This is a genomic window from Acidovorax sp. LjRoot74 (assembly GCF_964254355.1).
In the GTDB taxonomy this organism is placed as follows: domain Bacteria; phylum Pseudomonadota; class Gammaproteobacteria; order Burkholderiales; family Burkholderiaceae_C; genus Acidovorax.
The window spans coordinates 3733733-3787405 of sequence record NZ_CAXUTI020000001.1; the positions used below are offsets into that span (position 1 = coordinate 3733733).

56 protein-coding genes and 1 riboswitch (2 of these 57 only partly in view) are annotated in these 53673 nt (G+C 67.4%); of the genes, 17 read left to right on the forward strand and 39 right to left on the reverse strand.

Translation table 11 applies throughout. The annotated features are described in order from the left end of the window. A protein-coding gene (locus tag ACSQ3O_RS17715; RefSeq protein ID WP_436139892.1) for a helix-turn-helix transcriptional regulator crosses the window boundary here: on the forward strand, positions 1–291 show its final stretch. The gene continues 747 nt to the left of window position 1, outside the view; only the last 291 of its 1038 coding nucleotides appear in the window; its start codon lies off the left edge, out of view; the stop codon is at positions 289–291. A 55-nt stretch (positions 292–346) separates the two neighbouring features. Here the strand turns inward: ACSQ3O_RS17715 and ACSQ3O_RS17720 are convergent, their stop codons facing one another. Next, positions 347–877, reverse strand: a complete 531-nt coding sequence (locus tag ACSQ3O_RS17720; protein WP_436139893.1) for an RrF2 family transcriptional regulator — start codon at positions 875–877, stop codon at positions 347–349. A gap of 92 nt (positions 878–969) precedes the next feature. On the opposite strand from ACSQ3O_RS17720, the gene ytfE reads away from it, so the two are divergent. Beyond that, positions 970–1740, forward strand: a complete 771-nt coding sequence (gene ytfE, locus ACSQ3O_RS17725) for an iron-sulfur cluster repair protein YtfE (RefSeq protein WP_436139894.1) — start codon at positions 970–972, stop codon at positions 1738–1740. Further along, a complete protein-coding gene (locus ACSQ3O_RS17730) occupies positions 1737–2186 on the forward strand; it encodes a group III truncated hemoglobin (RefSeq protein ID WP_436139895.1) in 450 nt (149 codons plus the stop codon). Before ytfE ends, ACSQ3O_RS17730 begins: the two co-directional genes overlap by 4 nt. A gap of 37 nt (positions 2187–2223) precedes the next feature. On the opposite strand, the gene ACSQ3O_RS17735 is transcribed toward ACSQ3O_RS17730, so the two are convergent. Continuing rightward, on the reverse strand, positions 2224–2397 hold the full coding sequence (locus ACSQ3O_RS17735; RefSeq protein WP_171012331.1) for a LiaI-LiaF-like domain-containing protein: 174 nt from the start codon (positions 2395–2397) through the stop codon (positions 2224–2226). A gap of 252 nt (positions 2398–2649) precedes the next feature. On the opposite strand from ACSQ3O_RS17735, the gene ACSQ3O_RS17740 reads away from it, so the two are divergent. After that, positions 2650–2856, forward strand: a complete 207-nt coding sequence (locus tag ACSQ3O_RS17740; protein ID WP_137748464.1) for a hypothetical protein — start codon at positions 2650–2652, stop codon at positions 2854–2856. 85 nt (positions 2857–2941) lie between these two features. Here the strand turns inward: ACSQ3O_RS17740 and ACSQ3O_RS17745 are convergent, their stop codons facing one another. From ACSQ3O_RS17745 to ACSQ3O_RS17755, 3 genes are read right to left on the reverse strand one after another with little or no spacing between them, the layout of a single operon-like run. Continuing rightward, positions 2942–3169 carry a DUF3820 family protein gene (locus ACSQ3O_RS17745; protein WP_298454807.1) on the reverse strand — a complete coding sequence of 76 codons (228 nt, stop codon included), beginning with the start codon at positions 3167–3169 and terminating at the stop codon, positions 2942–2944. A 10-nt stretch (positions 3170–3179) separates the two neighbouring features. Continuing rightward, positions 3180–3542 carry a translation initiation factor Sui1 gene (locus ACSQ3O_RS17750; RefSeq protein WP_137748466.1) on the reverse strand — a complete coding sequence of 121 codons (363 nt, stop codon included), beginning with the start codon at positions 3540–3542 and terminating at the stop codon, positions 3180–3182. Beyond that, positions 3539–4000, reverse strand: a complete 462-nt coding sequence (locus ACSQ3O_RS17755) for a DUF2721 domain-containing protein (protein ID WP_137748467.1) — start codon at positions 3998–4000, stop codon at positions 3539–3541. Before ACSQ3O_RS17755 ends, ACSQ3O_RS17750 begins: the two co-directional genes overlap by 4 nt. 210 nt (positions 4001–4210) lie before the next feature. Between ACSQ3O_RS17755 and ACSQ3O_RS17760 the strand changes: the two genes are divergently transcribed. Continuing rightward, positions 4211–5497 (forward strand): DEAD/DEAH box helicase, encoded by a 1287-nt coding sequence (locus ACSQ3O_RS17760; RefSeq protein ID WP_436139896.1) that lies wholly within the window; start codon positions 4211–4213, stop codon positions 5495–5497. Positions 5498–5529: 32 nt separating this feature from the next. Here the strand turns inward: ACSQ3O_RS17760 and ACSQ3O_RS17765 are convergent, their stop codons facing one another. After that, a complete protein-coding gene (locus ACSQ3O_RS17765) occupies positions 5530–5865 on the reverse strand; it encodes a DUF6172 family protein (protein ID WP_137748469.1) in 336 nt (111 codons plus the stop codon). A 91-nt stretch (positions 5866–5956) separates the two neighbouring features. Between ACSQ3O_RS17765 and ACSQ3O_RS17770 the strand changes: the two genes are divergently transcribed. After that, positions 5957–7219 (forward strand): sensor domain-containing diguanylate cyclase, encoded by a 1263-nt coding sequence (locus ACSQ3O_RS17770; RefSeq protein ID WP_436139897.1) that lies wholly within the window; start codon positions 5957–5959, stop codon positions 7217–7219. Between the two features lie 55 nt (positions 7220–7274). On the opposite strand, the gene ACSQ3O_RS17775 is transcribed toward ACSQ3O_RS17770, so the two are convergent. Together ACSQ3O_RS17775 and ACSQ3O_RS17780 are read right to left on the reverse strand one after the other, a co-directional pair. After that, positions 7275–7478, reverse strand: a complete 204-nt coding sequence (locus ACSQ3O_RS17775; RefSeq protein WP_298454791.1) for a hypothetical protein — start codon at positions 7476–7478, stop codon at positions 7275–7277. Positions 7479–7546: 68 nt separating this feature from the next. Next, positions 7547–9202: a methyl-accepting chemotaxis protein gene (locus ACSQ3O_RS17780; protein ID WP_436139898.1), complete on the reverse strand. Its 1656-nt coding sequence runs from the start codon at positions 9200–9202 to the stop codon at positions 7547–7549. Positions 9203–9508: 306 nt separating this feature from the next. Between ACSQ3O_RS17780 and pstS the strand changes: the two genes are divergently transcribed. The 3 genes from pstS (at position 9509) to ACSQ3O_RS17795 (ending at position 12972) form a co-directional block, all read left to right on the forward strand. Next, complete coding sequence (gene pstS, locus ACSQ3O_RS17785; protein WP_436139899.1) at positions 9509–10579, forward strand: phosphate ABC transporter substrate-binding protein PstS; 1071 nt, start codon at positions 9509–9511, stop codon at positions 10577–10579. An 89-nt stretch (positions 10580–10668) separates the two neighbouring features. Further along, positions 10669–12222, forward strand: coding sequence for a CYTH and CHAD domain-containing protein (locus ACSQ3O_RS17790; protein WP_436139900.1), 1554 nt, complete (start codon positions 10669–10671; stop codon positions 12220–12222). A 72-nt stretch (positions 12223–12294) separates the two neighbouring features. Beyond that, a complete protein-coding gene (locus ACSQ3O_RS17795; RefSeq protein WP_436139901.1) occupies positions 12295–12972 on the forward strand; it encodes a 3'-5' exonuclease in 678 nt (225 codons plus the stop codon). Positions 12973–13047: 75 nt separating this feature from the next. Here the strand turns inward: ACSQ3O_RS17795 and ACSQ3O_RS17800 are convergent, their stop codons facing one another. Continuing rightward, positions 13048–15144, reverse strand: coding sequence for an FAD-dependent oxidoreductase (locus tag ACSQ3O_RS17800; RefSeq protein ID WP_436139902.1), 2097 nt, complete (start codon positions 15142–15144; stop codon positions 13048–13050). Between the two features lie 55 nt (positions 15145–15199). On the opposite strand from ACSQ3O_RS17800, the gene ACSQ3O_RS17805 reads away from it, so the two are divergent. After that, positions 15200–15832 (forward strand): TetR/AcrR family transcriptional regulator, encoded by a 633-nt coding sequence (locus ACSQ3O_RS17805; protein ID WP_436139903.1) that lies wholly within the window; start codon positions 15200–15202, stop codon positions 15830–15832. Positions 15833–15841: 9 nt separating this feature from the next. Here the strand turns inward: ACSQ3O_RS17805 and ACSQ3O_RS17810 are convergent, their stop codons facing one another. After that, positions 15842–16063, reverse strand: coding sequence for a SlyX family protein (locus tag ACSQ3O_RS17810; protein WP_063461865.1), 222 nt, complete (start codon positions 16061–16063; stop codon positions 15842–15844). Beyond that, positions 16063–17253 carry a PLP-dependent aminotransferase family protein gene (locus ACSQ3O_RS17815; RefSeq protein ID WP_436139904.1) on the reverse strand — a complete coding sequence of 397 codons (1191 nt, stop codon included), beginning with the start codon at positions 17251–17253 and terminating at the stop codon, positions 16063–16065. Before ACSQ3O_RS17815 ends, ACSQ3O_RS17810 begins: the two co-directional genes overlap by 1 nt. A gap of 127 nt (positions 17254–17380) precedes the next feature. Here ACSQ3O_RS17815 and ACSQ3O_RS17820 point away from each other — a divergent pair, with 127 nt between their 5' ends. Continuing rightward, on the forward strand, positions 17381–17860 hold the full coding sequence (locus ACSQ3O_RS17820) for an AraC family transcriptional regulator (protein ID WP_436139905.1): 480 nt from the start codon (positions 17381–17383) through the stop codon (positions 17858–17860). 51 nt (positions 17861–17911) lie between these two features. Here ACSQ3O_RS17820 and ACSQ3O_RS17825 read toward each other — a convergent pair whose 3' ends face one another. Continuing rightward, positions 17912–18889: a Bug family tripartite tricarboxylate transporter substrate binding protein gene (locus ACSQ3O_RS17825; RefSeq protein ID WP_436139906.1), complete on the reverse strand. Its 978-nt coding sequence runs from the start codon at positions 18887–18889 to the stop codon at positions 17912–17914. Positions 18890–18970: 81 nt separating this feature from the next. Continuing rightward, positions 18971–20443, reverse strand: a complete 1473-nt coding sequence (locus ACSQ3O_RS17830; protein ID WP_436139907.1) for an amidase — start codon at positions 20441–20443, stop codon at positions 18971–18973. 123 nt (positions 20444–20566) lie between these two features. On the opposite strand from ACSQ3O_RS17830, the gene ACSQ3O_RS17835 reads away from it, so the two are divergent. After that, the gene (locus ACSQ3O_RS17835) at positions 20567–21532 is read left to right on the forward strand and encodes a LysR family transcriptional regulator (RefSeq protein WP_137748482.1); all 966 of its coding nucleotides are present in this window, start codon (positions 20567–20569) and stop codon (positions 21530–21532) included. 2 nt (positions 21533–21534) lie between these two features. Then, positions 21535–22173: an endonuclease III gene (gene nth / locus ACSQ3O_RS17840; protein WP_436141143.1), complete on the forward strand. Its 639-nt coding sequence runs from the start codon at positions 21535–21537 to the stop codon at positions 22171–22173. Positions 22174–22262: 89 nt separating this feature from the next. Here the strand turns inward: nth and ACSQ3O_RS17845 are convergent, their stop codons facing one another. From ACSQ3O_RS17845 to ACSQ3O_RS17880, 8 genes are all read right to left on the reverse strand, one after another. Continuing rightward, the gene (locus ACSQ3O_RS17845; RefSeq protein WP_436139908.1) at positions 22263–22655 is read right to left on the reverse strand and encodes a type II toxin-antitoxin system death-on-curing family toxin; all 393 of its coding nucleotides are present in this window, start codon (positions 22653–22655) and stop codon (positions 22263–22265) included. Continuing rightward, entirely contained in the window at positions 22652–22876 is a 225-nt protein-coding gene (locus ACSQ3O_RS17850) for an AbrB/MazE/SpoVT family DNA-binding domain-containing protein (RefSeq protein WP_056169497.1), read from the reverse strand. The genes ACSQ3O_RS17845 and ACSQ3O_RS17850 overlap by 4 nt, the downstream gene beginning before the upstream one ends. A 53-nt stretch (positions 22877–22929) precedes the next feature. Further along, complete coding sequence (locus ACSQ3O_RS17855; protein WP_137748484.1) at positions 22930–23676, reverse strand: aspartate/glutamate racemase family protein; 747 nt, start codon at positions 23674–23676, stop codon at positions 22930–22932. A 23-nt stretch (positions 23677–23699) separates the two neighbouring features. Beyond that, positions 23700–24482 carry a GntR family transcriptional regulator gene (locus ACSQ3O_RS17860; RefSeq protein WP_137748485.1) on the reverse strand — a complete coding sequence of 261 codons (783 nt, stop codon included), beginning with the start codon at positions 24480–24482 and terminating at the stop codon, positions 23700–23702. Between the two features lie 13 nt (positions 24483–24495). Beyond that, on the reverse strand, positions 24496–25383 hold the full coding sequence (locus ACSQ3O_RS17865) for an ABC transporter permease (protein ID WP_436139909.1): 888 nt from the start codon (positions 25381–25383) through the stop codon (positions 24496–24498). A gap of 1 nt (position 25384) precedes the next feature. Then, positions 25385–26299 (reverse strand): ABC transporter permease, encoded by a 915-nt coding sequence (locus tag ACSQ3O_RS17870; protein ID WP_436139910.1) that lies wholly within the window; start codon positions 26297–26299, stop codon positions 25385–25387. Positions 26300–26476: 177 nt separating this feature from the next. After that, the gene (locus ACSQ3O_RS17875) at positions 26477–27772 is read right to left on the reverse strand and encodes an ABC transporter substrate-binding protein (RefSeq protein ID WP_007851427.1); all 1296 of its coding nucleotides are present in this window, start codon (positions 27770–27772) and stop codon (positions 26477–26479) included. Between the two features lie 92 nt (positions 27773–27864). Continuing rightward, positions 27865–28965, reverse strand: a complete 1101-nt coding sequence (locus tag ACSQ3O_RS17880) for an ABC transporter ATP-binding protein (protein ID WP_436139911.1) — start codon at positions 28963–28965, stop codon at positions 27865–27867. A gap of 248 nt (positions 28966–29213) precedes the next feature. On the opposite strand from ACSQ3O_RS17880, the gene ACSQ3O_RS17885 reads away from it, so the two are divergent. Further along, positions 29214–30356, forward strand: coding sequence for a GGDEF domain-containing protein (locus ACSQ3O_RS17885; RefSeq protein WP_436139912.1), 1143 nt, complete (start codon positions 29214–29216; stop codon positions 30354–30356). Between the two features lie 17 nt (positions 30357–30373). On the opposite strand, the gene cobT is transcribed toward ACSQ3O_RS17885, so the two are convergent. Next, positions 30374–31438, reverse strand: a complete 1065-nt coding sequence (gene cobT / locus ACSQ3O_RS17890) for a nicotinate-nucleotide--dimethylbenzimidazole phosphoribosyltransferase (RefSeq protein WP_436139913.1) — start codon at positions 31436–31438, stop codon at positions 30374–30376. Here cobT and ACSQ3O_RS17895 point away from each other — a divergent pair. Beyond that, on the forward strand, positions 31437–32225 hold the full coding sequence (locus ACSQ3O_RS17895; RefSeq protein WP_298454726.1) for a class I SAM-dependent methyltransferase: 789 nt from the start codon (positions 31437–31439) through the stop codon (positions 32223–32225). The genes cobT and ACSQ3O_RS17895 overlap by 2 nt on opposite strands. A gap of 31 nt (positions 32226–32256) precedes the next feature. On the opposite strand, the gene ACSQ3O_RS17900 is transcribed toward ACSQ3O_RS17895, so the two are convergent. The 17 genes from ACSQ3O_RS17900 to ACSQ3O_RS17980 form a co-directional block, all read right to left on the reverse strand. Continuing rightward, positions 32257–33711 carry a cobyric acid synthase gene (locus ACSQ3O_RS17900; protein ID WP_436141144.1) on the reverse strand — a complete coding sequence of 485 codons (1455 nt, stop codon included), beginning with the start codon at positions 33709–33711 and terminating at the stop codon, positions 32257–32259. A gap of 35 nt (positions 33712–33746) precedes the next feature. Then, positions 33747–34139 carry a DUF3037 domain-containing protein gene (locus ACSQ3O_RS17905; RefSeq protein ID WP_436139914.1) on the reverse strand — a complete coding sequence of 131 codons (393 nt, stop codon included), beginning with the start codon at positions 34137–34139 and terminating at the stop codon, positions 33747–33749. Further along, positions 34126–34920, reverse strand: coding sequence for a HipA family kinase (locus ACSQ3O_RS17910; RefSeq protein ID WP_436139915.1), 795 nt, complete (start codon positions 34918–34920; stop codon positions 34126–34128). Before ACSQ3O_RS17910 ends, ACSQ3O_RS17905 begins: the two co-directional genes overlap by 14 nt. Further along, complete coding sequence (locus ACSQ3O_RS17915; RefSeq protein ID WP_436139916.1) at positions 34917–36017, reverse strand: aminotransferase class I/II-fold pyridoxal phosphate-dependent enzyme; 1101 nt, start codon at positions 36015–36017, stop codon at positions 34917–34919. The genes ACSQ3O_RS17910 and ACSQ3O_RS17915 overlap by 4 nt, the downstream gene beginning before the upstream one ends. Continuing rightward, positions 36014–37018 carry an adenosylcobinamide-phosphate synthase CbiB gene (gene cbiB / locus ACSQ3O_RS17920; RefSeq protein ID WP_436139917.1) on the reverse strand — a complete coding sequence of 335 codons (1005 nt, stop codon included), beginning with the start codon at positions 37016–37018 and terminating at the stop codon, positions 36014–36016. Before cbiB ends, ACSQ3O_RS17915 begins: the two co-directional genes overlap by 4 nt. Continuing rightward, entirely contained in the window at positions 37006–38562 is a 1557-nt protein-coding gene (locus ACSQ3O_RS17925) for a PepSY domain-containing protein (RefSeq protein WP_436139918.1), read from the reverse strand. The genes cbiB and ACSQ3O_RS17925 overlap by 13 nt, the downstream gene beginning before the upstream one ends. A 31-nt stretch (positions 38563–38593) precedes the next feature. Next, on the reverse strand, positions 38594–40711 hold the full coding sequence (locus tag ACSQ3O_RS17930; RefSeq protein WP_436139919.1) for a TonB-dependent receptor: 2118 nt from the start codon (positions 40709–40711) through the stop codon (positions 38594–38596). Between the two features lie 72 nt (positions 40712–40783). After that, the gene (gene cobO / locus ACSQ3O_RS17935; protein WP_137748497.1) at positions 40784–41353 is read right to left on the reverse strand and encodes a cob(I)yrinic acid a,c-diamide adenosyltransferase; all 570 of its coding nucleotides are present in this window, start codon (positions 41351–41353) and stop codon (positions 40784–40786) included. 30 nt (positions 41354–41383) lie between these two features. Further along, positions 41384–45571 carry a cobaltochelatase subunit CobN gene (gene cobN, locus ACSQ3O_RS17940; protein ID WP_436139920.1) on the reverse strand — a complete coding sequence of 1396 codons (4188 nt, stop codon included), beginning with the start codon at positions 45569–45571 and terminating at the stop codon, positions 41384–41386. After that, on the reverse strand, positions 45568–45930 hold the full coding sequence (locus ACSQ3O_RS17945) for a DUF2149 domain-containing protein (protein ID WP_137748499.1): 363 nt from the start codon (positions 45928–45930) through the stop codon (positions 45568–45570). Before ACSQ3O_RS17945 ends, cobN begins: the two co-directional genes overlap by 4 nt. Further along, entirely contained in the window at positions 45927–46394 is a 468-nt protein-coding gene (locus ACSQ3O_RS17950; RefSeq protein ID WP_054256728.1) for a hypothetical protein, read from the reverse strand. The genes ACSQ3O_RS17945 and ACSQ3O_RS17950 overlap by 4 nt, the downstream gene beginning before the upstream one ends. Positions 46395–46435: 41 nt before the next feature. Continuing rightward, complete coding sequence (locus ACSQ3O_RS17955; protein WP_436139921.1) at positions 46436–47230, reverse strand: ABC transporter ATP-binding protein; 795 nt, start codon at positions 47228–47230, stop codon at positions 46436–46438. Next, positions 47227–48261, reverse strand: coding sequence for a FecCD family ABC transporter permease (locus tag ACSQ3O_RS17960; RefSeq protein ID WP_436139922.1), 1035 nt, complete (start codon positions 48259–48261; stop codon positions 47227–47229). The genes ACSQ3O_RS17955 and ACSQ3O_RS17960 overlap by 4 nt, the downstream gene beginning before the upstream one ends. Beyond that, on the reverse strand, positions 48258–49160 hold the full coding sequence (locus ACSQ3O_RS17965; RefSeq protein WP_436139923.1) for an ABC transporter substrate-binding protein: 903 nt from the start codon (positions 49158–49160) through the stop codon (positions 48258–48260). Before ACSQ3O_RS17965 ends, ACSQ3O_RS17960 begins: the two co-directional genes overlap by 4 nt. Next, complete coding sequence (locus ACSQ3O_RS17970) at positions 49160–49765, reverse strand: bifunctional adenosylcobinamide kinase/adenosylcobinamide-phosphate guanylyltransferase (RefSeq protein ID WP_436139924.1); 606 nt, start codon at positions 49763–49765, stop codon at positions 49160–49162. The genes ACSQ3O_RS17965 and ACSQ3O_RS17970 overlap by 1 nt, the downstream gene beginning before the upstream one ends. Continuing rightward, a complete protein-coding gene (locus tag ACSQ3O_RS17975; protein WP_436139925.1) occupies positions 49762–51144 on the reverse strand; it encodes a cobyrinate a,c-diamide synthase in 1383 nt (460 codons plus the stop codon). The genes ACSQ3O_RS17970 and ACSQ3O_RS17975 overlap by 4 nt, the downstream gene beginning before the upstream one ends. Further along, positions 51141–53024, reverse strand: a complete 1884-nt coding sequence (locus ACSQ3O_RS17980; protein WP_436139926.1) for a TonB-dependent receptor domain-containing protein — start codon at positions 53022–53024, stop codon at positions 51141–51143. The genes ACSQ3O_RS17975 and ACSQ3O_RS17980 overlap by 4 nt, the downstream gene beginning before the upstream one ends. A gap of 83 nt (positions 53025–53107) precedes the next feature. After that, positions 53108–53344: riboswitch (cobalamin riboswitch) on the reverse strand. Positions 53345–53380: 36 nt separating this feature from the next. On the opposite strand from ACSQ3O_RS17980, the gene ACSQ3O_RS17985 reads away from it, so the two are divergent. Both ACSQ3O_RS17985 and ACSQ3O_RS17990 read left to right on the forward strand, forming a co-directional pair. Then, positions 53381–53605 (forward strand): DUF904 domain-containing protein, encoded by a 225-nt coding sequence (locus tag ACSQ3O_RS17985; RefSeq protein WP_137748505.1) that lies wholly within the window; start codon positions 53381–53383, stop codon positions 53603–53605. Continuing rightward, a protein-coding gene (locus ACSQ3O_RS17990) for a cell division protein ZapA (protein ID WP_298454679.1) crosses the window boundary here: on the forward strand, positions 53602–53673 show its 5' portion. It continues 297 nt past the right edge of the window; only the first 72 of its 369 coding nucleotides appear in the window; its start codon is at positions 53602–53604; its stop codon lies off the right edge, out of view. The genes ACSQ3O_RS17985 and ACSQ3O_RS17990 overlap by 4 nt, the downstream gene beginning before the upstream one ends.

The window sequence follows — 53673 nt, forward strand, 5'->3', positions numbered from 1 at the left end:
GTGGACGCCCTGGCCCGCCACACGGGCCTGGCCCGTCGCAGCCTGCAGAGGGCGCTGACCGAGGGTGGCCTGAGCTGCCGCCACATCGTCACCGAGGCCCGCGCACGTTTGGCAGCACAGTGGCTGCTGGAGAGCCCGCACGGTCTGGCAGAAATCGGGTTTGCCTGCGGCTTTGCCGACCAGCCCCACTTCACACGCGAGTTTGCCCGCCACGTGGGCCTGACCCCGGCGCGCTACCGGCAGGCATTTGCGCGGGCTGGCACTCCCACGCCTGATTCGCCCTTCATTTGATTGCTATATATTTAATAGCTAAAAATCGATACCCCTTGCGCGGAGACGGCCTTTTTTACTCAATGTCCTGGACTTTGGAAGGCAACCCGGCCACGGGTGCGCGCCTGCGCGCGGCGCCGCCGTTCTGTGGCAACGCCACGGCGGGCAATAGGGCACGTGCAGCCGCCCCCCCCTCGGCGGCCGGTGCCATCAGATCAGCCAGCGTCACGCTGTCCAGCACCGCCAGATAGGCCTGCATGGCCTGCCACAGCACGCCCTTGAGGCGACAGTGGCTGCTCAGGCGGCACTGGTTGGTGCCGGGGTCAAAACATTCGACGAGGTTGAAGTCGGTCTCGGTGGCGCGCACCACGGCGCCGATATTGATGGCCGACGCAGGCACCATCAGCCGCATGCCGCCGCCCCGCCCGCGCGTGGTTTCCAGCAGCCCCTGGGCCGCCAGCTGCTGCACGATCTTCATCAGGTGGCTGCGCGAGATGCCGTAGCCCTCGGCCACCTCGGTGATGGTCACCGGCTGCTCGCGGCCTTCGGTGGCTGCGCAGTACATGAGCACGCGCAGGGTGTAGTCGGTCCATTGGGTCAGGCGCATGGGTTTTGCCGCAGGTCAATTTAAAGAGGTATGCAGGACGAATTTTATTGAATAAAATATTCACACTAAATGAATCTTTAAAAGGACCCGCCATGAACGCCCGTGTTGACCACCTGGATGCTGCTCCCGCCCACCCCGCCCCCCTCAGCGCCGACCAGCAGATCGGCCAGATCGCGGTGCAACTGCCCGGCGCCACCGCGGTGTTCCGGCGCCTGAAGCTCGACTTTTGCTGCGGTGGCCAGGTGAGCCTGGCCAAGGCGGCGGCCGACAAGGGGCTGGATGCCAACGCCGTGCTGGCCGAGCTGGCCGCCCTGCAGCGCAGCGACGCCGTGCCCGCAGCCGCATCGCCCAGCGCGCTCATCGACCACATCCTGGCGCGCTACCACGAGGTGCACCGCCAGCAGTTGCCCGAGCTGATCCGCATGGCCCGCCGCGTCGAAGCCGTGCACCGCGACAACCCCCATGTGCCCGCCGGGCTGGCCGACCACCTCGAAACCATGCACGAGGAACTGCTCTCGCACATGCTCAAGGAAGAGCAGGTGCTGTTCCCCATGCTCAAGAGCGGCGGCAACCCGTTTGTGGGCCAGCCCATCGGCATGATGCGCGCCGAACACGTGGACCATGGCGAGGCGCTGGACAAGCTCAACGCCCTGACGAACGACGCCACGCCGCCCCAAGGCGCCTGCAACACCTGGCGCGCGCTGTACGCAGGCATTGCCCAGCTGGGCGACGACCTCATCAACCACATCCACCTGGAGAACAACGTGCTGTTCCCCGCGTTCGAGGCCAGCGCAGCCCCATCGTCGCAGGGTTGCGGCCCATCAGGCTGCGCCTGCAGCGGCGGGGGCACACTGCAGGCATGACCCTGCAAACGCCTTTGTCCGACAGCCCCGGGGACCACGCGCCACCCAGCGTGGAAAGCATCACGCGGCTGGTGCATGGTTTTTACGGCGATGTGCGACAGGACCCGCTGCTGGGGCCCGTGTTTGAGAAGACCCTGCACGGCCAATGGGACGCCCACCTGCAGCGGCTGGTGGACTTCTGGAGCACGGTGGCCCTGGGCACGCGCAGCTTCAAGGGCGATGTGTTTGGCAAGCACATGGTGCTGGAGGGCATCACGCCCGCCCACTTTGCGGCCTGGGTGGGGCTGTGGCAGCAGCACACCAGCCGCCTGTTCGCCCCCGAGGTGGCGCGCGACCTGCAGGTGGCAGCGCACGGCATTGCGCGCAATCTGTTCCGGGGCTACTTTGGCAGCGACCCGGCGTTTGTGCCGCCGCGCAACGAACACACTGGGCACGGCGGGCATTGAACCAAGGCCCTGGTCGGGGCCTTCGCGCCCGGGCCTGTTACTTCTTCTTGTCGCCGGGCGTAAAGAACAGCGCCAGGCCCACTGCAATCAGCGCCACCGGCCACCACACCCGCAACAGCTCGCGCAGGCTGATGCTGATCAGCCCCAGATTGGTCAGCAGAAAAAACACGCCCAGTACGACCAGAACGATCGCTGCGATATGGCCCTTCATGTGCATTCCCTCGGGTTGGTTGTCGGTATGGGCGCGATTATGGCGGCACACCAACGGCCCTGGAGGCCCACAAGCTCAAGACCGAGAAGCGAGCAGTTGCGCACCAGCGGTGATTCCTTGTGGCCGTTCGTCGGTTTGAGCCGCCACGCGCCCACAAGAGCCCCTCACCAGCAGCGCCAATGGCACGCCCCAAGCCCATGGATCGGAGGCACAAACGTTCATACTAGGGCTCTCAAAAATCAGGAGAACCATATGAGTCAGAACGCAGACATCGTTCTTGCACGCGAACTCTACCGGGCCAGCGAACTCGCATCGAAACAGGTGATAGAAGCCCAGAGCTTGGTGAAGGATCTGTTTCCGGGCGCCGAGCACTCGCGCGCGGACATTCTCGCCATCGCACAACTCATTGCGATCAACTACGCGGGCTTGCACAACAGCACTGGCCAGCACAAGGGCTGACAGGCGAACAGAGGCGCCCCGCGGGGACAGGCCCGGCGACGGGACCGGCAGGTGGCTTGGCAGCCCCCTCCCACGCGCCCAAAGTTCAAGCGTTCGAGTCGCGCGCCCCACGCAAAGGCTTGAGCAGGTCCGACAGGCCGTTGTGATCGATCTCATGCATCAGCGCCAGCAACTGCCCCAGCTCGCCTTTGGGGAAACCCTCGCGCGCAAACCAGTTCAGATAGTTGCCGGGCAGGTCGGCCAGCAGCGTGCCCTTGTGCTTGCCATAGGGCATTTCGGTGGTGACCAGGCGCTGCAGCTTGTCGGCATCCATCACCAAGCCCTCAGCCGCCCGCGCGCTTGACCTTGTGGCCAAGCTTTTGCAGTGCGGCCATGACACGCTCTACATGGTCGCCCTGCACTTCGATGACGCCATCCTTCACCGTGCCGCCGCTGCCGCAGGCCGCCTTGAGCTGCTTGCCCAACTGGGTGAGCGCCGCTTCGTCCTGCAGCACACCCTTGACCAAGGTGACGGCCTTGCCACCCCGGCCCTTGGTTTCGCGCGACACGCGCACGATGCCGTCACCGGTGGGCAAAGGCTTGTTCTGCTTGCAGGTGCACTGCGCCACGGGCTGGCGGCAGTCAGGGCACATGCGGCCCGATTCGGTCGAATAGACCAGACCGCCGAGGTCGGCCAACGACTTCATGGGGTTTTCTCCCGGTCTTGTTCCAGCAGGTGGAAGTTGAGCAGGCGGGTGGCCAGCAACGTTTCGGTCAAAAAACACACCAGCGCCAGCAGGAACGAGGCCACCCCCGCCAGAAACCCCGCCACGGCCAGGCGGCTGGACTGGAAGTCGGTGGTTTCGCCCAAAAACAGCAGGATGATGGTGATGCCGATCAGCACCGCACAGAAGGTGAGCAGGCCAATGCAGCCATTGGCCAGCCGCCCGCGCAGGCGCAAATCGGCCAGCTCCTTGTAGGCCCGGGGCAGAAACTCGGGCTCGGCGCTGGCGCGGTCTTCCACCACACGGGCGCGGTCGATGATGCGGGCCAGCCGCCCAGCCACGGCGCCGATCATGCCGGACACAGCCGTGAGCAGGAACACAGGGGCCACCGCCAGCTGGATGCCGTGGGTGATGGCAGAGGAGTCAAGGGTGAGGGCCATGGTGCTGCGAAACAAAGGAAAAACCGGCGAGCCGCCGGTGGCCCGATTATCAGCGCGATGCCCCCGCCCGGAGGCCACGGCCGGGCGAAGCGCGCCATGGCAGCGACTCCGGCATGGGCCAGGACAGCAACTGCGGCGACAATCGCCCATCTCCCTCCCCGTTTCGCGCTGTGGTGCGCCCTCTTTCAACGCCGCTCCAGCGCTGCCCCCATGCCCTTTGCCTCCCTCGGTCTGTCCCCTGCCCTTGTCCACGCTGCAGAAAAAGCGGGTTTTGTAGCGCCCACGCCTATCCAGGCGGGCGCCATCCCCGCCATCCTGCAAGGGGCTGACCTGCTGGGGGCGGCCCAGACCGGCTCGGGAAAAACAGCGGCTTTTGCCCTGCCCTTGCTGCAACAGCTGCAGCTCAGCGCGACGCAAGGGCCTGGCGGCCCGCGCCGGGTGCGCGCCCTGGTACTGGTGCCTACGCGCGAGCTGGCTGCCCAGGTGGGCGAGGTGCTGCGCAGTCTGGCCCAGCACCTGCAGCAGCCGCTCAAGGTAGCCATTGTGTTCGGCGGTGTGTCGATCAACCCGCAAATGCTGGGCCTGCGCGGTGGGGCCGACATTGTGGTGGCCACTCCCGGCCGCCTGCTGGACCTGGTAGACCACAACGCGCTGCGCCTGTCGGCCGTGGCGCACCTGGTGCTGGACGAGGCCGACCGCCTACTGGACCTGGGCTTTACCGAAGAACTGCAGCGTGTGCTGGCGCTGCTGCCTGCGAAGCGGCAGAACCTGTTCTTCTCGGCCACCTTCCCTGCCGCCGTGCAGGCGCTGGCCGATGGCCTGCTGCGCAACCCGGTGCGCGTGGAAGTGCCCCACACGCCGGGCAACGAGCCCGCTATCGAGCAGCGCGCGATTGCCGTGGACGCCAGCCGCCGCACCCAGCTGCTGCGCCACCTGGTCAAGGAGCACAACTGGTCGCGCGTGCTGGTGTTTGTGGCTACGCAATACGCGGCCGAGCATGTGGCAGAGAAGCTCTACAAGGCGGGTATCTATGCATCGCCCTTCCACGGCGGCCTGAGCCAGGGCGCGCGCAACCAGGTGCTGCAGGAATTCAAGGACGAGCGCTGGCAAGTGGTGGTGACCACCGACCTGGCCGCACGCGGCATCGACATTGCTCAGCTGCCCGCCGTGGTCAATTACGACCTGCCGCGCTCGGCCGTGGACTATGTGCACCGCATCGGCCGCACGGGCCGCGCGGGCGAGACTGGCGTGGCCGTGAGTTTTGTGACGGCCGATGCTGAAGCGCATTTCCGGTTGATTGAAAAGCGCCAGCACCTCACCATCCCGCGCGAGCAGATTGCGGGCTTTGAGCCCACAGAAACAGCCGCCCCGGCATCGGTGACCGATCCCCAGGGCACCGGTGGCATCAAGGGCAAGCGACCGAGCAAAAAAGACAAGCTGCGTGCGGCCGCTGCCGCTGCGGGCTCTGCACCCGACGCCCACAAAAAAGGCCCCTGAACGGGGCCTAGGACGGGAGCCATCGGGCCAGTTCAGGCCTCTTCATCTCCGTCATCTGTGCCGCCATGGCCCGCCTCACCGGCAGGCCGGGGCTGGCGCTTGCCGGGTTTGGCGAGGATTTCCACATAGAACTGGGCGCCGCCTTCGGCCGCCACCTCGTTGATGAGGCCTGTCAGGGCGGAAAGATGCACCACGGCAGCATCCTCTTTGGTGCGGCCAAACTGGCAATCGAAGTCCCAGAAATCAGCGCCCTCGGGCACATCGCGGCGCCGCTCGCGCTTGATGTATTTACGGATTTCGTGCTTGACGGCATCCAGAACGCGGTCGCGGTTCTTGCCTTCAACGTGGAGTTGGAAAGTTTTTCTCATGGGCGATGGTAGCGCGTGTGACAGATATGGATTCCCAGTCGCACACCCCGGTGCCACAATGGTGCATTACTTTTGGTTACCACCGAGCCCGATGTTCCACGACCTGCGTCTGCTGCAAATGCTGCCAGCGGCTGTGCTCATCACGCAGGATGGAGCGATCCGCTTCGCCAATGCGGCCAGCATGGAGCTGCTGGAAGCGCCCAGCACTGAAAGCCTGATCGGCCGCCTCTCGGGCGATTTTGTGCACCCCATGGACCAGGTGCGCTCCAGCAACCGCATCCAGCAGGTGGCCGTGCCCGAACAGGCGGGGCGACCCAACAAATCCTCCGAGTTCCGCATCCGCACGGCGCGCGGCAACCTGCGCATGGTGCTGATCAGCAGCGTGGCGATGGAGTGGGAAGGCGCACCCGCCGTGCTCATGTGTGGCCTGGACATGACGCACCAGAGCGAAATCGAGGCCCAGCTGCGCGAGAGCGAGCAGAACTTCCGCCGCCTGTTTGACAGCCTGCAGGACGTGTACTACCGCACCAATGCCCAGAGCGTGGTGCAGCATGTGGGCCCTGGCGTGCGGCGCGTGCTGGGCTACGAGCCGCACGAGATAGAGGGCCGCACGGCCGAGTCGTACTACCCCCAGAGCACCGACCGCGATGCATTCAAGGCCGCGATCATGGAACATGGCGAGGTGTCGGACTTTCCGGGCCAGATGGTGCGGCGCGACGGCACCGTGATCGACATCTCCATCAGCAGCCACGCGCTGTACGACCACGCGGGCAACTTCGCGGGGGTGGAAGGCATTTACCGCGATGTGACGCAGCGCAAGAACCTGGAGCGCGAACTGCAGCGCCTGGCCACCACCGACATGCTCACCGGCATTGCCAACCGGCGCGCGTTTCTTGAAACGGCGGAATCCGCGTATGCCCACTCGCGCCGCAGCGGCGAGCCACTCACGCTGCTGATGCTGGACCTGGACCACTTCAAATCCATCAACGACCGATTTGGCCATCTGGAGGGCGACAGGGCCCTCGTGGCATTTGCCCAGGCCGTCAAAAGCCAGCTGCGCGCCAGCGATGCCGTGGGGCGCCTGGGCGGCGAAGAATTTGGCGTGCTGCTGCCGCTGACCACCCTGGCCGAAGGCCTGGAGGCCGCCGCCCGCATCCTGCACAGCGTGCGTGCACTGGAGCTGACCGACGACACGGGCCAGGCCTACCGCATCACCACCAGCCTGGGCGTGGGGGCCTTCCGCCAGAGCGACCGCAGCCTGCGCGACATGCTGGACCGCGCCGACCAGGCGCTGTACCTGGCCAAGCGCCGGGGGCGCGATCAGATCGCCTCGCTCGACACCGTGGGCGATTGACGCAGGCTGCCCCGCGCCTGCCAGCCCCGGGCCAGTGGGGCCTGTGCATGTACCGTCACAGGCGCATGCGCTCCTGCTGCAGGTTCCACAGGCAGGCGGCAATCCCCAGCAGCATCTCCATCACCTGCTCGGCACCCTGGTGCGACAGCTCCAGGCCGTCGATGATCATGGCCAGCTGGGCAATCGCATCCTCGGGCGCCGACGCACCCCCCGTGCGGGCCACTTCGGCAATGGCAATCAGGACATCGGTGTGATTCATGGCAACGGTGCCAGGGCGCCACAGGCCCGGCAGGGCAATGCCACAGAGGCTGTAGGCACAGCGACGGCCTAGCGCGGCGCCATGGACAGCCGCTGCTGGTGGGGTACGGCCCCTGCAGGCAGTGGCAACCCACCCTGGCGGGGGCCCTCCAGGGCATCCATGGCCGGGCCCGTGCCATCAGGCGCCAGGCGGAACTGATGGATCACCTCCAGCAGGCGCCGGACCTGGTTCCTCACGCCGGTGGAGGCGGACGAACTGTCGTCCACCAGCGCTGCGTTCTGCTGCGTGGCGGCATCGAGCTGGCGCACCGCCTCGCCAATCTGCGCAATGCCCCGGGCCTGTTCCTGGCCCGCGTCCTGGATCTCGTTGATGAGAGCAACCACCTGGTTCACATGCCGCACGGTGTTGGCCACCCGCTCACCCGCCTGGCCCACCAGGGCCGAGCCCCGCCCCACGCCCTGCACGCTGGCCGCAATCAGCCCGCGGATCTCGCGGGCCGCCGTGCTGCTGCGCTGGGACAGCCCCCGCACCTCACCCGCCACCACGGCAAAGCCCCGGCCCTGCTCGCCCGCACGGGCGGCCTCCACGGCGGCATTGAGGGCCAGCAGGTTGGTCTGGAAGGCGATGTCGTCGATCACCTTGATGATGTCGGTGATCTTCTGCGACTGCAGGTTGATCTCCTGCATGGTGGCGACCACGTCGCGCATCACGCTGCCGCCCTCGTTGGCCACCTTGCTGGCCTCTTGCGCCAGTTGCGTGGCGCGGTGGGCGTTGTCGGTGTTGTGCTGCACGGTGATGGTGAGCTGCTCCATCGAAGCAGCCGTCTCCTGCAGGTTGGAGGCCTGCACTTCCGTGCGGCGGGCCAGGTCTTCGGCGCCACCGGCCATGAGCACGGCATCCCGCGCCACGGTCTCGGTGCTGTCGCGCACCTCGGTGATCACGCGCACCAATTGCTGGTTCATCTCGCGTAGCGCGCCCAGCAGCTCGGCGGTTTCGTCGGTTCCGCGCACGACGATCTGCGCACTCAGGTCGCCGCCCGCCACGGTGCGGGCCAGCGCCACGGCCTGCTGCAGGGGGCGCGAGATGGAGCGTGTGATGACCAGGGCCATCGCCGCCCCCACCAGCAGTGCCAACGCGGTGGCGGCCAGCATCCACACATGGATGGTTTCGCTCATCGCCTTGGCCGCGCCAAACTCTTCCGCGCCCACCTCGATCTGCAGGCCCACCAGTTGCTCGACCGCCGCTTGCACCTTGGCGGCATGGGGGCGGATCTGGGTGATGTACAGCTCCGACCCATCGTCGTACTTGCCCGACACCAGCGCCTGCGCGGCGGGCAGCAGGCCTTCTTCCAGGTACTGGGTGTTGGCGTCAGCAAACGCCTGGGCCAGGGTTTGTTCTTGTGCGGCCAGCGGTTTGGCCGTGTAGCTGGCCCACAGGCTGCGGATGCGCTCAACATTCGCCGTCAGCTCGGTGTGGCTGGCCTGCAGGTTGCTGGTGCCGGGGTCCATCAGCATGTCCATCACCAGCACCCGGTTGCGCTGCGTGAGGTGGCTGATCTCGGCCAGCACACCCAAAGGCACCGTGCGGTCACCATACAGCGCAGCGCTGCGTTCGGTCAGGCGCTTGGCACCGCTGATGCCACCCGCCGCCAGCGCCGAGATCAACAGCAGCAGCACGGCAAACGCCAGGGCCAGTCGGGTGCCAATTTTGATTTTTTGAAGCATCTGAAAGTCTCGTCAATGACCCGAAGGGGGCCCCAAGGCACCGCCATCGGCGTTCGGTCTACAGGGCAAAACGGGCGTGGTTGTGCCACTCCTTGATTCAGCCGCCATTTCCGGCCACGGTATGGCCATCGGAGAAAGATACTATTTGTTTCAAATGACAAAACCATGACGCGGCGACAAGACCTTTTTTGCCGGCAACACCTTCTGGAAAGATATTATTTTTTGATAAGCTCCCCGCCTCTCAGGCTAGGCACTGCAGAGCTTCGATAAAGACAAACACATTCAAAACAAATAACAGAAAAATCCATGAAATGTATTTACACCCTCCTGGCACTCTCATGGTGCCTGTTGCTGGCGGGCCCGGCGGGCGCACAGGCCGTGACCGGTGCGGGCTCCTCCGCCGCAGCACCCATCTACCGCAGCTGGGCCAAGGCCTACACCAAGGCCACGGGCGCCAGCGTGGCCTACGACTCGGTGGGCTCCAGTGCGGGCATGAAAAAGATTCAGCAGCAGGCGGTGGGCTTTGGGGCCACCGATGTGCATCCGTCCGACAAGGACCTGATCGAGCACGGCCTGATTGCCCTGCCCGTGGCCATCACCGGCATCAGCCCCGTGGTCAACCTGCCCAAGGTCCAGAACGCCCAGCTGCGCCTGACGGGCGAAGTGCTGAGCCGCATCTTCATGGGCGAAATCACCCGCTGGAACGCCCCCGACCTCACCGCCCTGAACCCGGACACGCCACTGCCCGATCTGCCCATCAAGGTGGTGGTGCGCGCCGATGGCTCAGGCACCACCTATAACTTTGCGGATTACCTGGCCAAGATCAGCCCGGCATGGAAGGCGTCGTTTGGCGTGAAAACCAGCATCAAGTGGCCAGATGGCCATCTGGCCTTCAAGGGCAGCGAGGGCGTGGCCAAGGGCGTACGCGACACCGTGGGTGCCATTGGCTACGTGGATTTTGGCTATGTGGCCGAATATGGTCTGACCTCGGTGCAGATGAAAAATGCAGACGGTGTTTTCGTCAAACCCTCGATCGATACCTTCAAGGCCGCACTGGCCAACAGCGAATGGGCCGCCACCGGGGCCTTCAACAACACGCTGACGCAGAAACCCGGCAAGTCCGTGTGGCCCATCACCATGGGCACATTTGTGGTGTTCCCCAAGGTTACCCAGCAACCCGAGCAAACCAGTCAGGCACTCAAATTTATTATCTGGTCGTTTGTGAATGGTGACACCCTGGTCAATGAAAACAATTTTGTGCGCCTGCCCGACCGGGTGCAGGCTGCGGCTTTCAAGGTGATTACCTCCGTCCGCGATCAAAAAGGCACGCCCTTGGGGCTGAGTTTGATTTCTTCTTCTGCGCCTTTTCACCAATAAATCAACCCATTATCAAATTGCTGATGGTTATTTTGAAAATCCTATTTTCATTGCCCAAACATAATCCAGCCTGAGCACCGCAGCCATCCATGGAAATCGAGTTCAAGTTCTGCATTCCTCCCGAGCGGCTGGCCGCCGTGCAGGCGGCCGTGCGCCGGGGCCGGTGGACACCGGTCCGCATGGAGGCGCGCTATTTCGACACGCCCGATGCGGCCCTGTCGTCCCGGGGCATTGCCTTGCGGCTGCGCCGCGAGGGCACGCAGTGGGTGCAGACCGTCAAAGCCCTGGGCCAGGGCCCGCTGGATCGGGAAGAACACAACGTGGTTCTGGGCGACACCCCACCGAGCCTCGCGCCCCGCCCCGAGCTGCATGCGGGCTCAATCGCCGGTGCGCGGCTGGTGGCGGCGCTGCAAGCGGCCCAGGGCCCTTTGGCAGAAACCTATGGCACCGAGATGGACCGCGTGACGCGGGACATCGCTTTCAAAGGGGGTGTGGTGGAACTGGCGCTGGACACCGGGCGGGTGGTGGCCCACCGGGGCACCCCACAGCAAAAAGAAGCCCGCATCTGCGAGCTGGAGCTGGAACTCACCTCCGGGCCCTTGGCGGGGCTCGCCGCCCTGGCGACCCGCTGGGCCACGCGGCATGGGCTGTATCTGAGCACGGTGTCCAAGGCCGAACGTGGCGAGCGGCTGCTGGCAGCGCAATGGACCCGGCCTGCCACCAAGGCCAAGGCCATGGTCGCCCATGCTGCGGGCCCCGCGTTTTGGCAGGGCCCAGCCCTGCAGCGGGCCGTGGTGGCCCATTGCCTGCAACAGGTGCTGGGCAACAGCAGCGAGATCGCAGAAGGCACGGGCACCGAAGAGCATGTGCACCAGCTGCGCATTGGCCTTCGCCGCCTGCGCACGGCCCTGCGCGAGCTGGCGCCGCTGGCCCCGGGCCGCTTCGACCCCGCATGGGAGAAGCCCCTGGTGGACGTGTTCCGGCGTCTGGGCGCGCTGCGCGACCGGAGCCAGGTGCTGCAGTCCATCCATGCCCGCTTGCGGGCCGCCGGTGCGCCGCCCCTGGCCGAACCCGACACGGCCACGGCCGACGCCGCGAGCACGTGCACTGGTGCAGCCGACATCGTGCGCACCGCCGCATTCCAGACCGCCCTGATCGGCCTCATGGCCTTCACGGCCCAAGGGCATGCGCCCGTTGCCGAAGCGCCAGACGCGGGCGAAGCGGAAGCCCTGGGCCCCCAAGACACCCGCCGCCTGCTGCAAAAGCGCCTGCGGCGACTGCACACACAGGTGCGCCAGGGCGCGCAGGGGTTTGCGGCACTGACGGTACAGAAGCAACACCGCCTGCGCAAACGCCTCAAGCGCCTGCGCTACCTCGCTGAATTTGTGGCGCCCACGCTGGATGCCGACAGCGCCGCGTTTGTGGACAGCCTGCAGCCCGCACTGTCGGCCCTGGGCCAGCTCAACGACGAGCGCGTGGTCCAGGGGCTGTATGGCGACCTGGCAACCACCTCCAATGCACCAGGAGCCTGGTTTGGCCTGGGCTGGCTGGCGGCGCACCAGGCCCCGGCGGTGGCAGCCTGCGAACAGGCCCTGTTGCACCTGGCCGACGCCCCCCGCCTGCGCAAAAGCGGCGGGCGCTGAGCAGTGGCGCGCTGCCGCACAGCGGCACAGCGACAGGGCAGTGCGCAGACAGGGGCACGGCACAATGCCCGCATGACCACCCCTCCCCCCGCCCGGCGCTACCACCCCACAACGCGCCCATCCCACCACCCCACGCCTGACAAAGACCAGATCGCCCTGCTGGAACCCTTTGAACGCCTGGGCACAGACCGCATTGCACTCGTCTCCACCCCCACGCAGGCCGACAAGGCCTGCCACGCCCTGGCCGCTGCCAGCGCTTGGGGGTTTGACACCGAATCCAAGCCCACCTTCGTGCAGGGCGAGCAGTCGGACGGACCCCACATCGTGCAGTTGGCCACGCTCGACCATGCCTGGGTTTTTCAGCTGCACGACCCCGGCTGCCGCGCGCGTGTGGCCGAGCTGCTGGCGCTGCGCGGCGTGACCAAGGCGGGTTTTGGACTGGGTGACGACACCAAACGCATACAGGCCAAGCTGGGAGTGCAGCCCAGCGATGTGCTGGAGCTGAACACCGTGTTCCGCCAACGCGGCTACCGCAAGGACATGGGTGTGAAAGGGGCAGTGGCCGTGCTGTTCAACCGGCGTTTCATCAAGTCCAAGAAAGCCGCCACCTCCAACTGGGCGAACGAGAAACTCACCGAGGCCCAGCTGGTCTACGCCGCCAACGACGCGTGGGCAGCACTGCGGGTGTTCCACGCGCTGCAGGCCCCTGTGGGGCACTCAGTGGCCTCAAGAAACACCCGATTGCTATAAATTTAATAGCTTAAAAGGCTTACCTATTGCGCGCAGGGGGCATGTTTTAACTACAAGAATGCCCCACCAAGTGCCCTACAGGCGCGCTGCCAGCCGCGCCGCCTGGTCGATGGCGCGTTTGGCGTCCAGCTCACCCGCCTCCAGCGCACCGCCGATGAGGTGGGGCTTGCGGCCCTGGGCCTCCAGGTCCTGCGCCAGGCTGCGCAAAGGCACCTGGCCCGCGCACAGCACCACGGTGTCGCACGGGATCCAGGTCGGGTCTTCGCGCTTCTCGCCGTACGACACCAGCAGCCCTTCATCGGCAATGCGCTCGTAGTTCACACCACCCACCATCTCCACCGCTTTCATCTTCAGCACTGTGCGGTGGATCCAGCCCGTGGTCTTGCCCAGGCCGCCGCCCAGCTTGCCCTTCTTGCGCTGCAGCAGAGTCACCTGCCGTGCAGGGGGCGTCACGCGCGGGCCGCTGGCGGCCAGGCCACCGCGCGCCTCGGCCGGGTCGGTGATGCCCCACTCGGCCTTCCAGGCAGGCAGATCGAGCGTGGTGGAGGGGTGGTCGCCGTGCGTGAGGAACTCGGCCACGTCAAAGCCAATGCCGCCCGCCCCGACGATGGCCACGCGCTCGCCCACCGGCTTGCCGTGGCGCAACACGTCGATATAGCTCAGCACCTTGGGGTGGTCCTGGCCGGGGATCTGCGGATCGCGCGGCAGCACGCCCGTGGCAATCACCACCTCGTCATAGCCCGCCAGATCGGCGGCTGCGACCTTGCGGTTCAGTTGCAGCAACACGCCCGTGTCTTCCACGCGCGTGCCCAGGTAGCGCAGCATTTCGTGGAACTCTTCCTTGCCCGGAATCACCTTGGCCATGTTGAGCTGGCCGCCGATGGCGGGCGCGGCGTCGAACAGATGCACCTCGTGCCCGCGCTCGGCGGCCACGGTGGCGGCCGTCAGGCCTGCGGGCCCCGCGCCGACCACGGCCACACGCTTGCGTGACGACACCGGGCGGTACACGAGCTCGGTCTCGTGGCAGGCGCGCGGGTTGACCAGGCAGCTGCTGGTCTTGTTCTGGAACACATGGTCCAGGCAAGCCTGGTTGCAGGCGATGCAGGTGTTGATGCGGTCGGCCCGGCCTTGCGCAGCCTTCTTCACAAACGCCGCATCGGCCAGCAGCGGCCGCGCCATGGACACCATGTCGGCACAGCCATCGGCCAGCACCTGCTCGGCCACCTCGGGCGTGTTGATGCGGTTGGAGGTGACCAGCGGCGTGGCAATGCCTGCCGCCGCAAACTCGGCCTTCATCTTCTGCGTGACCCAGGCAAACGCTGCGCGCGGCACGCTGGTGGCAATGGTGGGCACGCGCGCCTCGTGCCAGCCGATGCCGGTGTTCACGATGTTGGCGCCGCCCGTGGCCACGGCCTTGCCCAAGGTCACGATTTCGTCCCACGCGCTGCCGCCGGGCACCAGGTCGATCATCGACAGGCGGTAGATGATGATGAAGTCCGGCCCCACGGCCTCGCGCATGCGGGCCAGGATCTCCACCGGCAGGCGCATGCGCTGGCTGTAGTCGCCCCCCCAGGCATCGCGCCGCAGGTTGGTGGCCTGCGACAGAAACTGGTTGATGAAATAACCCTCGGAGCCCATCACCTCCACCCCGTCATACCCGGCCTCGCGCGCTTTCACGGCGCAATTGACGAACGCCCGGATCTGGCGCTCCACCCCGCGCGCCGACAGCGCAAACGGCGTGAACGGCGAGATGGGCGACTGCAGGCGCGAGGGCGCCACGGCCAGTGGGTGGTAGGCGTAGCGCCCGGTGTGCAGGATCTGCAGTGCAATCTTGCCGCCCGCTTGATGCACGGCCTCGGTCACCACCCGGTGGCGTTTGGCCGCGCCCGAGGTGGACAGGGTGCCCGCAAACGGCTTGGCCCAGCCCGCGATGTTGGGAGCAAAACCGCCCGTCACGATCAAGCCCACGTCACCTTCAGCCCGTTCACGGAAGTACGCCGCCATGCGCGAGAGGTCGCGCCCGTCTTCCAGCCCTGTGTGCATGGAGCCCATGAGCACGCGGTTCTTGAGGGTGGTGAATCCCAGGTCGAGGGGGGCAAGCAGGTGCGGGTACAAGGCGGCGCCGGGCACGGAGGCAGCGCCTGCAGAGGTGGCAATGGGGGAAGAAAACATGGGAGGATCGTGGACTAGAAGTATTTTCTAGAACTTTATTCTAGAATCCCGTTCCATGGCAAGCCGCAATTCCCCGCCCCCCACCGCATCCCCTGCCGAGGCAACCACCGACCGCCGCCAGGACATCCTGAACGCTGCCCTGGCCTGCGCGGCCGAAGGCGGTGTGGATGCGGTCACCATCGACGGCGTGCGTGCGCGCTGCGGTGCCAGCGTGGGCAGCATCTATCACCACTTTGGCAACCGTGACGGCATCGTGGCAGCGCTGTTCTTCGAGATCTTTCATGACCAGTCGCGCAGCGTGCAGGCGCAGCTGGATGCCGCCCAGGGCGTGGAGGCGGGCGTACAGGCCCTGGTCACGGGCTATCTGGACTGGGTGGTGGCGCAGCCCGAGCGGGCGCGTTTTCTGTTTCAGGCACGGGGCGCCGTGGCCGCCGGCCCGCGCACGCCCGACCTGGCCGAGGCCGCGCGGCGCCGCAACCAGGCCCTGGTGGCATGGTTTGAGCCCCACCGCCGGTCCGGCGCGCTGCGCGACCTGCCTTGCGAGCTGATGCCGTCGCTGGTGATGGGGCCGGTGCAGAGCTACTGCAGGGCCTGGCTGTCAGGCAATGCGGCCCAGGGCGGTTTGCCCTCGCCCACTACCTACCGCGCAGAACTGGCAGATGCGGCGTGGCGGTCTGTAAAAGCCTAGTTCGAGAAATCAGTAATGTGGCGGCAGCTCGTCGCGCAGGTTGCGCGGCGCCGCGCCGCCGCCTTCGGGCACCTGCCGGCGCAGCTGGATGACCTCCTGCGCGAGCCGGTCGATCAGCTCCTGCTGGCGGTAGATGGTCATGTTCAGCTGGTCCAGCAGGTCTTCGGTAAAGCTGGCCTTGATCTCCAGGCTTTCCAGCCGCTCAATGATCTGCTGCTGGGCGTCGTCCATCACACCGCCTGCCCAAGGCGGGCCACGCCTTCGCGGATCTTGTCCACATCGGCCGTGGCAAACGACAGGCGGAAGGTGGCGTGGTCGGGGTTGGCGCAGAAGAACGGCGTACCGGGCACAAAGGCCACGCCCTTCTCGATCGCGCGCTTGGCCAGCACGTTGCCGTCGGCCACCTTGCCGCCCGCACCGGTCAGGCGCGCCCACACAAACAGGCCGCCCTGGGGTTGCACGAACTCGATGGCATCGCCCAGCTCCTTGCGCAGTGCGTCGCCCATGGCCTGGGCACGCTCGGCGTACACCTTGCGCACGTTGGCCAGCGTGGCGGGCATGCGGCCGGCCTTGAGGTACTGCGCGGCCGTGGCCTGGGCGAAGGTGCTGGTGTGCGCATCGCTGAACTGCTTGCACATGGTGGCCTTGCCCAACAGTTCAGCCGGGGCAATCATCCAGCCCACGCGCAGGCCGGGCGACAGCACCTTGCTCAGGCTGCCGCAGTGCACCAGCAGCTCGCGGCTGCCGGGCACCGTGGCCGACAGGTTGAGCAGGCTGGGGGGCGGTGCATCACCAAAGTACAGGTCGCCGTAGGGGTCGTCCTCAACGATCAGCGTGTTGTGCTTGACGGCCATCTCCAGCACGGCCTTGCGGCGTTCCAGGCTCAGCATGGCGCCGCTGGGGTTGCCGAAGGTGGGGATCAGGTAGACGAACTTGGGCTTGTGTTCGGCGATGAGCTTTTCCAGCTCGTCGGTCTTCACGCCGTTGCCATCGATGGGCGCGCTGATGAGTTCGGCGCCGTACAGGCGGAAGCACTGGATGGTGGCGAGGAAGGTGGGGCCTTCCACAATCACTTTGTCGCCGGGGCTAATAAGTGTCTTGCCCAGCAGGTCCAGCGCCTGCTGGCTGCCGGTGGTCACGATGAGGTTGTCGGCCGCCACATCCTTGGCGCCCTTGCTCGTCATGAAGGCCGCCAGTTGCTCGCGCAGCGGGTTGTAGCCCTCGGTGGCACCGTACTGCAGCGCGGCGCCGGGTTCTTCGGCCAGGGCGGCGTTGCTGGCGGCGCGGATGCCTTCCACATCGAACATCGCGCTGTCGGGGAAGCCGCCTGCAAAGCTGATGATGCCGGGCTTGCCCAGCAGCTTGAAAAGCTCGCGAATGGCGGAGGTTTCTACGTTGTTCAGGCGGTCGGCAAATTGCATGGCGTGGACAGAAGTGGTTGGCAACAAACCGTGCATTGTCGCCAATTGCCGCGCAGGATTCATGCGGTGTCCGTCCGAGATGGCTCTAAACTGGGTTTTCCCTCCACCGCCATAGCCCCCGCCCGCCATGACCCTGACCATCCGCACCCTGCCCCGCATGCGCCTTGCCACCATGCGCCACACCGGCGCTTACGGCCACCCGGGCCTGACCGAGCTGTGGGAACGCTTTGGCAGCTGGTGTGCCGCCAATCGGCTAAATGACCCGCGCCCCAAGTTCTACGGCTTCAGCCACGACGAACCGGCCTGCACGCCGCCCGAGCAGTGCCGCTATGACGCAGCGGTGCAGATTGGCGTGGGCCTGCGCACCGGGCCCGATGTGCAGGTGATGGACTACGAAGGCGGCGATTACGCCTGCATGCACTTTGTGGGCACCGGGCCCGAGATCGCCGCCGCCTGGGCACAAATGGGCGCGCCGGGCCAGATCCCCGACGGCTGGGAATGGGAGCCCCGCGCCGCGCTGGAGATCTACGACGAGGACTTTGCGGTGGACCCAGCCACAGGGCGCTTTCCATGCTGGCTCTGTATTCCGGTCAAACGGACGCGCTGAATCCCAAAGGGTTGCGCTGACGGGCCGGGTAGCCCTTTTCAGCGCCAACCGTCAATCCACCCGGATATCCGCCCTTGCCGCCACGGCGCGCATCAGCGGCAGCTCGCGTTCAATGCGCGCGCGCAGCGCGTCCCCATTGCCACCCAGGGGTGTGAGGCCGATGTCCACCATCTTCTTCTTGAACTCTGGCGAAGCCATGGTCTCAGCCAGGGCCTTTTCCAGCTTTTTCTGCACCGGTGCGGGCAGGCCCGCCGGGCCTACGAAGGCAAACCACGATCCCATGTCAAAGCCGGGGTAGCCGCTTTCGGCCACCGTGGGCACGTTGGGCAGCAGGGCCAGGCGCTGCGGGCTGAGCGCTGCAATCGCCTTGATCTTGCCGGACTTGATGAGCGGGGTGGACGCCACCACGGTGTCCACCGCCAGTTGCACCTGCCCGCCCATCAGCGCCGTGAGGCTGGGCGAGCTGCCGTTGAAAGGCACGTGCATCATCGGAAACCCTGCGGTGGTCTTGAGCATCTCGGCGCCAAAGTGCACCGACGAGCCTGTGCCATAGGAGCCATACGAAAACTTGTCCGGCGCGGCCTTGGCTTGGGCCACGATGTCCTTGAGTGACTGGCCCGGGGTGTCGTTGTGGGCCACCAGCAGCAACCCCATGTCGGCCACCAGGGCCAGGGGCGTGAAGCTCTTGACGGGGTCGTAGGGCAGGTTGGTGCGGATGGCCGGGTTCATCGTGAGCGTGGTGTTCGACCCGAGCAGCAGCGTGTAGCCGTCAGCAGGTGACTTGGCCACCATCGATGCCGCTACCACGGTGCCCGCGCCGGGCCGGTTCTCGACCACCATAGGCTGCCCCAGGCGCTCTCCCAGCGCTGTGGCCAGCAGCCGCCCCAGGATGTCGGTGGCTCCGCCTGGGGCAAAGGGCACGACCAGTTTGATGGGCCGGTCGGGATAGCTCTGCGCCTGCACCAGACCGGGCACAGCCAGCACCAGGGCACTGAGGAAAAGACTCGATACGAAGCGGGAACGCAGCATGGTGAAGATCTCCAGAAAGCACGTTGACAAAAGCGGGGGCATTGACGGTGTAGGGCGGAATGTCGGGCAGCCAGGCCCAGGTCACTCCAGCAAGGGGCTGCGCTGGCGCGCGTACCCGCTGGCCTGGTCGTAGGCGTGGCCTATCTGCAGCACCGCGGCGTCGGACTGCGCCGGGCCGATGATCTGCAGACCTGCAGGCAGGCCGCTGGGGCCGAAGCCTGCGGGGGCTGCCAGCGCGGGCAGCCCAGCCATGGTGGCGGGCACCACGGCCTCCATCCAGCGGTGGTAGGTGTCCATGGTGCGGCCGCCGACTTCGTGGGGCCAGTCCATAGCGGCATCGAACGGGAAGACCTGCGCAGCGGGCAGCACCAGAAAATCGAACTGCTCGAACAGGCCGCGCAGCACCTGGTACCACGCGCTGCGCACACGGGCTGCGTCGTACACCTGCAAGGCAGTCAGGCGCATGCCGCGCTCGATCTCCCACCGCGCCTCGGGCTTGAGCAGCGCATGCGTGGCCGGGTTGCGATACAAGGCCGCATTGGCACCTGCCACGCTGAAGCTGCGCAGGTCGATCCATGCGTTCCACAGCTGCTTCAGGTCGAACGCGGGCACGACGGACTCCACCGTGCAGCCCACGGTGCGAAAGTGCTCCAACGCGTGCTCGCAGGTGGCCAGCACACCGGGCTCGGTGGGCAAATGGCCGCCCAGGTCACCCAGCCAGCCGATTCGGGCGCCGCGCCAGTCGCGCTCCAGCGGCTGGCCCAGCAGGGCCACGTCTTCGTGCCGGCGCGTGAGCGGCAGGCGCGCATCAAAACCCGCCTGCACCGACAGCAGCAGCGCCAGGTCCGGGATGTTGCGGGCCATGGGCCCGGCCACGCTGAACTGCTGGAAGAACACTTCCTCTGTCGGCCCATGTGGCACCAGGCCGAACGAGGTGCGCAGCCCATACACATTGTTGAAGGCCGCTGGCGTGCGCAGCGATCCCATCATGTCCGAGCCATCCGCCACGGGGAGCATGTGCAGCGCCACCGCCACCGCCGCCCCGCCGCTGCTGCCCCCCGCCGACACAGCCGGGTTGTAGGCATTGCGCGTGGTGCCGTACACCGGGTTGTAGGTGTGACCGCCCAGCCCGAACTCGGGCGAGTTGCTGCGGCCGATGAAGAGTGCACCGCCTGCGCGCATGCGCTCGAACACTACCGCATCCGTGGCCGACACCTGCCCGGCAAAGATGGGCGAGCCGCGCGTGGTGACCATGCCCGCGGCGGGCATGATGTCCTTCGGCGCCTGCGGAAATCCGTGCAGGGGCCCCAGGCTCTCGCCGCATGCCAGTTGCGCATCACGCTCCGCCGCCTGGGCGTGCAGGGCGTCGCGGTCCACCATCGCCACCAGTGCGTTCACCACCGGGTTGAGCCGGTCCACCTGGGCCAGATAGGCGTCCAGCACCTCGGTGCAGGAGACCTCCCGCGCGTGGATGGCGCGCGACAGGCTGGTGGCCGTAAGGTCCACGATGTGGCTGGGGGTGTCGCCCGAGTTGGTACTGCTTGCAGAAGGCATGGGGGCTGGGGCTGGTGAATGTGTCATTTGCAAGTCAGCATAAGCAGCCCGCTGCGTTTCGACAACCAACGATTTCTGGGGTTATCTTTGCGTTTTTTGCAATCCACACCCCGAAAGGCTCCCATGCTTTCCAGCCGCTTGCAGGACACCGCGCTGCGCTACTTTCTGGAGGTGGTGCGCAGCGGCTCGGTCAGCGAAGCCGCCACGCGCCTCAATGTGTCGCCCTCGGCCGTCAGCCGCCAAGTCGCCGCCCTCGAAGACCTGCTGGGCGTGCCGCTGTTTGACCGGCGCCCGCGCGGCATGGCGCCCAGCGCTGCAGGCGAGCTGCTCGCCGCCCATGCACGGCGCGGCGCGCTGGAGGCCGACCGCGTGGTCTCCGACATCCAGGCGCTGCAGGGCCTGCGCACGGGGCTGGTGCGCATCTGCAGTTCCGCCGGGTTTGCCATCGAATTTTTGCCACGTGTGATGGCGCAGTTCCGCCTGCAGTACCCCGGCATCCAGTTCCACCTGCGCGTGGCCAGCCCGGCGGCCGTGACTGTGGCGGTGCTCAACGGCGATGCGGACATTGGCCTGACCTACAGCCGCTCGGCCGAGAGGGACATCGTGGTGCAGCACCGCCAGGCCGCACCCGTCATTGCCATCATGCGACCCGACCACGCGCTGGCACGCGCCCACTCCGTCACGCTGGCGCAGATGCACGCCTACCCCATCGCCCTGCCCGAGCGCGATAACACCGTGCGCCAGCTGTTCGACATTGGCTGCAGCCAGCGCGGCTTGGTCTTCGAGCCCGCGCTGGTGTGCAACCACTTCGAGACGCTGATGCACTTTGTGCTGCATGGCGGCGGAATCTCCATCTCGGGCGAGGTGACGGTGCGCGACCGGGTGCAGCGCGGCGAGCTGCACGCCGCCCAAATCCGAGAGCCCGGCATGAGCGCCCGCGCCGCCGAGCTGCAGACCCTGAGCGGCCGCACCCTGCCCGCTGCGGTGCGCATGTTCCTGGAGTTTCTGCAGGCACAGCTGCGGGACAATGCGGCACCGGCCACGCCCGCCAAAAAAAGCAAGCCCCCCGCCCCACCCCGCCAACGATGATGATGAAAACCGCCCAGATCGAGCCCTTCTTCGCCACCCTCAAGGCGGCCAACCCCCTACCCAACACAGAGCTGGAATACACCACCCCGTTCGAGCTGCTGGCCGCCGTGCTGCTGTCAGCCCAGGCCACCGACGTGGGGGTGAACAAAGCCACACGCAAGCTGTTCCCGGTGGCGGGCACGCCCCAGGCCATCTTGGACCTGGGTCTGGAAGGGCTGGAGGGCTACATCAAGACCATCGGCCTGTACCGCACCAAGGCCAAGAACCTGATGGAGACCTGCCGCATCGTGGTGGAGCAGCACGGCAGCGTGGTACCCCGCACGCGCGAAGCGCTGGAGGCCCTGCCCGGCGTGGGCCGCAAGACGGCCAATGTGGTGCTGAACGTGGCCTTTGGCCAGCCTACGATGGCGGTGGACACGCACATCTTTCGGGTAAGCAACCGCACGGGCCTCGCGCCCGGCAAGAACCCGCTGGCGGTGGAGCTGCAGCTGATGAAGCGCGTGCCCGCCGCCTATGCGGTGGACTCGCACCACTGGCTGATCCTGCTAGGCCGCTATGTGTGCCAGGCGCGCAAGCCACGCTGCTGGGAATGTGTGGTGAGCGAGTATTGCGAGTACCGGCCGAAGACGCTGGCGCCCTGAGTCAGCAGGCGCGGCATTTAGCTACTATTTTTATAGCTTATAGCGCTTTCTGGATAGGCGGTAGAGCCCAATAAAGCTTCCAATTTCACTCAACGGGCTACGGTGTGCTCCCGCAGCCAGGCGGCAAACGCCTCTTCGGAGATATCGCCTGCGGCGACGGCGAGCATGGTCAGCACACACGACGCGTCGTCGGCGGTGAGCACCCAACCATTCAGGCGCAAAAAAAGCTCCGCGGCTACGAAGCCTGTGCGCTTGTTGCCATCGACGAACGGATGGTTGCGCGAAATGCCGTATCCATAGGAGGCAGCTAGCGCCGCAGCATCTGGCGGAGGCTCTCCGTAGTGGCTCAAATGCAGTGGTTTGCCCAAGGCTGAATCGAGCAAACCAGCGTCCCGCACACCCGCACCGCCACCGTGCTCAGCCAATTGCATTTCATGGATAGCGACGATAACGGCACGGTCCAGCCAGACCCACTGACTCATTTGGCCAGCTCGTGCAAGACAGCGCGGCGCTCTTTCATGATCTCGCGCGCCACGCGCATCTGGGCTTCAAATTCAGGGTTATGCGTCGTGATGCGCAAGCCATCGGGCGACTCCGTCACATACAGCTCATCGCCTTTCTCCAACTGCAATCGCGCCAACAGTTCCTTCGGAAAAATAGCGCCGACGGAATTACCGACCTGGGTGAGTTTGAGGGTGTGCATGGCATGCATTCAAGTAATTACAACCGTAATACTAAACTTCCCCCTGGGCACAGTCAAACCGCCCCCGCCCGTCCTAAAGCCGCCATCTCCTGTGACACCCCCACCCAGGCCACATCAAACCCCGCCACCTTGCGCTCCGGTGGCACGGGGTGCGCGCGCAGCGCCCAGGCGGCGCCGGCCACCACGCTGTCGATCACGGGCACCGACACCTGTGACTGCACCGCAGCGGCCATGCCCGCCAGCCCTGCCCCGCCCAGGATGACGGCCTGCACGCCCATCTGGCGCACCACATCTCGGCATGCCTGGGCCAGCAAGGCACGGGCCGCTTCGGGGTCAGCCGCCAGTTGTGCGCCGGTGGGGGCCACGGTGTGAATACCTGCCAGTGCGTGGGCGTGGCCCAGCGCCTGGGCCAGGCGCTGCAGCATGGGGCCCCAGCGCTCGCCGCCGGTGACGATGGCAAAGCGGCCGTGGCGCGCAGCCTCGATGAATGACGCTTCGGCCAGGCCGGTGACGGGCACGGGGCTGCTCTCGCGCAGCGCCATCAGGCCAGGATCGCCAAAGCAGCCGATCAGCACCGCGTCGGGCGGGGTCTGGGGTTGTGCGATCTCATGCGCCCACACATCGAGCGCGGCGTGGGCTGCCACAGCGTAGCTCGCCTCGCACGCGATGTACGGCGCGCCAAAGCGGGCTGTGGCCGTGCGCACCGCCACATGCGAGCCCGCAGCCCCTTGCACATGCCGCTGCAGCAAGGCACTGACATGGGCCGACATGTTGGGGTTGATGACGAGCAGTTGGCGCATGGAGGAAGGATGTGAAAAGCGAGTCAGGCCCCGCCCAGCAACTGCGCCAGATCGGGCGCCTCCGCCGCAGGCGGCGTGAACTCCAGCTGCGATTCGATGCGCGCCAGGTGGGCCAGCATCAGCCGGGGCGCTTCGCGCGCATCGCGCAGGCGGATGGCATCGATCAGCGCCCGGTGCTCGCGGCAGCCGCAGGCGGTGGCCTCTTCGCGGGTTTGGGCGTGGCTGGGGCTGTAGGTCATCAGGATGAGCGAGGTGCGCGAGACCAGCTCGCGCAGGATGCGCCCCAGCGTCTGGTGGCCTGCGGCCTGCGCAATGTGCAGGTGAAAGTCGCCCGACAGGCGGATGGCGCGGCGCATGTCGCCACTGGCACGCGCGGCCTCTTCGTCGTCAATGCAGGTGCGCAGCGCGGCGATGTCGGCATCGGTGGCGTTGGCGATGAACAGCTCCACCAGGCGTGGCTCCAGCAGGCGGCGGGCCTCGAACACTTCCAGCGCCTCTTGCGGTGTGGGCTGGGCGATGGAGGCGCCCCGGTTGGGCGTGAGCGTGACCACCTGTTCATTGGCCAGCCGCACCAGCACGGGACGCACGCGGGTGCGCGAGACACCAAATGCAGCCGCAAGCTTGTCCTCCACAAGCTTGGTGCCGGGCGGCAGCCGGTGGTCGAGGATGGCCGACACCATGCGGTCGTACATGTCGTTGTCGCTGAGCTGGCCTGGGGCCTCGGGCTGAACAGCAGGCTGAGCGGTGGGCTCAGAGGCTGCAACACGCACGCGCCGAGTGCGGGGCTTGGGGAGGGTGGTCGTCATAAGGGTGCCGTTTTTAACCCGAACGGCCCTTGCGCCTGCGGCCCAGTGCCCACACCAGCAACAGCGTCACGCCCATCACTGCGAACGACACCACGGTGGTGACGGTGCCCAGCGCGTAGATGGACGGCGTGGTCACCGTGCTGGTCAGCCCCTGCAACTCCAGCGGCAAGGTGTTCACATCGCCAATGGCCTGCGAGGTGCGGGCGATCTCGTCCCAGCTGAGCGTGAAGCCGAACATGCCAATGCCCACGACCGAGGGCGCAATCAATGGCAGCACCACATGGGCAAAGCCCTGCCACGGCGTGGCGCCCAGGTCGCGCGCGGCTTCTTCGTACGCAGGGTTGAAGCGGTTGAACACCGCAAACATGATGAGCAGGCCAAACGGCAACGTCCAAGTCAGGTGCGCGCCCAGGGCCGAGGTGAACAGGCCGAGCGATGTGCCATAGCCCTCCAGCGCGCTTTCCATGCCCAACCATTCCAGCGCCGCCTTGATGCCGTTGTCGATCAGCCGGAACTCCAGCCCAATGCCCAGCGACACGATGATGGACGGCATGATGAGGCTGGCCACCACGATGAAAAACAGCGTGTTGCCGCCCGCCAGCCGCTTGCGGAACGCCAGCCCGGCCAGCACCGACAGCACCACCGTGCACAGCATCACCGCCACGCCCAGACCGAGGGACCGCCACAGCGCCGCACCAATGTCCACCACGCCCAGCCCCTCGGCCAGCTTGGCGAACCAGTGCAGCGACACGCCCCGCATCGGAAAGGTGAGCCCCCCTTCCTGCCCCTGAAAGCTCAGGATGAAGATGACGAACATGGGCCCATACATGAACAGCACGAACAGCGCAAAGAAGATGGCCAGGGGCCAGAAGCTGGCGGGACGAGATTCACGGACTTTCATCTCACAGCTCCTTGCGAATGTCGACGAGGCGCGTGAGGCCCCAGATGATCATCAGCACCACGGCCAGCAAGATCACGGCATTGGCCGCCGCCAGCGGGAACTGCAGGTAAGACGTCTGCACCTGGATGATCTTGCCCACGGACGCAATCTGCTGCCCGCCCATCACGCCGATGGTCACGAAGTCGCCCATCACAATGGTGAGCACAAAGATGGAGCCGATGATGATGCCGGTGCGCGACAGCGGCACGATCACGTTCCACAGCGTCTGCCAGCCACTGGCGCTGCTGTCGCTTGCGGCCTCGATGAGGCTGCGGTCGATGCGCATCATGCTGTTGAAGATGGGCACGATCATGAACATGGTGTACAGGTGCACGAAGGCCAGCACCACCGAAAAGTCCGAGAACAGCAGCCACTCCACCGGCTGCTCGACCATCCCCATGCCCACCAGGCTCTGGTTCACCAGGCCGTTGCGCCCCAAGAGCGGCACCCACGAGATCATGCGGATCACGTTGGAGGTCCAGAACGGGATGGTGCACAGCACGAACAGCAGCGTCTGCATGCCCGAGGAGCGCACGTGAAAGGCCAGGAAATAGGCCACGGTGAAGCCGATCACCAGCGTGATCAGCCACACGAGAAAACTGAACTTGAGCGTCGAGTAGTACGTCTTGAGCGTGACGCACAGGCCCTCCGACGCATCGCCACAGCCCGCGAAGATCGACACGTAGTTCTTGAACGTGAAGCCCGGCAGCAGCTCGTATTCGTTGAAGTCCCAGAAGCTGACCATCACGATCAGCGCCAGCGGCACCAGGAAGAACAGCGCGAACACCAGCGTGAACGGCGCGGCCTGCCACCAGGCGGCAATGCCGCGCCCGGGGGCGGCGCTGGCAGGCAGAGTCGGTGTGGTCGTAGTGCTCATGGTGTTCGCTGTTCAGATATACGTTGCGCTACGCGCCAACCTTCGAAACTGGCGCTGCAAAAAAGCCAGTGCCCCCGTGCAAGGGCCGCCCCGCTGCACCGGGGGCGTCCCCCTCCCGACCCGCGCAGCGGGTCGAGAGAGGGGTGAAGGCGCAAAGCGCCTCAGGGGGTGCACTCCTTACGCCGCGACGAACTCGTTCCACTTCTGGACCATGTAGTTGTTTTCGTCCATCAGCGCATTCCAGCAGGCGATGCCGCCCATGCGCGACTCGTAGCTGCCGCCGTCACGCACTGCGCCGGACTTGGCCAGCACGTCGCCATTGGGGCTCTTGATGTCCTGCGTGGCGGGCTTGCCTTCCATCCAGTAGGCCCACTCGTAGGCTTCCATCTTGGACTTGGCGGTCTCCAGCACGGCGCTGTAGTAGCCCTGGCGGTTCAGGTAGGCACCGGCCCAGCCGTCCAGGAACCAGTTGATGAACTCGTAGGCGCCATCGAGTTTCTTGCCCGACAGGGTGGCCGGCAGGCCGAAGCCGGCGGCCCAGGCGCGGTAGCCTTCCTTGAGGGGCTGGAAGTTGCAGGCGATGCCCTTGGTGCGCACGGCGGTCACGGCCGGGCTCCACATCGACTGGATCACCACTTCGCCCGATGCCATGAGGTTCACCGACTCGTTGAAGTCCTTCCACAGCGCGCGGAACTGGCCCTGCTTCTTGGCCTCGATCAGGGTCTTGATCGTGAGATCGATCTCCTTCTTGGTCATGTTGCCCTTGTCGGGGTACTTGTAGATGCCCATGGCCTCGACCACCATGGCGGCGTCCATGATGCCGATGGAGGGGATGTTCAGGATCGCGGTCTTGCCCTTGAACTCGGGGTTGAGCAGCTCGGCCCAGGAGTTGATGGGGCGCTTGATCAGGTCGGGGCGGATGCCCAGCGTGTCGGCGTTGTAAACGGTGGGAATCAGCGACATGAACTGCGTGGGCGCGGTCGCGAACTTCTTGGACTTCTCGCCCTCCAGGTAGATAACCTTCTTGGGCGCCGTGCCCTGGTCGCCCACGGCCTTGCCGGCCACCATGCCGTTGGTGAACAGCGTGGTGATCTTGTCGGCGTTCTTGATGCGCTTGGTGTCGATGCCCTTCAGGTTGCCCGTGGGCACGATCTTCTTGAGCGAGAAGTACTCCGTGTCGATCAGATCGAAGCTGTTGGGCGCGGTCACGGCGCGCTTGGTCACGTCGTCCGTGGTCACGGCCACGTACTGGATCTCGATGCCGGTGTCGGCCTTGAACTTCTCGGCAATGGCTTTGTCCTGGTTCACGGCCGTGCCCAGGTAGCGCAGCACGATCTTTTCCTGCGAGTGCACGGCCGGGAACACGCCGGCGGCCAGGATGCCCGCCGTGCCCTTGAGCAGCGAGCGGCGCTGCACGCCGGTGGCTTCGGAGGCAACGGCAGCAGGGGAATCAGCACGAGAGTCGTCGGACATGGGAAAGCTCCTTGGTTTGCGAAGTGGAGGGGTTGGAAACGAACAAACGGACGAAAAGACAGACAGACAGCGGACAACGAAAAAAGCGATGCTCAGGCCGGCACGGCCTGCGCAGTGGCCGTGGCCATGGGCGCAGACACGGGCGCCGCAGGCGGGTACAGGGGGTGGGCCTGCTCAGGCGTCCAGTGCAGTTGCACGCCCTTCCCCACCTGGTAGGGCTGGGCGGCAAAGGCGGCTTCGGAGACCATCACCGAGTAGGCTGCCGTGGCATTGGCAGACAGGGCCACGCCCTGCTTTTGCAGGCCCAGCAGCACATAGGTGCCCTGGTACTCCACGTCGGTCACCACGGCCTGCATGTGCTGGGCACCCCAGGGCAGCGGCGCGCCCTGCGGCAGCACCTGCAGGTGGTCCGTGCGCACGCCGACCTTGCCTTCCGGCGTGTCGATCACGTTGTGGCCGCCCATGAAGCGCGCCACGAATTCGCTGGCGGGGCGGTTGTAGACCTCGTGCGGCGAGCCCACCTGCTCGATCACGCCGTGGTTCATCACCACCATGGTGTCGGCCAGGGCCATGGCCTCCTCCTGCGAGTGGGTCACGTGGATGAAGGTCAGGCCCAACTCCTTCTGCCAGCGGCGCAGCTCGGCACGCATCTGGATGCGCAGGAACGGATCGAGCGCCGAAAGGGGTTCGTCCAGCAGCAGCACGCGCGGCTGGGTGATCAGGGCGCGCGCCAGCGCCACGCGCTGCTGCTGCCCGCCCGAGAGTTCGGCGGGTTTGCGCTCCGCCAAATGGCCCAGCGCCACGCGCTCCAGCAGGTCGCGCGCCTTGGCTTGGCGCTCGGCCTTGCCCACGCCTTTCATCTTGAGGCTGAAGGCGACGTTGTCCAGCGCCGACAGGTGCGGAAACAGCGCAAAGCTCTGGAACATCATGGCCGTGCCACGCGCAGCGGCGGGCAGGTCGGTGATGTTGCGGTTCTCCAGCAGGATGTCGCCGCTGGTCACCGACTCATGCCCCGCAATCATGCGCAAGGTGGTGCTCTTGCCGCAGCCTGAGGGCCCGAGCAAGCAGCAGTAGCTGCCGCTGGCGATGCGCAGGTTGATGGCATCCACGGCAGGCTTGCCGCTGGCATAACGCTTGGTGAGCGCAATGATTTCGATGGCGGCGGGGGTGGGCGCAGGGAGGGTGCTTTGCATGGGTATGCCCTACGCAAAGCCCATGCCAAGTTTGTACACAATGTTTTATGCTCTTTGCATACAAAATGCACCAACACGGCGCAGATTGCTGCCCCATACCGATTCACAGCCGCGCTGCCCCCTGCCCCACCCCGGGCAAACCATGCACCGAAACAGCGCTGTGCCTTCCAGGTGCGTGGCTATACTGGCTTTGAATCTGAAACAATTTCTTACGTCAGCGCGTTCCTCCCCCTTCTCCTGCCTGCCGCATGACGAACCTCGACCCGCGCTCCATGATCGCCCTGGCAGGCTTCATGTCTGCCGTCATGGCCATGGTGCTGCTGTTCATGCGGCGGCACTACCCGCCCAGCATCCGGGGCGTGGGGGGCTGGGCGGCGGCGCCACTGCTGTGGCTGCTGTCCACCGTGCTGTTTGGCGCGCGCGGCGCTATCCCTGACTGGCTGGGCCTGGTGCTGGCCAACCAGTTGCTGGTGCTGGGCTCGGTCACCTACTACATGGGCACGCGGCAGTTCATGGGCCAGCCCGCCACCTGGCGCACCTGGAACTGGGTGATGGCGGGCACCACGGTCGTATTTGCCTGGCTGACCTACGGGTGGCCCAACTATGCGTTGCGGGTGGGGTTTTTCACCGTGGTAATGGGCGCGTTGTACGCCGCACAACTGCGCTTCATGCTGCGCCACGGTGGGCACAACTTCCCGGTGCGGCTGGTCGAGGTGATGCTGGGCCTGCACATGCTGGTGCTGGGGGTCAGGCTGGGTTCGATACTGGCTGGGCACGCAGGCAACGACCTGATGGAGCCATCGCTGTTCCAGACCCTGTACATCGGGGCCTATGCCCTCACCGTGCTCATGCTGTCCATTGGCGCGGTGCTGATGGCCACCGACCGCCTGCGCACCGAGCTGGAACACCTGGCCACCTACGACTCGCTGACCCAGGCCCTGAATCGCCGTGCCTTGCTGCAACGCTGCGAGGACGAGCTGGAGCGCGCGCAGCGCTATGGCAGCGGGCCGTCCATCATGATGGTGGACCTGGACAACTTCAAAGCAGTCAACGACACGCGCGGTCACCAGCACGGCGATGCGGTGCTGGTGCACTTTGCCGAGCGCACCCGCCAGGTGCTGCGCCGCGCCGACCGCCTGGGCCGCTATGGGGGCGAGGAATTCCTGGTGCTGCTGCCGGGAGCCGACGCCCAGGCCGCCCTGGGCGTGGCCCAGCGCATCCACGCCACGCTGGCCACAGGCCACCCGCGGGACTGCGAGGTGAGCATCGGGCTGACCAGCTGGAGCGGGCCACAAGAAACCCTGGACGCCATGCTCTCCCGCGCCGACGCCGCGCTGTACCGCGCCAAGGAAGAAGGCCGCAACCGCACCGTCGTGTGGGCTGAAGCCTGAAAGCAGCGAGCTGCTGTTCAGGCCGTCTGCGTGGCCACACCGGCCGATTCAAAACTCGCCATCTCGCGCAGCACGGCACAGGCCGACTGCAGCAACGGCCAGGCCAGCGCCGCGCCCGACCCTTCGCCCAGGCGCAAGCCCAGGTCCAGCAGAGGCTCGGCCTGCATCTGCGCCAGCATCAGGCTGTGGCCCCGCTCGCCCGATCGGTGGGCAAACACGCAGCGCTGCAGCACCTGCGGCGCGATGCGGCTGGCCACCAGCACGGCCGCGCTGGTGATGAAGCCGTCCACCACAATCACGCGCCGCTCGGCCGCTGCCTGCAGCACCGCGCCCACCAGCGTGGCCACTTCATAGCCGCCCAGGGCGGCCAGAGCATCCAGCGGGCTGGTGGCGCCGGCATTGGCGTCCAGCGCCTGCTGCAGCACCGCGCGCTTGCGCTCGATGCCCGCAGCGTCCAGCCCGGTGCCCGCGCCCGTCACCTCGGCCAGCGGCAACCCCGCCAGGCGCGCCAGCAGCAGCGATGCCACCGAGGTGTTGGCAATGCCCATCTCGCCCAGCAGCAAGGCGTTACCCGGCAGCCCACGCACCACCTCCACCCCGTTGGCCAGCGCCCGGGCGCATTGCTCGGCACTCATGGCCGGGCCGACGGAGGCATCCTGCGTGCCCGCTGCCACCTTGCGCAGCAACAAGCGCGGCTGACCGGGTGCTGCATCGCGCGCAGCAATGGGCTTGGCCACGCCACAGTCCACCACCGTGAGGCCCAGGCCATGCTGGCGCGCCAGCACGCTCACGGCCGCGCCACCCGCCAGAAAGTTCTCCACCATCTGCCAGGTTACATCGCTCGGGAACGCCGACACCCCGCGCGCGGCCAGGCCATGGTCGCCCGCGCACACCAGCATCTGGGGGGCATGCAGCACGGGGGATTCGGTGCCCAGGATCACGCCCAGGCGCAGCGCCAGGCGCTCCAGCAGGCCCAGCGAACCCAAGGGCTTAGTCTTGTGGTCAATGACGTGCTGCAGGCGGTTGGCCAACGCGGCATCATGCAGGTCAGCAACGGATGGAAGTACGAAAGGTGAGGTCATGGTGATGGAAAACACAAAGAACGCCGTACACAAAGCGGCACAGCAAGGTTTTGAAAAAGAAGCGCAGGCCTATGCGCGCGGCAGGCCGGACTACCCGGCGGCGCTGTCGGCCTGGCTGGCACAGGCCTTGGGCCTTGGCCCCGGCCGCGAGGTGGCCGACGTGGGTGCGGGTACTGGCAAGTTCACCGCACTGCTTGCGACCACCGGGGCCACGGTGGTGGGCGTTGAGCCCGTGGACGCCATGCGCGCCAAGATCGATGCCCTGCAACTGCCTACGGTGCGCAACGTGGCGGGCACGGCGCAGGCCATTCCGCTGCCATCCGGCACGCTGGATGCCGTGGTCTGTGCGCAGGCCTTTCACTGGTTTGCCACCCGCGAAGCCCTGGACGAATTCCACCGCGTGCTGCGCCCAGGTGGCAAGCTCGGGCTGGTGTGGAATGTGCGCGATGAGTCGGTGGACTGGGTGGCCGAACTCACCACCATCATCACGCCCTACGAAGGCGATGCCCCGCGCTTCTACAAGGGCGACTGGCGCAAGCCTTTTCCGCACCCCGGCTTCAGCCCATTGGTAGAGACCCGGCTGACCCATGAGCATGTGGGGCCAGCCCAGCAGGTCATCGTGGACCGCTTCATGTCGATCAGCTTCATCGCGGCCCTGCCCGACGCCGAGCGCGCCGCAGTGCGCGCGCAGATCGAGGCATTGATAGAGCGGCACCCCGCGCTGCGCGGGCAAGACACCGTGCGCTTTCCGTACACCACCCTCGCCTGCCATTGCGAACGGCTGTGAGGGGCTGAATGGCACCACGGTGGCCGGCTTCCTACCGCGTCACCAGCGCATCCAGCACGCTCGGTGTGAAACTGCTGTCCAGGAAGCCTGCAAGGCCATCAAACACGCTGTCCAGCGTGGGCACCTGCGCGCCAAACAGCGCGTGCAGCACCGCCGCGTCCTCGAACAGGCCGTGCAGGTACACCCCCAGCACATTGCCCGCCGGGTTCTGCCAGGCGATGCCGGGGATGACCTCGCGCGCCACATCGCCCTTGGCAGCCATGGCCGGGTGCTGGGCCGTCTGGCCATGGTGGATTTCGTAGCCGGTGGCGGCCACACCGGCCAGCGCAGCCCAGGCGCCCTGCATGGCACCAAACTGCGCCTGTGTGCGTTGCACGGTCTTGGCGACCTCGAAGGTGGTGACCAGCGGCAGCAGGCCAAGACCCGGTGCATTGCCGTCGATGCCTGCGGTGTCGATCAGCGCCTCGCCCAGCATCTGCAGGCCGCCACACACGCCCAGCACGGTGCCGCCTTGCCCGGCGTGCTGGGCAATGGCCTGGTCCAGCCCTTGCGCGCGCAGCCAGGCCAGGTCAGCGGCGGTGGACTTGGAGCCGGGCAGCACCACCCAGTCGGTAGGCTTGAGCCCCGCCAGATCGGCCGGACTGCGCACCCAGAGCAGGCGCACGCCGGGCACGTTCTTGAGCGGCTGGAACTCGTCCAGATTGCTGATGCGTGGGTAGGCCACCACGGCCACGGTGGTGTGCACGGTGCCTGCGGACAAGGTGCGGTCGTCAAACACGCCGTCTTCTTCGGGCAGGCCGTGGCGCCATTGCATGGGGATGGTGGCCACGGTGGGCACACCAGTGAGGTCTTGCAGCATCTGCGGCGCCGGGGCCAGCAGGCTGGCGTCACCGCGAAACTTGTTGAGCACAAAGCCGTGGATCAGCGCGCGCTCGTCCTCGGGCAGCAGCGCCCACGTGCCATACAGGTGGGCAAACGCGCCGCCCCGGTCGATGTCCGTCACCAGCAGGCAGCGTGCATCGGCATGGCGGGCCACACGCATGTTGACGATGTCGCTCGCGTGCAGGTTGATCTCGGCGGGCGAGCCTGCGCCCTCGATCACGACCACGTCGTTCTCGGCACGCAGTGCATCGAGGGCTGCAGCGATCTGCGGCCACACCTTTTCGCTGCGGCCGCGCCAGGGCATGGCCGTGAGTTCGGCGCTCACCTGTCCCATCAGCACGACCTGGCTGTGCGTGTCGGCCTCGGGCTTGAGCAGCAGCGGGTTCATGCGCACCTCGGGCTGGGCGCGGGCCGCAAGAGCCTGGAAATACTGCGCGCTGCCGATTTCGCCCATCACACCCGCAGGGCCCGGCACCACACGCGCGTTGTTGCTCATGTTCTGCGCCTTGAACGGCGCCACCTTGAGGCCCAGGTTGCTGTAGTAGCGGCACAGCGCGGTGGTGAGCCAGCTTTTGCCGGCGCCGCTGGTGGTGCCCAGCACCATCACGCAGCGGGCCCGTTGGGAAGAGGTGGTGGAAGTCACGGCAATGGGCGGACCATGCGGTCCATGATGTGTTCAAGCGCTGCCGCCGCATCGGTGCAGCGGCCGGTGTGCACGGGCGAGGTCTGGATGATGGCGCTGCGTTTGGCGGTGAGCCAGTGAAAGCGCTGGCGGTACGGCAGGCGGGCAATCGGGCCACAGCCTTCATCGCCCGCGCAGATGGCCACGATGGCGGCCAAGTGGCGGCGCACGGTGTCGATGTCGGCGTGCGGGTCCATGGCCAGCAGACGGGCCTCGTCCAGCGCAATCGACGCCTGCAAAAATCCGGTGCGCTGGCACGACAAGATCACGCCTGCGTTGACAAATTCCTCGCGCTCCACGCGCGGCACCACGCGCACGATGGCGTAGTCATACACCTCAGGCGCACGCATCGGCGGCCTCCTTCAGCGCATTCACCCAGGTGGCGCGCCCGGCGAGGCGAGCGCAGAAATAGTCCACATAGGCCTGGCGGTGGGGGGTTGTGGCGGTCAGCAGGCCCTCTTCGTGGTCTGCACCAGTCAGCACCAGAAACTCGTCGGGCACCTCCGCCAGGATGCCTGCCACCACCTCGGGCGTGAGGCGTGCGGCGAGTTCGGCATCCACTTGATCGAGCCGCGTGGCCCGGGCCAGCAGCACATGGTCGGCAATCGGCGCGAAGGGCTTGGCAGGCTGCGCCACCGTGCCGTTCCACGCATGGTGAAAGGTCAGCGCCGCGCCATGGTCGATGAGCCAGGGCTGGCGGTGCCACATGAGTAGATTGGTGTTGCGCGCGGTACGGTCCACATTGCCCACCAGTGCGTCGAACCACACCAGGCGCGAGGCAAAGTCATCCGACACCACATCCACCGCCGGATCGAAGTTGAGCGCGCCCGACAGGTAATCTAGCCCCACGTTCAGGCCGCCGCTCGCGCGCACCAGGTCCTGGATCTCAGGATCGGGCTCGGTCTGCGCCAGGGTGGGGTCGAGCTGGGCCAGCACGATCTCGGGCACGGGCAGGCCCAGCGCACGGGCGATGCCGCCCGCGATCATCTCGGCCAGCAGTGCGCGCACGCCCTGCCCTGCGCCACGGAACTTGAGCACGTAGGTGCCCAGGTCGTCGCCTTCGACGATGGCGGGCATGGAGCCACCTTCGCGCAGCGGCGTGACGTAGCGATTGACGGTGATGGTTCTCACAAGGCATCCCCTGAACCGGTTGGTAAATCCTGGTCCGCGATGGTACGGCCGCTGGCAACGGCCTTCCAGGCAAGCCGCAGCGCATCTTGCGCCGCCGGTGCCAGCACCCCCAGGCGCACGGTGCCCGGCAGCCCGAACGAGGTGGCATCGCGCAGCTTGATGCCTGCGGCGCGCAAGGCCACCAGGTCGTTCTGCAGCGCGGCGCTGGCCGGTTGCGCACAGAAGTAGTTGGCAAGGCTGCCCGCATGCACCGCCCACCCCAGGTCCAGGCACAGCGCCTGCTGGCGCGATTTCCATTCGCGCAGCGTGGACAGGCTGTACACCAGCCACTGCTGCACTGCGGGCTGCACCCATGCCTGCAGCAAGGCCACGCCATGGGCCCCCACCGGCCAGGAAGGCGCCAGCGCCACCAATGTGCGCACCTGCTCCTCGCTGCCTGCAGGTGCAATGGCATAGGCTGCACGCACGCCTGTCAGCCCCAGGGCCTTGTTGGGGGTCCACAGTTGCCAGCAGGCCGACGGCAACTGCACAGGCGGCACACCGGTCCACGCGCCTTCGGGGTCGAGCCGCAGGGGGGCATACGCGCAGTCCAGCACACGCAGCACATCGGGCAGGCCGCCAGCGCGCGCCACACCGTCAAGCTGCCAGACCCGCACGGCCGGATCGGCCAGGCCCAGCGGGCTGGAGGGCTCGCACGCCCATTGCAGGCCTGCCGCAACACCGGCACCACGCACAACATCCAGCCCGCGCACCTGGGCGGCCTGGGCATAGTCGCCATAGCTGTGCAAGGGCAGCGCCGCCTGCACCGCGCCCTGCAGCGCGGCCAGGGTGGTGATGCGGTGCATGAACTCGCTGGCGCTGGCCGCCAGCACGACGCGGCCTGGCGCCACACCATGGAATGCGCCCAGGCTCTCGCGCAGGGCGGTGTAGGCCGGGTCGGGGTAGCGTGTGGCGTCGGCCCCTTGCACGACCTCGCGCGCTTCAGAGCAGGGGCCGCAGGCATTGCTGTTGGTCGAGAAGTCCCACAGCGGCACGCCCGCAGTGTCCGGGCCACCGTGCACCGACGCCCATGCGGGCTGGAGGTCATGAAGCGTCATGTGGACATCCATGCAGAAAAAGCGACGGCCACCAGCATCTGGATGGCCACCACCACAGGAACCAGTGCCAGCACCACCCGGGTGCCGATGTGTGCTGCGCGCCGCGTATCCAGCGGCCCTGCCCTGCGCCCCTTGCGGTGCAGCGTGTACACGCCGGGTTTGGCCAGGCGCACATCCAGCACCAGCGCCATGGCTGCCATGGGCCAGCCGCTGTTGGGCGACGGCGTCTTGCGCGCCTGCCGCGCCAGGGTGCGCAGCGGCAGACCCTTGGCCCCCAGCACCAGCAGCAGGGCCGTGATGCGTGCGGGCAGCCACGACAGCACATCGTCCGCCCGCGCAGCCCACTTGCCTGCCCATTGCCAGTAGCGCCCGCCCCGCATGCCGGGGTAGCCCCACATGGCATCGGCCGTGTTGGCCAGGCGGTACAACGCCGCCCCCGGCAAGCCCAGCAGGGCAAACCAGAACAGCGGAGCCACCACCGAGTCGTTGAGGTTCTCGGCCAGCGACTCGATCGCAGACTCGCGCACCTGCACCGCGCTCAGGGCGCTCACGTCGCGGCTCACCAGCCGCGCCAACTGTGCGCGGCCTGCAGGCAGCGACTGCCCCAGCGCCACCTCTACCGCCAGCACCTCGTCGTGCAACATGCGCCAGGCCAACAAGGGCTTGAGCAACAGCGCCAGCACCACCAGCGCCAGCAGGTGGGGAAACCACAGCGCCACCTGCTGAAGCAGCCCGAATACTATAAAAACAATAGCTGCAAGCGCACACCAGACAAGCGCAGAGCACCAAAAAACCTTGAAACCCCGGGCCACCGGGCTGGCTGGTGCCAACCGGTCACCCCACCACTGCAGCGCCCGGCCCATCCACACCACCGGGTGCCAGGCCACGGGCGGTTCACCCAGCCACCAGTCCACAGCCAGCGCCAACAAGGGGCACCACAAAAGCAGGTAGAACAGCGCCCCGCCCATGCCGGGGAACAACCAGGCCATCAGGCTGTCCATGCGGCCTCCGTCACTTGCCCTGAGGTCGCTTGCCGTGCCACCTGCCGCCGACGCGGCACCAGCACACGCCAGGCCACCACACACGAGGTAATGCACAGCGCCACGCCCAGCAGCGACAAGCCCACGACCAGCGCTGTGCGCAACGCCGGCCGTGCCAGCAGCGGCGCAAAGTCCAGGCTGTGCAGCCCGTTGTACAGCACACGCTGCCAGGGCGTGGTGGCGTCGGCACGCATCACGATGCGGGCCGATGCGGGGTCAGCGTACACCGTCACCCCATCGCCCGCCCAGCGGGCGCGCCATACGGGCAACGGGCGGAAGAAGGCTGTGGATGCGTCATGGTGGCGCGCATAGTACAGGTCGTCGTACTCGTAGAGTTGCTCGATGGCCGGGGGCGGCAGGCCGGGGCGCAGGCCCCGCAGCGCAGCGACCACCGTGGCATCGGGCACGGCACTGGCCACCGTGGCATCCGGTCCGTCGGCCCGCACCAGGCGCTGCACTGCACCCTGCCCTGCCTCGCCTTGGCCCCGCACCCGGTACCAGGCCTGGCTAGCAATGCGCAGGCTGTCCAGTTCCAGCGGCACCAGACCCTGGGCCGCCGCCAGCGCCACGGCCTCGGCCGGGCCGCGTGTGGTGTGCGGCGCCTCGCCCGCCCAGTGCACGCGCGCCTGCGGGTCGGCCGCACGGCCGGTGAATACGCCGAAGGGGTTCATCGACATCAGGCCCGAAAACATCCAGGTGAGCGTGAACACCGCCGCCACCAGGCCCAGGATATGGTGCCAGCGCATCCAGAATTTGCGGTACGGAATCCAGCGGTGGCGATTGAGGAACAGCTGCCAGATGCCCAGCGCCACGCCCGTGGCAGCCAGCAGCACACCAGGGATGGACAACCACACCACCACGTGGTGCCAGGCCTTGGGAAACTGCCGCAGCACCGTGGGATAGATCCAGTGCGGCACGGCGCCCAGCCAGTTCCAGAAGCGCTCGGCGCGGCGCGTGTCGCGCACCACCTCGGCGGCGCCGGGCGACACATACAGCTCCAGCCCATCCTTGCCATCCATCTGCACTTTGACCAGGGGCCGGTGCACATCCAGCCCCTGGGGCACGGTCCATTGGTCACGCTCAACCCATTCCGTGCCGGTGGCACGGCGTCCACTGAAGGCCTCGGCCACGGCGGCTGCCTGTGCGTCGCCCAGCGGCGACACCAAAGCGCCAGTGCGGGCGTCCACCGTGTGCCAGCGTATTGCTGCGGCGCCCTCGCCAGCGGCTGCCAACATGCGCCACACAGGCGCATCGCCCAGTATGCCCAGCCGTGCCTCGCTGCTGCCTGTCGGGCGCAAACCCGCACGCTGCGCGGCATCGGGCGCGGCCAGACAGCAATCGGCAGGCAACTGAAGCGGCGGCAAAGCCGCCAGCCGCTCGGCCTGGCTCAGGCTGGGGAAAGGCACAAAATACAGCACCACCCCACTTGCAAACCACATGAGGAAGAACAGCGCCAGCACCACACCCAGCCACTTGTGCACGAAGATGACGAGCTGCTTCACCATGTGTGGTTGTTTCTCTCGACGTGCGCCGGGGTCAGAACGTGGCGCGGGCCGTGAGCTGCACGGTGCGCGGTGCACCCAGCAGCCAGCGCGTGTTGGCCGTGCCGGCCACCGCGTAGTCGCGGTCGGCCAGGTTCTTCACCGACAGGCCCAGTTTCAGGTGGCGCGAGTAGTCGTAGGCCAGCGAGGCGTCCAGCACCACATACGAAGGCAGCTTGGTGGTGTTGGCCGTGTTGCCCTGGCGCTCACCCACATAGCGCGCGCCGAAGCCCGCCTGCCACTGGGGCAGGAAGCGGTAGGCAGTCCACACGCTGGCAGTGCGCTCGGGCACGCCAGTGGGCGTCATGCCGTCGCGCGAGACGAGGGCGCCCGACACCAGCTCCTTGAAGTCGTCATACCGAGCTCGCAACAGGGCGGCGTTGGCATCGATGGTCCAGCCATGCACGGGCTCGGCAGCAAAGGCCAGCTCGATGCCGGTGGACGACTGCTGCCCCACCTGCTGCGTGATGTTGGGGTTGCTGGCATCGCGCGAGAGCAGATTGCGCTTCTTGATCTGGTACAGCGCCACGGTCCACTCGCCACGCACCGCAGACACAGCGCCCTTGGCGCCAACTTCGATCTGGCGGCCCCGGGTCAGGTCGAGGGTGTTGCCCCCACCGGGCAGCGACAGCGCGCCGCTGAGCGGATCGGTGCCGGTGCCAATCTGGCCGTAGAGCGACAGCGCCTCGCTGGGCGACCACACGGCGCCCAGGCGGCCGGTAACGGGTGAATATTTCTTGACCAGGTTCGCGCCGGTGCGCAGGTCGGTGTTGTCCAGCTCCATGTGGTCGCTGCGCAGGCCCGCCACCAGCTTCCACTCGCGCGCAAGGTCGAGGGCGTTTTCTGCAAACAGCGCCGTGGTCTGCAACTTGGATCTCCGCCCCGGCAGCGTGGGCACCGGGCTGATGAAGTTGCCGGGCGCAAAGTTGAAAGGATCCACCGTGCTGGCACCGCCGTAGGGCGCGTTGTTGGTGTGCACAAGCTGGGTGCGGTACCAGTCCAGGCCCACGATGAAGCGGTTCTTCATGCCGCCCAGGTGGCCGTCGAAGGTGGCGTCGAAGCGGTTACCCGTCTGCTCCTGGTCGTGCAGGATCTCCAGGTAGTCGCTGCGGTTCACGGCCGTGCCTGCGGCGTTGAAGGCATATGCCTCGGCATTGCGCCAGTGGCGGTCGGTCGTCAGGTGGAAGGTTTCGTTGCGCAGGTGCACACCGGGAGCAGCCTGCCAATCGACCTTGGCGCGCAGGGTGCGGTCGTCGTACTTGACCACCGAATCGGACACGTTGAAGTTGGTGCGGCGCAGGCGCTGGTCGAGCACGCCATTGCGCAGCGGAGTACCGAAGTAGCGCGCGTCGTCGTTCACCCCGCCATCGGCCGACAAGGTGATGTTCAAGTCGCGGCTGGCGCGCAGGGTCAGAGCCAGCGCGTAGTTGTGGCGCTGGGTGTCCATCAGCGCGCGGTAGCCGTCGCTCTTTTCCGCATCCAGGTACACCGAGTAGGCCAGCATGTCGTTGATGGGGCCGCGCAGGCCCACACCGCCCTGCACCGAGCCGAACGAGCCCACGCTGAAAAAGGCCTCGCGCTGCGGGGTTCCAAAGCTGGGGCGCTTGCTCACGTAGTTCACGGCCGCGCCGATGGCGCCGTCGCCATAGAGCACCGAGGCCGGGCCGCGCAGCACTTCGACCGACTCCATGGGCCAGGCCGAGAACGGGTAGGTGATGGTGCCCGAGGCGACGATCAGGCGCGTGCCGTCCACCATCTGCGCCACCGAGTTGTGGCCCGCAAAGCCGCGTGCCACCAGGCTGGTGCCGCCGTTGCCGGGGGCCGGCGCCTCGGTGATGCCGGGCATGCGCACGGCCACGTCCTGCGCGCGACTCAGGCTGCGCTCGGCGATATCGCCCGCGCCCAGGCTGCTCACGCTGGCCGGGGTTTCACGCGCCGTGAGGCCCAGGCGCGAGCCGGTGGCGCTGGGCGCGTCGAGCGACAGCGTGCTGCCGGGGGCGGATTGTGTGTCGGTGACCTGGACGGTCGGCATTTCGGCGGTGGCCTGGGCCATGGCCGTCTGCGAAGCGCAGGCGAGCACGGCCAGCGACAGAGGGGTGAGGTGTTTGCGCATGAAAAGAGCGAAGAAAAGAAAAAGCAGAAACAGAACAACGGCCCACCAGGGGCCGCCTAGGCAGCGCGCAAGTCAGTCTTCGATGCCACGCTGGGCAGGAATGCCCGCCTTGAAAGCGTGTTTGATGAGCTGCATTTCCGTCACCGTGTCCGCCAGCTCGATGATCTCGGGCGGGCAGCGGCGACCGGTGAGGCACACATGCACGTCACGGGGCCGCTCGCGCAGGGTCTGCAGCACGCCATCGAGCGGCAGCCAGCCGTAGATCAGCGGGTAGGTGATCTCGTCCAGCACCACCAGAAAGTGCTCGCCCGACAGGATGGCGGCACGTGCCTTTTCCCAGCCGTCGCGCGCCAGTTGGGCCGAGTGCTCCAGGTCCTTGCTCTTCCAGCTGAAGCCGTCGCCCAGGCCCTCGATGGGCAGGCCGATCTGCTCGAACATGCGGTGCTCGCCAAATCGCGCGGTGGGCACTTTCATGAACTGGAAAATCTTCACGGCCTTGCCCCGGCCATGCGCGCGCAGCGCCAGGCCAAAAGCCGCCGTGCTCTTGCCCTTGCCGTCGCCGGTGTTGACGATGACGATGCCCCGGCGTTCGCCTTCGGGCTTTTCGTAGCGTTTTTCGGTGGGAGGGGTTTCGATCTGCATGGTGTGGTGAACTTCCAAAAAAGGTTCAGGTCATGCCCGGGCCAGGCCAGGCGCAGCGGACGGCAAAAACGGACGGCGCGCCTGCCAGGCAGCACCCGCGAACACCACCAGGGCCATGACCAGCAGGGCCACGATGCCAGCCATGCGCTCCACCGGGCTGGGCTCTTGGGCGGTGGCGGGCGCTTCGCGCTCAGGCTGGCGCTCCAGCAATACGCCCATGGCGGGCACGGGGGGCGCAGCGGGCAGGGCCTGCGCCTGGAGCGGCGGCGCAGGCAGGTCCGCTGCAGGCGGTGCAACCTGTGGTGCAGGGGCTGCGGGCGACTGGGGCGTGGCCACCGCCATACCGACCGGCGCTGGCGCAGCACCTTGCGCCGCCTGCTCCACCCAGCGGCGCACGCTGGGCAGCTCGGCCGCCAGCGGTGCAGCGCGGGTCAGCTCCTGGTACATCTGCGCAAGTTGCTTTTGCGTGTCGGCATCGGCCTGCCAGTAGCCCTGGCGCTGCGCCTGCACCAGGCGCTCCAGCGACTGGGCGTAGGCCTGCGGGTGTTCCTTGAGCCATTCGGGCAGGCCCAGCTGGTGCTTGTCGCGCACCAGCACGTCATAGAAGCTTTGCCAATGGCCGCTGCGCACGGTGTCCGGCGCGACGGCCTGCCAGCCCCAGGCGAACTGCACGGCCTTGAGCACCTGCAGCGTGCCCGAATAGCCCTCGGCCTTCTGGGCCTGCAGCCAACCGGGGTGCAGGTAGCGCGACTGCATCTCCAGCGCAATGGCGCGCTGCGCGGTCTCGGTGGTGGGCTCGCTCACGTCCTGCAACTGGGCCACATGCAGCTCCAGCCCCTGCGGGCGGCCTGCCACGCGGGCTGCAGCCGACAACCCGCCGAGGTACTGGAACGGGTCGTCCGAACTGACCATCGCGTAGAGGTGCGAGCTGCGCGAGAGAATCGCCGCATCGGTGCGACGCAGGTGGGCACCCAGCGCCTTGGCGGCCGTGCCTCCCGCCACGCCCGTCACCGGCTCGCCGTCCAGATAGGGCTGGCTCATGCGCTCCAAAAACATCTGGCCCAGGCGTGCATCGTTGGTCTGCAGGCCGTCACTCTGCACCGCGTCCGACAGGCCGGTGCCGTAGTCGCCCACCGCATTGCCAAAGGCCCGCACCCGCGCCAGTTGCTCGGCCTGCGCGCGGGGCACGCCCTGCTTGCGCAACTCCTGGCCAATCTGCGCGGTGTTGCGTGCGATCACGTTGCCGGGCTCGGCCGTGGCGGCCTGGGCTACGGCGCGGTCGAGTAATGCCATGAGGGCGGGGAACTGGTCGCGGTACGAGCCGGTGATGCTCATGAGCACATCGACGCGCGGGCGCTTCAGCTCGTCGGCGGGAATGGTCTCGACCCGCGCCGGGCGGCCCGCGTCGTCCCACACCGGGCGCATACCCAGGGCCACCAGCGCCTGCGCTTCCATGATGCCCTGGTGGCGCAGCGTCTCGCCCGCCCACAGCGACAGCGCCATGCGCGCTGGCGCCTGGCCGCCGTGGCGTGCCTGGTAGTCTTTCAACCAGTCGTTGAACAGCGTCTGCGCCACGGCGTAGGCCTGGCGCGTGGGCAGTCGGCTCGGGTCCAGCCCCGTGAGGTTGCGGCCCGTGGGCAGGCTGTCGGGGTTGCGGATGGGGTCGCCCCCGTAGGCGGCACTCAGGTAGCGGCCTTCCAGCGCGGCCAGCAGGCCGGGCAATTCGCCCTCCGTGGCGAGCAGGCGCTCCAGCTCCTGGGCTCTCTGCGCGAGTTGCAGCAACGCGGGCGTGTCGATGGGCTGGCGCGCGGCGCGGTTGGGCACATGGTCTTCGGCGCGCACCACGTCGGATGCCCCCGCCGTGCCCGGCGTTGCTGCCTGCGCGGGCAGCGCAGGGCGCAGGTCCAACACGCTCGCGGCCTGTGCATCCTTCAAGGCCACCTCCAGCCAGCGCGCGGGGCGTGCGGCCAACACCGCATCGTGCTTGATCAAAAAGGCTTCGTCGATGTCCTCGCCCAGCGCCTCAATCAACGGCTTGCGCAGCGCCTGCAGGATGGTCTCGCGCCGCTGCTCAGGCGCGGGCACACGGCCGAACACGGCCAGGCCCTTGGGCTGCGAGCTTTGCGCGAGCTGGTCCAGGTAGGGGTGCAGGATTTCAAGAAAGCCGCTGAAGTCGGCCGCGATGCGCTCGGCCGTCCAGCCCAGGTCGCGGTGCAGCTGGTGCTCCACAAACTGCGCGACCAATTGCTTTTCGAGCGCACGGCGCGTGGGGCCTTCGTCCACCGTTTCCCACTCGTGCATCACCTCGTGCATGTGGGCCATGCGGGCCTCGAAGCCTGCGGGGGCGAACACGGGCGTGCGGTGGCTCACCAGCACGGCGCGGCCCCGGCGCTTGGCCGTGAGGGCCTCGCCCAGGTTGTCCACGATGTAGGGGTAGACCACGGGCAAGTCGCCCAGAGGCAGCAGCGCATCGTCGTACACATCCAGCGCACGCGCCTTGCCGCCTGCCCATTCCTGGGTGCCGTGGGTGCCGAAGTGGATGAGTGCATCGGCCTCCCATTGCGCCCACAGGTACACGGCCAGGTAGTGGTGCGACAGCGGCGCCTTGGACTTGTGCATGAACGGGTTCTGGCCCAGGCGCAGGGTTTCCTCGCGCGGGGGTTGGGGCAGCACCGAGAGGTGGCCCACCTGCAGGCGCGGGATGGCGAACACCTTTTCACCCTGCCAATCGACCACGTAGCGGCTTTTTTCGGGGGTGCCCCAGTGCGCGTTCATGCGATCACGCACGGCCTTCGGCAGCGTGGCCAAGTGCTGCTCGTAGCGCGCCAGCGGCAGCGCAGCGGCCTGGCCCGACTCCAGCAACTTGCGCACATCGGCGCCGGGGTAGTAGGCGGCGAGCAGCGGCTTGAGGCCGTCGATCCAGCCCTGCTCGGGCACCTGGCGCGTGCGGTAACCCGCCTGGGCGAGCCCACCGGACACCTGCTCCAGGCTGCGCGGCACGTTGAGGAACGAGGCACCGAAGTTGGTGCCACCCGGCGGATAGTTGTAGACCATGGCCACCAGGCGCTTGTCGGCGGCAGGCTTGGTTTGCAGCGCAATCAGCCGCCGCGCCTTGGCGGCCACGGCCTGGGCTTGGCGCTCGATGAGGCGAAAGTCCTTGCCCTCGGCGCCGTGGGCGGCGACCAGGACCGGATCGATGGCACCCGCCGCCTCGGGCTGCGCCAGGTAGAACGGCACATCGGACAGCGACAGGCCGGTGTCACTGGCTTCCCAGGCGGCCACATCGCCCGCACGGAAAGGCTGCGTGCCCAGCAGTGGCACCCCCCAGCGCGCCAGCAGCGGCTGCAGCGCAGCGGCCTGGGGCACCAGCTGGTGCAACACCAGGGCCGAGGCATGCAGGCGGCCGGGGCCGGAGCCCCCTTCGGCAGGCAACTCCAGCACCTCGGCCAGCGTCTGTGCCGTGACCTGCTGGCCAAAGGCGGCATAGGCGAACAGGCCCTGCTCGCGGAAGGTGCGCAGCCAGGCATCGAGCCATTCAGTGCTGCCATCCACAAAATGGTGGCGGTGCACCAGCACGGCCACGGCGGGCAGGCTGCGCAGCGCGGGCTGGCCTTGGCGCCAGGCCTCCAGCGCTGCGGCGTGGGGCAGCAGGCGGGGCGCTTCGGGGTGGTAGATGCCCCGGGGGGGCAGGATGTCGGGCGCGGACAAGGCGGGCGTGGCGGCACCCCTCACCGTGGCGTGCGCCAGGGCGATGGCGTTTTTGAGATTGCGCGGGCCGCCCGCCTGCAGGTAAGCCACCATGCGGGCGGGAGCGTCCAGCGCAGAGAGATCAACAGCAGGCGTGCCCGCAGGCACCCAGACCACGCGGCCGGGGGAACGCGCGGCACGGGCATCCAGTTGCTGCCCCACCATGCGGCGCAGGCGCGCCTCCACACTGGCGTGGGGCGCGTCCACCCAAACCATCGCAGCGCCCGCCAGCGCGCGCTCCAGCTTCTGGGCCTGTGCAGCGTCGAGCACCGCTGGGCCCGCCAGGGGGTAGTCGATGTGCGCAAAGCCCAGGCCCGCCTCGGCGGCCAGGCGCTGCACCATGGCCGTGCGCGGGGCGGTGGTGATGTCGGACGTGAGCCAGAGCAGCACCGGCGCAGACTGCGCGGCCTGCACCAGCGGCGCAGCCAGCAACAGGCACCACAGTGCCGCACGCAGAATGAAGGCCTTCATGGCTTGGCGGAGTCGGCCGCGCCCGCTTCTGCAGGCGCCGCTCCGGTTTCAGGGATGTAGACGATGTTTCCGTCTTCCAGCTTGTAGGCCACGCCCGCGCGCACGCCCTGCCCCTGTGCCGCGCTGCCCGCGCCCTTGAAGCGCACTTCCTTGCCCTGCTCGCGTACCACCACCTCCATGTCGGGCTGGCCCGGATTGCGGATGATGGTGACGCTCTCGTTGGCACTGGTCTGGCTCTGCACGGCCACGGCCGTGAGCAGCGCCACCACCAGCACAAGGAACACATCCACCAGGTTCACGGCAGACAGCATCGGGTCGTCATCGTCCTCGGCCAGGACGCTCAGGTGCTTCAAGGTCATTGCGCCACCCCGCGCTCCTTGCGCACCACCAGCAGCTCGGCCAGCAGCCAGCGGCGGCGCACCGAGTACACCACCAGCCCCACCGACGCTGCGGCCAGCGCCAGCACCACGCCCGCAAACGCGCCGCTGAACACGGCCAGCGCCTGCTGGCCATTGCCCGCCGCCACGCTCTGCAGCGCAGGGCCCAGAGGGATCATGGTGGCGATCAGCCCCAGCATGGGCGACAGGCGGCTGAGCAGGCGCACGGGCTCTACCTGGCGCACCAGCTGCAGCTCCAGCTCTTCCATCGACAGGCCCGGCGCCACGCGCAGCGAGCGGTACTGCGGCTGGCGCCAGCGCTGCCAGGCTTCCATCAGCGTGGCGCCCCCCGTCCACAGTGCGTAAACGAATGCCAGACCCACCAGCACCAGCACCGGCCAGAGCAGCGACTGCGCGACCTGCGCAAAACCCGATTCAATGTTCATGCTTTCACTCCCTCAATGTATGTGTTGGTTCATTGGTTGGTTCATGGGCTGTTACGGCGCTGCAGCGAGGGCAGCGCCATCCACAAGCCATCGAGGTGCCGCACCTGGATGCGGTGGTCAAACACCTCTTCCAGCGCCGCGTGCGTGGCGGGTGCATCACACGCGCCCTGGTGCAGCACGCGGCCATTCGCCATCACCACCATGTCGTCGGCCTGCAGCGCCAGCGACACCTCGTGCAGCACGCTGACCACCGTGCCCCCCGCATCGACCAGTGCGCGCATGGTGTGCAGCCAGTCGGTCTGGTGCGGGGGGTCGAGGTTGGCCAGCGGTTCGTCCATCAGCAGCACCTGCGCCTGCACGGCCAGCGCGCGGGCCAGCAGCACGCGCTGGCGCTCGCCGCCCGACAGTTGCGACAGCGGGCGATGGCGCCAGTCCCAGGCCTGGGTGGTGCGCAGCGCCTGCTCCACCGCCGCGTGGTCGGCCGCGCCGGGCGGGGCCAGCCAGGCCTGGTGCGGCAGGCGGCCCAGCATGGCCACGTCGTAGCTGGTGAGGTCGTCGGCCGAGCCTTCGTTCTGGCCCAGCCAGGCGAGCTGGCGGGCGCGTTCGCGCGCCGGGATCTGCGCCAGCGGGCGGCCCAGCAGCAACACCTCGCCCTGTATCGCCGTGCGCGGCAACAGCCCGGCCAGCACCTTGAGCAAGGTGGACTTGCCCGCACCATTGGGGCCGACGATGCTGGTCCAGCGCCCGGCGGGCAGTTGCAGGTCGATACCCTGCAATATCAAACGATTTCCGATGCTTGCGCCTATCTGGCGTGCGTTAATAGCTACTGAATTCATAGCACACCGCCTTGCGCTGTGCGCCGGTGCATGAGCCACAGCAGGTAGGTGCCGCCCAGCGCCGCCGTGAGCACGCCCACGGGCAACTCCTGCGGCGCCAGCACCCAGCGCGCCAGGATGTCGGCCGCCATCAGCAGCACGGCCCCCATCAGGCTGGAAAGCACGATGTGCCGCTCGTGCGTCACGCGCACGATGGAGCGCACCAGGTGCGGCGCGGCCAGCCCCACAAAGGCGATGAGCCCCGTCTGCGCCACGGCCGTGCCCGTGGCCAGCGCCATGGCGGCCACCAGCCCCACGCGCATGGGCATGAGCGGCAGGCCCAGACTGGCGGCCGTGGCCTCGCCCAGCGTGAGGCCGTCGAGCGCACGCGCCAGCATCCAGGCCACCACCGAACACAGCGCCCACACCGCCGCCATCAGCACGCAGGCCATCCAGCCCACGAAGGCCGTGCTGCCCAGCGTGAAGGCCTGCATGGCCTGCAGGATGTCGGGCGAGGCCAGTTCCACCAGGTCGCGCACGGCGCCCAGCACCACGCCCACAATCACGCCCGCCAGCAGCAGGCGCAGCGTGTGCTGCACCCCGCGCGCCAGGATCAGTGTGAGCACCACCGCCCCCGCCGCGCCCAGAAACGCCATGCCCGTGATGCCGATGCGCGCCATCCACTGCGCCGCCACCGGCGACACGCCGAACATCGCCATCGCCACGGCCCCGCCCAGCGCGGCGCCCGAGGCGCTGCCCAGCAGGTACGGATCGGCCAGCGGGTTGCGGAACAGGCCCTGCGCCACCGCGCCCGACAGGCCCAGCAGAGCGCCCGCCAGCCACGCACCCAGCGTGCGCGGCAGGCGGATGTCCCACACGATCTGCCAGGCCACGGGGTCGCCGTGCATGCGCAACACGCTGTCAAAACCGGTGCTGCCCACGCTGGCGCCACACAGGGCCAGCAACACGCTGGCGAGCAGCAGCCAGGCGGTGCACCAGGCCGCGCGGCGTCTGGCGGAGCCGGTCGGCAGATCCGTGGCGACGTGGGTCATGGCGCCTTGTCTACCAGGCATTTCGCCATGATGCGGGCCGCCTCGGCCATGCGCGGGCCGGGGCGCACCACCACGTCGGAGTCGCCGGGGCCAAACACGCACAGCCGGTTCTCGCGGATGGCACGCATGGTGGCCCAGCCGGGGTACGGCACCATGGCCTGCATGCTGCGGTTGCCGATCATGATGATGTCGGGGTTGGCACGCACCACAAACTCGGGGTTCAGGCGCGGAAACGGGCCCAGCGATGCCGGCACCACATTGCGCACACCCAGCCGGGTGAGGGATTCGCCGATGAACGACGCTTCGCCCGCTCCATAAGGTCCCCGGCTCACCTCGAAGTACACGCGTGCATTCCGGGCCTTGGGCGGCAGGGACTGCGCGGCCGCCTCCACCCCCGCGTCGATCACACGCCAGAGGCGGTCAGCGCCATGCGCACGGGGCACGCCCAGCAGGTCGCTCACGGTGCCCAGCACGCGGCGCACGTCGGCATGGGTCTTGGGCTCCAGCTGCACCACCGTGAGGCCCAGCGCCTCCAGCCGGTCGCTGGCGCGCGAGCTGACAGACATCAGCACCACATCGGGCTTGAGCGCCACGATGGCCTCGATGCTCGGATCCAGGCCGCCGCCCACCTTGGGCAGTTTGGCGATCACGGCTTCGGGCCAGTTGGAGTAGCGGTCCACCCCCACCAGGCGGTGGCAATGCTCCAGCTCGCACACGCTTTCGGTCAGCGAGGGCAGCAGGCTCACGATGCGCTGCGGAGGCCGGGGCAGCGAGACCTCGCGGCCCTTGTCGTCCTTGATGTGTACCGGCTGTGCACGCGCCAGGCCCGCCATGAGCAGGCCCAGCAGCAACAGGATCGCAATCACCCAGAGGATGCGGCGCACGGGGGTCGGTTTCATCAGCAAGGTTCTTTCAAAGTGAGGGGCAGGCCTGCCGCCATCAGCGTGACGCGGGGGCACACCTCCGCCACCTGCTGGTTGAGGATGCCCAGCGCATCCACAAAGGCGCGCACCTCGCGCCCCATCGGGATGACCCCCAGGCCAATTTCGTTGCCCACCAGAACAACGGGGCCGGGGGATTTCCGAACCGCTACCAAAAACATAGCTGCTTGCGCTTGCCAGTCGCGCGCAATGGCCTGTTTTTGCTCAAAATTCATGGCCTCCACACCCAGTGGCATGGTCCATTGGGTGAGCCACAGCGTGAGGCAATCCACCACCAGCAGGGTCTGCGGCGTACTGAGCTGCGTGAGGGCCCCCGCCACGTCGCGCGGCTCTTCCACCGTCTGCAGGCCGGGCACGCGCTCGGCGCGGTCGCGCTGGTGGCGGGCGATGCGCTCGCGCATTTCATCGTCCCAGGCCTGGCCGGTGGCGATCAGCACGGCGCGGTGGTCGGCAGACTGCGCCAGCCAGTCGCGCGCCAGCAGTTCGGCGCGGCGGGATTTGCCGCTCTTCTGGCCGCCCAGGATCAACTCGGTAGTGATGGGCAAAGGCAGGGCGGAAGTCATGCGTGGCCCTCACCGCCCAGCAGGTACGCCACCGCCTCGGGGCTGGACGGGAACCAGGCGTGGAAGTAGCTGGCGTGGATGCTGCCTTGCTGGTAAAGCGCTTCGCCCGCGTCGGGCGCCACGGCCTCGTGGGGGCGCGCCGTGCGGGCCACCACGGGGGCGCTGCTGTCGCTGGTCGAATAGTGGAAGGTGTGGCCGCGCAGCGTGTGCCCAGCCACCGTCAGGTGCTGCGGGCCGAGGGCCGCCAGACGCTTTTGCATGGTCACGCGGCCGGGCAGCAGGCCCCACAGCGGGGCCACGCTGCCGTCCGTGAGGGTGATGGATTCAAACAGCGCCATCATGCCGCCGCACTCGGCCCACAGTGGCTTGCCCGCGTCCGCATGGGCGCGCAGGCTGGCCTGCATGCCAGTGTTGGCCGCGATCTGCGCAGTGTGCAGCTCGGGGTAACCGCCGGGCAGCCACACCGCGTCGCAATCATGCAATGCGGCATCGTGCAGCGGCGAGAAGAACACCACGCGCGCGCCCATCTGTTCCAGGCACTGCACGTTGGCGGCATAAATGAAGCAGAACGCTGCATCACGCCCTACGGCTACTGTGCGGCCTGCGAGCAGCGCAGGCACGGCAACCGGGGATGCTGGTGCCGGGAAGTCCACGGCCCAGCCCTGCAGGTCCTCCGGCGTCATCTGGCCCAGCGGCGTGGCGGCCAGCGCGTCGGCCGCTGCGTCCAGCCGCTGGAGGCTGTCGTCCAGCTCGTGCGCGGCCACGAGGCCCAGGTGGCGCTCGGGCAGCAGTGCCTCACTGGCCTTGGCGGCTGCTGGTGCGTTGCCGGGCTGCACCCGCATCAGCGCGCCCATCCAGTCATCGGCATCGTGCAGGCCGTCCCGCAGCATGTCGGCATGGCGCGCGCTGCCCACGCGGTTGGCCAGCACACCAGCCCAGGGCAGGCCCGGCCGGTAGTGGCGCAGGCCATAGGCCAGTGCGCCAAAGGTGCCCGCCATCGCCGAGGCATCGACCACCGCCAGCACCGGCACGCCAAAATGCCGGGCCAGGTCGGCCGCGCTGGGGCTGCCGTCAAACAGGCCCATCACACCTTCGATGAGGATCAGGTCCGACTCGCACGCAGCATCGTGCAGGCGCTGCGCGCAGTCGGCCTCGCCGTTCATCCACAGGTCGAGCTGGTGCACGGGCGCACCGCTGGCCAGCTGGTGCCAGTGGGGGTCCAGAAAATCCGGCCCGCACTTGAACACCCGCACACGCCGCCCCTGGCGTGTGTGCAGGCGCGCCAGGGCGGCGGTGACGGTGGTCTTGCCCTGCCCGGAGGCCGGGGCCGCAATCAGCAGCGCCGGGCAGCGGGCGGAAGCGGTCGTCACCAGGGTCACTGTGGTGCCCACTTCACACCGACGTAGACCGTGCGGCCTGCGGTGGCGTAGGTGCGCGCCAGCTGGTAATCCTTGTCAGCCAGGTTGTCGATGCGTGCGAGCAGCGTGTAGTCGCGCGCAATGCGGGTGCTGGCGTACAGGTTGACCAGGGTGTAACCGCCCAGCACGTTGGTGTTGGCCACGGTGTCAAAGCGGCGGCCCGAAGCCTGCACCTCGGCGCCCACGGTCCATCCCGCCAGGCGGGTGTCGGCGCCGAAGGTGGCGTGCTGCTTGGCGCGGCGTGCCAGCTGCTTGCCGGTGTCCAGGTCACGCGGGCGCTGCAGGTCGATGGAGCCATGCAGCTGCACGTCACCCAGACGGTGCGAACCGGCAAAGGTCACTCCCTTGTACTCGGCCCGGGCGGTGTTGGCGTAGCAGCCAAAGCTGGAGGCACAGGTGCCCGCGCCACCAAAGGAGATCAGGTTGCTCACCCGGTTGCGAAACAGCGTGGCCGAGAACGTGCTGTTGTCTTGGGCATAGCGCAGCGCCACTTCGGCATTGCGGCTGCTTTCGGGGCGCAGCGTGGCCACGCCGTACTCGCTGAAGCGGTGGTAGAGCGTGGGCGCCCGGAAGGCCGTGCCCACCGAGGCCGTAGCGCGCCACTGCGGGGTGATGGCGTAGCCATAGGCCGCGCTGCCGGTGCTCTTGCCGCCAAACTCGCTGTCGGAATCGTGGCGCAGGTTGAGCTGCACGGTGTGGCCTGCGGCGTTGTAACCATAGCCCAGGGCCAGTGCGTCTTGCGAACGCTTGGCGTCGATAGGCTTGTTTTCCAGGCGGTCTTCGCGGCGCTCCAGCGCAGCCGTGACCAGGTGTGCGCCCTGGCGCCATTCGTTCTGGAAGTAGTAGCCCCGCAGGCGGGTGTCGCTCAGGTAGGGCGAGGGGCGGGTTTCATATTCATCGCGCGAATCGGTGATGGAAAAGCGCGTCTTGTAAGCGCTGCTCCACTGCGCGCTCCAGTTCAGGCCCAGCGCATGCATGGTGTGCAGGTTGCGGTCGTCCTTGCCCAGGCCGTTGTCATACCCGGCGTTGGCGTCGTTGACCATCAGCGTGCCCTCCAGCCGGTGCACGGCATCCAGCTGCAGGCCCACACGGGCGTGGCCCGACGTGTTGCGGTAGCCGTCGCGGTCAGGGTTCTGGGTGGCAACGGTGCGGGCGTTGAAGCCCTTGCTGTTTTCGCGGGACAGGCCGAGCGCGTAGTCCAAGGTGCCGCTGGCGCCGCTGATGCCAGCCTCCAGCTTGGAGGTGCCATGGTTGCCCACACCCACGCCCACATAAGGCGCCGTGCCGTTCTCACCGCGCTTGGTGAAAATCTGCACCACGCCCCCCATGGCGTCCGAGCCATACACGGCGCCCGCCGGGCCACGCAGCACTTCGATGCGGTCGATGAGGGAGAGCGGGATGCTCTCCCAGGGCGCGCCGCCCGTGGATTGCGAATCGATGCGCACGCCATCGATGTACACCGCCGTGAAGCGCGACTCTGCGCCACGCAGAAACACGCCGGTGGTCGTGCCGGGGCCGCCGTTGCGCGAAAACTCCACACCCGGCAGGCGGGCGAGCAGGTCGGCCAGGCCGGTGGCGCCGCTGGTTTCGATGGTCTCGCGGTCCACGATGGAGACATCGGCAATCAGGTCGGTGAGCGGCTGCGGCGTGCGCGTGGCAGCCACCACGGTTTCGCCGAGCTGGGGCGCGCGCAGGTTCTGGGCCAGCAACTCGCCTGCGCCGGGCACGGTCTGGGCCAGGGCACTGCAGGCACTGCCAACCGCCAGGGCCACCAGCGCAAGACGTTGGGCGGGCACGCGCAGCGACGCCACAGGGCGCGCACGAAGGGTACGGATTTTCATGGGGATCAAGGTCAACAAACAACCCGGGGCCGGCCTCCCGCCAGCATGTGGGTGATACAGCCGCGCAGCGCTCCAAGCGGGCGCACGCAGCCACCATGTTGGCCGGTATCCGGGCTGGCGGAGCACCCCCCAATGCCTTCCCAGACGCTTGTTCAAGGCGCCCAGTGGCTTATGGATGGAGAGAGAATCAGGTGATTCGTCCGCTGACCGTTGCGGGGGCAGCGCAGGCTGGGCGCGCCATGTGTGGCGGCACCTCCCTGCTTCCCGTTGAACTGCGGCATGTGAACCACACCGCGAGCACCAACAGCGGGATTTTACGACCGTTTACAACGCGCAACCCTACAATCGCTGGCTGTATGGCAACACCGTCCCCCACCGACCAGATCGCCGACCGCGTTGAGCGCCTGCTGCTACGCCACGCAGAGCTGCAGCGCACCAACGCCTTGCTGGCGGATCAGGTGGCCGCCCTCACCCAGGAGCGGGATTCGCTCAAGTCGCGCCTGAGTGCAGCGCGCGCCCGTGTGGATGCCCTGCTCGAACGCCTTCCCGCCGCCACTCCGCTCACGAAAGAAGCCGAATGAAGCAAATCGAGGTGCAGATCCTGCAGCAAAGCTACCTGCTGACCTGCCCCGAGGGCCGAGAAAGCCGC

Excerpts from the sequence above, each read along its gene's own strand:
- ACSQ3O_RS17720 (WP_436139893.1), bottom strand. The coding sequence starts at position 877 with ATGCGCCTGACCCAATGGACCGACTACACCCTGCGCGTGCTCATGTAC.
- ytfE (WP_436139894.1), top strand. The coding sequence starts at position 970 with ATGAACGCCCGTGTTGACCACCTGGATGCTGCTCCCGCCCACCCCGCC.
- ACSQ3O_RS17730 (WP_436139895.1), top strand. The coding sequence starts at position 1,737 with ATGACCCTGCAAACGCCTTTGTCCGACAGCCCCGGGGACCACGCGCCA.
- ACSQ3O_RS17735 (WP_171012331.1), bottom strand. The coding sequence starts at position 2,397 with ATGAAGGGCCATATCGCAGCGATCGTTCTGGTCGTACTGGGCGTGTTT.
- ACSQ3O_RS17740 (WP_137748464.1), top strand. The coding sequence starts at position 2,650 with ATGAGTCAGAACGCAGACATCGTTCTTGCACGCGAACTCTACCGGGCC.
- ACSQ3O_RS17745 (WP_298454807.1), bottom strand. The coding sequence starts at position 3,169 with ATGGATGCCGACAAGCTGCAGCGCCTGGTCACCACCGAAATGCCCTAT.
- ACSQ3O_RS17750 (WP_137748466.1), bottom strand. The coding sequence starts at position 3,542 with ATGAAGTCGTTGGCCGACCTCGGCGGTCTGGTCTATTCGACCGAATCG.
- ACSQ3O_RS17755 (WP_137748467.1), bottom strand. The coding sequence starts at position 4,000 with ATGGCCCTCACCCTTGACTCCTCTGCCATCACCCACGGCATCCAGCTG.
- ACSQ3O_RS17760 (WP_436139896.1), top strand. The coding sequence starts at position 4,211 with ATGCCCTTTGCCTCCCTCGGTCTGTCCCCTGCCCTTGTCCACGCTGCA.
- ACSQ3O_RS17765 (WP_137748469.1), bottom strand. The coding sequence starts at position 5,865 with ATGAGAAAAACTTTCCAACTCCACGTTGAAGGCAAGAACCGCGACCGC.
- ACSQ3O_RS17770 (WP_436139897.1), top strand. The coding sequence starts at position 5,957 with ATGTTCCACGACCTGCGTCTGCTGCAAATGCTGCCAGCGGCTGTGCTC.
- ACSQ3O_RS17775 (WP_298454791.1), bottom strand. The coding sequence starts at position 7,478 with ATGAATCACACCGATGTCCTGATTGCCATTGCCGAAGTGGCCCGCACG.
- ACSQ3O_RS17780 (WP_436139898.1), bottom strand. The coding sequence starts at position 9,202 with ATGCTTCAAAAAATCAAAATTGGCACCCGACTGGCCCTGGCGTTTGCC.
- pstS (WP_436139899.1), top strand. The coding sequence starts at position 9,509 with ATGAAATGTATTTACACCCTCCTGGCACTCTCATGGTGCCTGTTGCTG.
- ACSQ3O_RS17790 (WP_436139900.1), top strand. The coding sequence starts at position 10,669 with ATGGAAATCGAGTTCAAGTTCTGCATTCCTCCCGAGCGGCTGGCCGCC.
- ACSQ3O_RS17795 (WP_436139901.1), top strand. The coding sequence starts at position 12,295 with ATGACCACCCCTCCCCCCGCCCGGCGCTACCACCCCACAACGCGCCCA.
- ACSQ3O_RS17800 (WP_436139902.1), bottom strand. The coding sequence starts at position 15,144 with ATGTTTTCTTCCCCCATTGCCACCTCTGCAGGCGCTGCCTCCGTGCCC.
- ACSQ3O_RS17805 (WP_436139903.1), top strand. The coding sequence starts at position 15,200 with ATGGCAAGCCGCAATTCCCCGCCCCCCACCGCATCCCCTGCCGAGGCA.
- ACSQ3O_RS17810 (WP_063461865.1), bottom strand. The coding sequence starts at position 16,063 with ATGGACGACGCCCAGCAGCAGATCATTGAGCGGCTGGAAAGCCTGGAG.
- ACSQ3O_RS17815 (WP_436139904.1), bottom strand. The coding sequence starts at position 17,253 with ATGCAATTTGCCGACCGCCTGAACAACGTAGAAACCTCCGCCATTCGC.
- ACSQ3O_RS17820 (WP_436139905.1), top strand. The coding sequence starts at position 17,381 with ATGACCCTGACCATCCGCACCCTGCCCCGCATGCGCCTTGCCACCATG.
- ACSQ3O_RS17825 (WP_436139906.1), bottom strand. The coding sequence starts at position 18,889 with ATGCTGCGTTCCCGCTTCGTATCGAGTCTTTTCCTCAGTGCCCTGGTG.
- ACSQ3O_RS17830 (WP_436139907.1), bottom strand. The coding sequence starts at position 20,443 with ATGCCTTCTGCAAGCAGTACCAACTCGGGCGACACCCCCAGCCACATC.
- ACSQ3O_RS17835 (WP_137748482.1), top strand. The coding sequence starts at position 20,567 with ATGCTTTCCAGCCGCTTGCAGGACACCGCGCTGCGCTACTTTCTGGAG.
- nth (WP_436141143.1), top strand. The coding sequence starts at position 21,535 with ATGAAAACCGCCCAGATCGAGCCCTTCTTCGCCACCCTCAAGGCGGCC.
- ACSQ3O_RS17845 (WP_436139908.1), bottom strand. The coding sequence starts at position 22,655 with ATGAGTCAGTGGGTCTGGCTGGACCGTGCCGTTATCGTCGCTATCCAT.
- ACSQ3O_RS17850 (WP_056169497.1), bottom strand. The coding sequence starts at position 22,876 with ATGCACACCCTCAAACTCACCCAGGTCGGTAATTCCGTCGGCGCTATT.
- ACSQ3O_RS17855 (WP_137748484.1), bottom strand. The coding sequence starts at position 23,676 with ATGCGCCAACTGCTCGTCATCAACCCCAACATGTCGGCCCATGTCAGT.
- ACSQ3O_RS17860 (WP_137748485.1), bottom strand. The coding sequence starts at position 24,482 with ATGACGACCACCCTCCCCAAGCCCCGCACTCGGCGCGTGCGTGTTGCA.
- ACSQ3O_RS17865 (WP_436139909.1), bottom strand. The coding sequence starts at position 25,383 with ATGAAAGTCCGTGAATCTCGTCCCGCCAGCTTCTGGCCCCTGGCCATC.
- ACSQ3O_RS17870 (WP_436139910.1), bottom strand. The coding sequence starts at position 26,299 with ATGAGCACTACGACCACACCGACTCTGCCTGCCAGCGCCGCCCCCGGG.
- ACSQ3O_RS17875 (WP_007851427.1), bottom strand. The coding sequence starts at position 27,772 with ATGTCCGACGACTCTCGTGCTGATTCCCCTGCTGCCGTTGCCTCCGAA.
- ACSQ3O_RS17880 (WP_436139911.1), bottom strand. The coding sequence starts at position 28,965 with ATGCAAAGCACCCTCCCTGCGCCCACCCCCGCCGCCATCGAAATCATT.
- ACSQ3O_RS17885 (WP_436139912.1), top strand. The coding sequence starts at position 29,214 with ATGACGAACCTCGACCCGCGCTCCATGATCGCCCTGGCAGGCTTCATG.
- ACSQ3O_RS17895 (WP_298454726.1), top strand. The coding sequence starts at position 31,437 with ATGGTGATGGAAAACACAAAGAACGCCGTACACAAAGCGGCACAGCAA.
- cobT (WP_436139913.1), bottom strand. The coding sequence starts at position 31,438 with ATGACCTCACCTTTCGTACTTCCATCCGTTGCTGACCTGCATGATGCC.
- ACSQ3O_RS17900 (WP_436141144.1), bottom strand. The coding sequence starts at position 33,711 with ATGGTGCTGGGCACCACCAGCGGCGCCGGCAAAAGCTGGCTCACCACC.
- ACSQ3O_RS17905 (WP_436139914.1), bottom strand. The coding sequence starts at position 34,139 with ATGCGTGCGCCTGAGGTGTATGACTACGCCATCGTGCGCGTGGTGCCG.
- ACSQ3O_RS17915 (WP_436139916.1), bottom strand. The coding sequence starts at position 36,017 with ATGACGCTTCATGACCTCCAGCCCGCATGGGCGTCGGTGCACGGTGGC.
- cbiB (WP_436139917.1), bottom strand. The coding sequence starts at position 37,018 with ATGGACAGCCTGATGGCCTGGTTGTTCCCCGGCATGGGCGGGGCGCTG.
- ACSQ3O_RS17925 (WP_436139918.1), bottom strand. The coding sequence starts at position 38,562 with ATGGTGAAGCAGCTCGTCATCTTCGTGCACAAGTGGCTGGGTGTGGTG.
- ACSQ3O_RS17930 (WP_436139919.1), bottom strand. The coding sequence starts at position 40,711 with ATGCGCAAACACCTCACCCCTCTGTCGCTGGCCGTGCTCGCCTGCGCT.
- cobO (WP_137748497.1), bottom strand. The coding sequence starts at position 41,353 with ATGCAGATCGAAACCCCTCCCACCGAAAAACGCTACGAAAAGCCCGAA.
- cobN (WP_436139920.1), bottom strand. The coding sequence starts at position 45,571 with ATGAAGGCCTTCATTCTGCGTGCGGCACTGTGGTGCCTGTTGCTGGCT.
- ACSQ3O_RS17945 (WP_137748499.1), bottom strand. The coding sequence starts at position 45,930 with ATGACCTTGAAGCACCTGAGCGTCCTGGCCGAGGACGATGACGACCCG.
- ACSQ3O_RS17950 (WP_054256728.1), bottom strand. The coding sequence starts at position 46,394 with ATGAACATTGAATCGGGTTTTGCGCAGGTCGCGCAGTCGCTGCTCTGG.
- ACSQ3O_RS17955 (WP_436139921.1), bottom strand. The coding sequence starts at position 47,230 with ATGAATTCAGTAGCTATTAACGCACGCCAGATAGGCGCAAGCATCGGA.
- ACSQ3O_RS17960 (WP_436139922.1), bottom strand. The coding sequence starts at position 48,261 with ATGACCCACGTCGCCACGGATCTGCCGACCGGCTCCGCCAGACGCCGC.
- ACSQ3O_RS17965 (WP_436139923.1), bottom strand. The coding sequence starts at position 49,160 with ATGAAACCGACCCCCGTGCGCCGCATCCTCTGGGTGATTGCGATCCTG.
- ACSQ3O_RS17970 (WP_436139924.1), bottom strand. The coding sequence starts at position 49,765 with ATGACTTCCGCCCTGCCTTTGCCCATCACTACCGAGTTGATCCTGGGC.
- ACSQ3O_RS17980 (WP_436139926.1), bottom strand. The coding sequence starts at position 53,024 with ATGAAAATCCGTACCCTTCGTGCGCGCCCTGTGGCGTCGCTGCGCGTG.
- ACSQ3O_RS17985 (WP_137748505.1), top strand. The coding sequence starts at position 53,381 with ATGGCAACACCGTCCCCCACCGACCAGATCGCCGACCGCGTTGAGCGC.